The following is a 54,020-nucleotide window of genomic DNA, read 5'->3' as shown; positions in this document are numbered from 1 at the left end:
CCGCGCTTCTTCATCTCCATCGGGATGACCGAGGTCATCGGCTCGACGCCGGTGACATCGACCTCGCCCAGTTGCTCGACGAAGCCCAGTATGGAATTGAGCTTGCCGGTCATGGCCGCCGCCTCCTCCTCGCTCACCGCAATGCGTGCAAGGCGCGCGACGCGCTTGACCGTCTGTAGATCGACCGACATGTGAAAGCCTGCTTCAAAGCCTGTTTGGAACCTGCCTGCGCTATAGCGGTGCAGGCAGGCAGGTGCAACATCAACCGCCGATCAGATCTCGATCGGCTCGCCGATCTTCGGCAGCGCAATCTTCACGCCGGCGCCTTCCATACCCTCCACGAACTTGTCGGGCGTCTGGTCGATCAGCGGGAAGGTGCCGAAATGGCAGGGGACCACCGTCTCGAAATTGAAGAAGCGCCGGCAGGCAAGGGCGGCCACCGCGCCACCCATGGTGAAGCGGTCGCCCACCGGCACGATGCCGACCTTCGGCTCGTGCAGTTCATTGATCAGCGCCATGTCGGAGAAGATATCGGTGTCGCCCATGTGGTAGAGCGTCGGCGCGTCCGGGAAATGCAGCACCAGCCCGCCCGGATTGCCGAGATAGGTGTTGCCGCCCCCTTCCCCGGAAGCCGAGGACGAATGCAGCGCCTGCACGAATGTGGTGGTGAAGCCCCCGCAATCGACGGTGCCGCCGATGTTACCGGGATTGATCCTGGCATCGCTGACGCCCTTGCCGACCAGATACATGCAGATCTCGAAATTGGCGACCAGCATGGCGCCCGACTTCTTGAGGATTTCGGCCGCGCCGCTGATGTGATCGTCATGGCCGTGTGTCAGCAGAACGTGCGTGACGCCCTCGGCCGGCTCCTCCCAGCCGCCCTGCCACACCGGATTGCCGATCAGATAGGGATCGATGAGGATCCTGGCATCACCGGTCTCGATGCGGAATGCGGAATGGCCGTACCAGATCAGTTTCATGTCGCGCGTCCTCGATTTTTTCCCTAAAGCGCGTGGCGATCTTCCAGATTCGCTCCTTACGCTTTAAGTTGTTGTTTTTACGCATGTCGTTATCCCGAAACCGGTTTCCACTTTCGGGCGACATGCTTCTCGCAAGGATAGAAGCCTGAAAAGGCATGTCAAAGGAAAGCCGGTGCAGAACGTCATCGAGGTGGAAGAACTGGCTGAACGTCTCAGGCCGGGCCGGACCGTGGCCGGGATCGATCTCGGCGACAAGACCATCGGCGTTGCCGTTTCGGATGCCGGCCTGTCCTTCGCCCATCCCCGTCCCGTCATCATGCGCAAGAAGTTCACGCAGGACGCCACCGCCCTGCTCGCCCTTCTGGCGAAGGAGAATGTCGGCGCCATCGCCATCGGCCTGCCGGTCAACATGGACGGGACGCATGGACCCCGCGCCCAGAAGTCGCGTGCCTTCGTGCGCAACATGGCGCCTCTGACCGACCTGCCGTTCCTGTTCTGGGATGAGCGCCTATCGACCGTGGCTGCCGAGCGCACCCTGATCGAAATGGACTTCTCGCGCGCCAAGCGCAGCGGGAAGATCGATTCGGCCGCCGCTTCCTTCATCCTGCAAGGCGTTCTCGACCGGTTGCGCCGGCTGCGCGCCGGCTGATTCCGTCTCCAGGCCGCGCTTCTTCCTCACCCAGGCCGCGATTTCGCGCCGCCGCCGGAACGCCCAGAAGGCAAGCAGAAGGCCGGTGTCGATGATGCAGGCCCGGGCCACCAGCCCCGGAATGACGGCCGGATCGATACCCAGGGTTTCGCCGTAAAGCTGGAACACGAAATCGTGCAACTGCCGGCTCAGCATCACATAGCCGAAATTGATGTCGTTCAGGGACAGGAAGAACCAGCCCCAGAACAGGATAAGCGGAGCGGCCCACAGCGCGAATATATAGCGCATCAGCGGAAGCCCCCCACCTTGCAGGCGGTGCCGGTTGTTTCCGGTCTTCTCATCGGCACGCCCCGGCGACCCCGCTGGTTAACGACTTGCTAACCATAAATGTGACGCCGACCGGCATGCATCGCAACGGATTCCGTTAACTATGGTTAACGACCGCAGCAATAGGCTGCTTCTCGGGGTTCTCACGCCTCGGGAAGGATCAGCTTGCCTGTGGATAGAGCGTGTCGACGATCAGCCGTGCATCATGCCGCGAATCGAGCAGGCCGTAGGTCGTGCGCCATTGCCCGGCCAGACGCGTTTCCACGAAGGCGTCGGCAATGCGCCCTGCCCCGAGCCGGCGCAGTTCGGCTGCCGCCGCGGCAAGTGCAAGCTGTTCGGTGAGGATGCGGGCCGAGCCCTCGTCGCTCGATGCCACCTGCATGGCGGCCTTGAGCACGCCGACCGTGCCGTGGCCGCTGGCGCCGAGGTCGCGGTCGATGCCGGCCAGCACCTCGTCGAACAGGCCCGGTCCTCGGCCAAGCACGCGCAGCACGTCGAGCGCCATGACGTTGCCGGAGCCTTCCCAGATCGCATTGACCGGAGCCTCGCGATAGTAGCGGGCCAGCGGCGCCTCCTCGACATAGCCATTGCCGCCCAGACACTCCATCGCTTCATAGAGCAGCGCCGGCGCGAGCTTGCAGACCCAGTATTTTACCACCGGGGTCATCGCACGGGCGAAGGCTGCCTCGCCGCGATCACCGGCCGCCTCGTCGAAGGACCGCGCCAGCCGGAACGAAAGCGCGGTCGCCGCCGCCACGTCGAGCGCCATGTCGGCCAGCACGCGCTGCATCAGCGGCTGGTCGAACAGCTTCTTGCCGAAAACCTGGCGATGACGGGAATGATGCACCGCCTCGGCAAGGCCGGCGCGCATGAGAGCCGCCGACGCGATGGCGCAATCGAGCCGTGTCAGCGTCACCATGTCCATGATGGTGCGCACGCCCGCCCCGGGCTCGCCCACCATCTCGCCGATGGCATTTTCGAACTCCACCTCGGACGAGGCGTTGGAGCGGTTGCCGAGCTTGTCCTTCAGCCGCTGGAAGCGGAAGCCGTTGCCGCTGCCGTCGCCCAGAATGCGCGGCACCAGGAAGCAGGACAGCCCTTCCGTTGCCTGCGCCAGAACCAGAAAAGCATCCGACATCGGCGCCGACATGAACCATTTGTGGCCGGTCAGCCGGAAGAACCCCGTCGAGCCGGCCCGCTCGGCCCGGGTGATGTTGGCGCGCACATCGGTGCCGCCCTGCTTCTCGGTCATGCCCATGCCGAGGGTAAGGCCCGTTTTCTCGACCGGCGGCTTCTGCGTCTGGTCATATTTGCGGGTGGTGACGCGCGGTGCCCATTCGCGGAAAATCTTCGGGCTGCCCATCAACGCCGCCAGCGAGGCGCTGGTCATGGTGATCGGGCACAGATGGCCGACCTCGAGTTGGGCCGTTAGGTAGAAGCGCGCGGCCCGCACCTGATGGCGGCGACCGATCTCGGCATCGCCGTTTTCCCAGATGGACGAATGCAGGCCATTGGCCACGGAACGGCGCATCAGCGCATGGTAGGCCGGATGGTATTCGACCAGATCGATGCGCCGGCCTTGCCGGTCATGGGTGCGTAGGCGCGGCGTCTCGGTATTGGCCAGGCGCGCGAGGTCCTGCGCCTCATGCGTCAGCACGAAGCGGCCGAGCCCGTCGAGGTCGCGGCGCACGGGTTCGGAAAACTGCTCGGCAAGCTGGATCAGCAGCGGATCGCCTCTCCAGGCGTTGGCGCCGGTGAGCGGCGGCGGCTGGTTCGTCACGTCGTCTGTCACGCAATGTCCCTGTATGTCTTGGCGGCTTGAATCTTGGGCGGCTTGTATCTTGGCGGCCTGTCGAATCCGCAACAGTGGCGGCTTTATAGCCCATGGCCGCATATGCGGCGATGAAAATAGGGGAAGATGGCCCGCGAATGCAAAGCTGGCGCTTGCGGCGCACCCCGCCTCGCCCTATAGCAGCGCCCTGAGATGACCAAAACAGACGCGCCCCTGCCGCTCTTTCCCCACCGCCATCTGCTTGGCATAAGGATCTTTCTCCACCCGACATTGAAATCCTGCTCGACCGCGCCGACCGCGCCGTCTCCATCTCGCGGCAATCCGAGAAGAAGACGTCCACGCTGCGCGGGCGCACGCAGATCAACCTGTTCTTCGAGGCCTCGACCCGGACGCAATCGTCCTTCGAGCTGGCCGGAAAGCGCCTCGGCGCCGATGTCATGAACATGTCGGTGGCCAGTTCTTCAGTGAAGAAGGGCGAGACGCTGATCGACACGGCCATGACGCTCAACGCCATGCGCCCCGACATCCTCATCATCCGCCACCAGTCGGCGGGCGCGGCCGCACTTCTGGCCCAGAAGGTCGGCTGCTCGGTGGTGAATGCCGGCGACGGCACGCATGAGCACCCGACGCAGGCGCTGCTCGACGCGCTGACCATACGCCGCGCCAAGGGACGGCTGGCCGGGCTCGTGGTGGCGATCTGCGGCGACATCCTGCATTCGCGCGTCGCCCGCTCCAACATCATCCTGCTCAACGCGCTCGGCGCGCAGGTCCGGGTGGTCGCCCCCTCGACGCTGATGCCGTCGGGGATCGAGCAGATGAGCGTCAACGTCTTCCGCAACATGGAGGAAGGGCTGAAGGGTGCCGATGTGGTCATGATGCTGCGCCTGCAGCGCGAGCGCATGGCCGGCAGCTTCGTGCCCTCGGTGCGCGAATATTTCCGTTATTTCGGCCTCGATGCCGAGAAGCTGAAGGCGGCGAAGGAGGATGCGCTGGTCATGCATCCCGGCCCGATGAACCGGGGCGTCGAGATCGCATCGGAGATCGCCGACGGACCGCAAAGCGTGATCCAGGAACAGGTGGAAATGGGCGTTGCCGTGCGCATGGCGGTGATGGAGGCGCTGCTCGACCCGCGCCGCAATCCGGAAGGGCGCAGCGCATGACGACCACGATCTTCAGCCACGCCCGCATCGTCGATCCTTCGCGCGGGCTGGACGAAACCGGCAGCGTCGTCATCCGGAACGGCAAGATCGCCGCGGCCGGCAAGGACGCGCTGAACCAGGGCGCGCCGGAAGGCGCCACCGTCATCGACTGCACGGGCAAGGCGATCATTCCCGGGCTGGTCGACAGCCGCGTGTTCATCGGCGAACCGGGGGGCGAGTATCGCGAGACGATCGCCTCGGCCAGCCAGGCAGCCGCCGCCGGCGGCGTCACCTCCGTCGTCATGATGCCCGATACCGATCCGGCCATCGACAATGTCGCATTGGTGGAGTTCGTGTTGCGCACCGCGCGCGACACGGCCTGCGTCAATGTCTTCCCGGCCGCCGCCATCACCAAGGGCCTCGAAGGCCGGGAGATGACCGAATTCGGGCTGCTGCGCGAAGCCGGCGCGGTCGCCTTCACCGACGGGCGCCATACCATCGCCAATTCGCTGGTGATGCGGCGCGCGCTGACCTATGCCCGCGATTTCGGCGCGACCGTCGTTCACGAGACCCTGGATGCCGACCTCGCCTCCTCCGGCGTCATGAACGAAGGGCTCTATGCGAGCTGGCTCGGCCTTTCCGGCATTCCGCGCGAGGCAGAGACGATCCCGCTGGAACGCGACTTGGCGCTGGCCCGCCTGACGCGCGGCAATTACCACGCCGCCAAGATATCGACGGGAATGGCCGCCGACGCCATCCGCCGCGCCAAGGGCGACGGCGCCAATGTGGGCGCCGGCGTGGCGATCTACAATCTGGCGCTCAACGAGCACGATGTCGGCGAATACCGCACTTTCTTCCGGCTCACGCCGCCGCTGCGCGCCGAGGACGATCGTCTCGCCATGATCGAGGCGCTGAAGGACGGCACGGTCGACCTGATCGTCTCCTCGCACGATCCGCAGGATGTCGACACAAAGCGCCTGCCCTTTTCCGATGCCGCCGCCGGCGCCATCGGGCTGGAGACGCTGCTCGCCGTGGCGCTTCGCCTTCATCACAACGGGGAGGTTCCGCTTATCCGCATCGTGGAAGCGCTCTCCACCGCCCCTGCCCGCCTCTTCGGACTGCCGGGCGGCCGGCTTGCGCCCGGCGCACCGGCGGACCTCGCCGTGGTCGACCTCGACGAGCCGTGGGTGGTGAACGAGGCCGGCATCCGCTCCCGCTCCAAGAACACCTGCTTCGAGGGCGCCCGGTTGCAAGGCAGGGTCTTGCAAACCATGGTCGGCGGCCACACAGTGTTCGGGGCATAAAGCAGTTCCAGCAAAAGTGCGAACCGGTTTTGCGTCCGGAACCGGCCAGCAGGGGGAAACATGACCTTCACGACCGTCGCAGCGTTGATCTTCGGCTATCTGCTGGGGTCGATCCCCTTCGGCCTGCTGTTGACGCGTGCCGCCGGGCTCGGCGACGTGCGTTCCATCGGCTCCGGCAACATCGGCGCGACCAACGTGCTGCGCACCGGCAACAGGAAGCTCGCCGCGGCGACCCTGGTGCTCGATGCGCTGAAAGGCACGGCGGCCGTCCTGCTTGCCGGCCGCTATGCACCCGAGCTGGCGCCATGGGCCGCCTTCGGCGCGTTCCTCGGCCATCTGTTTCCTGTCTGGCTCGGCTTCAAGGGCGGCAAGGGCGTGGCCACCTATCTCGGCGTGCTGATCGGGCTTGCCTGGCAGGTGGCGCTGATCTTCGCCGCCGTCTGGCTGCTGGTCGCCATCCTGTTCCGCTATTCGTCGCTGGCGGCACTGTGCGCCGCGATCGCCGTGCCGGTCGCGCTTTGGTTCCTCTCCACGCCGCAGATAGCGGGGCTGTTCGCGCTGATGAGCGTCATCCTCTTCGTCAAGCATCGCGCCAATATCCAGCGCCTGGGCGCCGGTACAGAAGGCAGGATCGGGGCCAAGGGGTGAGCCAGCCGTCCCTCCGGCTGAGCGACCGGCAGCGGCTGGCCTGGCTGCGGCTGATCCGGACGCCCAATGTCGGGCCGGCTTCCTTCCGCGATCTGATCAACCGCTTCGGCTCGGCCCAGACGGCGCTCGAGATGTTGCCGGAACTTGTGCAGTCAGCCGGTTCGCGCAGACCGCTGCGCATTCCCGCCGAATCGGAAATCATCCGGGAAATGGACCATGCGGCGCGCATCGGCGCGCGATTCGTATGCATCGGCGAGCCGGACTATCCGCCGCTGCTGAAACGAATCGAGCACCCGCCGCCGGTCCTGGCTGTCCTGGGGGACGGGCCTGTCCTGCGTCTTTCCGCCGTTTCGGTCGTCGGCGCCCGCAATGCTTCCGTTGCCGGTACGAGACTGGCGGCCGCGCTGTCCATGCAGATCGGGCAGGCCGGCTATGCCATCGTGTCCGGCCTGGCGCGTGGCATCGATACCGCCGCCCACCGCGGCAGCATCGCCACCGGCACCATCGGCGTTCTGGCCGGCGGGCTCGACAAGCCCTACCCGCCGGAAAACGAAACGCTATGCCGCGAGATCGTCGACCGTGGTGGCGCCATCGTTTCGGAAATGCCGTTCGGTTGGCAGCCGCGGGCGCAGGACTTTCCACGGCGCAACCGCATCGTGGCCGGCATGGCGCTCGGTCTGCTGGTGGTCGAAGCGGCGAAACGCTCCGGCTCCCTGATCACCGCCAGGCTCGCCGGGGAAATGGGCCGCCTGGTCTTTGCTGTGCCCGGTTCCCCACTCGATCCGCGCGCCGGCGGCACCAACGGCCTGCTCAAGGATGGTGCGACCCTGACGACCGAGGCAAACGACGTGCTCGATGCCATCGCGCCGTTAGGCGGCACCTCCCGCACGATCGAGCTGCCGCTTGAGGAACCGGCCGACCTGTCCGCCGCCGCCACCCCTCACGAAGATCAACGCCTGCTGGTGGTGAACGCCCTCGGGCCGACGCCCGTCGAGGTCGACGAGATCATCCGCCACACTGCGCTGAACCCGGCCCAGGTGCAGATGATCCTTCTGGAACTCGACCTGGCCGGGCGCCTCGAACGCCACGCCGGGGGACATGTGTCGCTGCTGGCCACCTAGCGGAAATTGCTGCGGGGACACGGCGCGTTCTCCCCTCATTTCAGCCGTTCGATGGTGAGCCGGGAGGGGATCGAACCCTCGACCACATGATTAAAAGTCACGTGCTCTACCGCTGAGCTACCGGCCCATCATTGCTGTGCGGGCATTTTGTACGAGGCTGTCGGCATGTGCCGGAAGCCTGCCCGCCAACGGTCTTTCCGACCGCGTTTTCGCAGAGTTGCCCGCCGCGAATTGGGCCGGAACATAGGGAGCGCCGCGGGGCCGGTCAACCGGAAAAAGCGGCTCTTCGCGGCCTTTCCCGCTTGATCCGCCCGCTCGGTAAAAACGGGACGGGGTGACAGCCGGACGCCAGCTCATGCCAGGCTGAATCTCGTTTCGGAGGGAACAATTTCGCCTTAAAGCTGTTCTACCCGCAAAGGGACGCCATCGCAGTTCAGGAGAACATGATGAAACGCATTGTTGCAGGCCTGCTCGCATCGGCCCTCTCGCTGTCGTTCATGGCAGCGGATATAGCTGTGGCCAATGCGGCACCGACCTATATCGCGCCTATTGCACCGGCGACACAACCCTTAGCCGCTGATGTGCAACAGGTCGACCATCGCCCCGGCCATCGCATCATCAGACGCGACCACCGTGGGGTTGATAGGCGCGACTTCCGGCGCATAGACCGGCGCGATTTCCGGGACCGCCGCGATTTCCGTCGTGATTTCCGTCGTGACCGCAGCGTGTATTGGCGAGGTCACCGGGGTTACCGCGACTATCGCCCCGGCTATCGCCGGCATGGCGACTACTGGTTCCCGCTCGCGGCCTTTGCCGCCGGCGCGATCATAAGCGGCGCCATCGCCAACAGCGCTCCACCGCCACCTCCGGTCTACAGCGGCGGGAATTCACATGTGAGCTGGTGCTACAACCGCTATCGCAGCTATCGCGCGTCGGACAACACGTTCCAGCCCTATAACGGGCCGCGCCGCCAGTGTGTCTCGCCGTACTACTGAGGCAGGCACAAGACAGAAGAAAGCCCGCGAATCTCGCGGGCTTTCTTTTTATTTCAATGCGTTGCGAACATCACCTGATTGTCCGGGTGAACGATATCAGCGGCGGATTGAAGTCGACTGGGTCGTCAGGGTGCGCTGTACGGCGTCCCGCCATCCCTTCAGGCTTGCCGCACGGGTCGCCTTGTCCATCTCCGGGGTAAAACGCCGGTCCAGCGCCCAACCCTTGGCGAACTCCTCCATCGCAGGCCATACGCCGGCCTTCGAACCAGCCAGCCATGCGGCACCCAGAGCAGTCGTCTCCAGAATGGTCGGGCGATCCACCGGCGCGTCAAGGATGTCGGCCAGCCGCTGCATGGTCCAGTCCGACGCCACCATACCGCCATCGACCCTCAGCACCGTGTCGGCGCCGTTCGCCCTCCAGTCCCTGTGCATGGCGTCGAGCAGATCGCGGGTCTGGTAGGCGACCGATTCGAGCGCCGCGCGTGCGAACTCGGCCGGGCCGGTGTTGCGGGTCAGGCCATAGATCGCGCCCCTCGCCTCCGCGTCCCAATGCGGCGCGCCGAGCCCGACGAAGGCCGGCACCAGATAAACGGCTTGCGACGGATCGGCCTGCCGTGCCAGCGGCCCGGTTTCGTCGGCGCGACTAACGATCTTCAGCCCGTCGCGCAACCATTGCACCGCCGCCCCGGCAATGAAAATCGACCCCTCCAGCGCATAGGTCGTCTTGCCATCCAGCCGATAGGCAATGGTGGTCAGCAGCCGGTTCTTCGAGCGCACCAGATCGCCGCCGGTATTGAGCAGCGCGAAGCAGCCGGTGCCGTAGGTGGATTTCATCATGCCGGGCTGAAAGCAGGCCTGACCGATGGTGGCCGCCTGCTGGTCGCCGGCGACGCCGAGAATAGGAATCGCCGCGCCGAACAGATTTTCCTCGGTCGCGCCGAAGTCGTCGGCGCAATCCTTCACCTCGGGCAGCAGCGCGGCCGGGATGTCTAGGATGCGCAGAAGCTCCGCATCCCACTGGTTCCTCTCGATATTGTAGACCAGCGTGCGGGAGGCATTGGTCGCGTCGGTGGCGTGCACCTTGCCGCCGGTCAGCCGCCAGATCAGGAAACTGTCGATGGTGCCGGCAAGCAGCTCGCCCTGTTCGGCGCGCTTCCTTGCCCCCTTCACCTTGTCCAGCATCCAGGCGATCTTGGTGCCGGAGAAATAGGGATCGAGCAGCAGGCCGGTCTTGCGTGTGAACTTCGGCTCCAGCCCCTGCTTCTTCAGCTTTGCGCACAGCGGCGCGGTGCGGCGGTCCTGCCAGACGATGGCGTTGTGGATCGGCCTGCCGGTGGCCTTGTCCCAGATGACGACGGTTTCGCGCTGGTTGGTGATGCCGATGGCGGCGACATCCCCGGCCCGGCATTTGGCCTTTTTCAGCGCTTGCTTGACGGTCGCGACGACGCTCGCCCAGATTTCCTCCGGGTCGTGCTCGACCCAGCCGGAAGCCGGATAATGCTGGGTGAATTCCTGCTGGCCGACACCGACCACCCGTCTGTTCCTGTCGAACAGGATCGCCCGGCTCGACGTTGTGCCCTGGTCGATGGCAAGGATGAAGCCGTCCACGGTGTCTCTTGTCCTTAATGCAACTTGATTTGGCGCATGTCGTCATCCCGAAACCGGTTTCCGCTGTCGGGCGTCATGCTCAGGGAAATTGCATCCTCCTGCATTTGGCGGGCGGGATGCAAGACTCAGGCAGGTGTCATCGACACAAAGGACGGGGGCGACAGATGCCGCCCCCGTTGCTTGTCGCGTGGAGGACTATTCCTGCCAGCTCTTGACCAGCTCGTCGTAATTGACGGTGATCGGCTTTTCCTTCTCGTTCTCGATCTTGAGCTGTGGCGCGAGATTGCCCTTCGCCACGGCGTCCTTGTTCCAGTATTCGAGGTCGTGCTCCTCGGCCATCTTGGGGCCGAAGTCACCCTGCACGCCGGACCGCTCGAGGCGCTCCATCACCCTCTCCTGCTCGGCGCAGAGCGAGTCCATGGCTTCCTGAGCGGTCTTGGCGCCCGAAGAGGCATCGCCAATCGCCTGCCACCAGAGCTGCGCCAGCTTCGGATAGTCCGGCACGTTGGTGCCCGTCGGCGACCACTGCACGCGGGCCGGCGAGCGGTAGAACTCGACCAGGCCGCCGAGCTGCGGCGCACGCTCCGTGAAGCTCTCATGCCGGATGGTGCTTTCGCGGATGAAGGTGAGGCCGACATGGGCCTTCTTCACGTCCACCGTCTTGGAGGTGACGAACTGCGCGTAAAGCCATGCGGCCTTGGCGCGGTCGTCGGGCGTCGACTTCATCAGCGTCCACGAACCAACGTCCTGATAGCCGAGCTTCATGCCTTCCTTCCAGTAAACGCCATGCGGCGACGGGGCGAAACGCCACTTCGGCGTGCCGTCCTCGTTCATCACCGGCAGGCCCTCCTTGACCATGTCGGCGGTGAAGGCGGTGTACATGAAGATCTGCTGCGCGATCTCGCCCTGGGCCGGCACCGGGCCGGATTCGGAGAAGGTCATGCCTTGCGCGGAAGCGGGTGCGTAGGCCTTCAGCCAGTCCAGGTATTTCTGGATGGCATAGACGGCGGCCGGGCCGTTGGTGTCGCCGCCGCGCGCCACGCAGGAACCGACCGGGCGGCTGTTCTCATCGACCTTGATGCCCCATTCGTCGACCGGCAGGCCGTTCGGGATGCCCTTGTCGCCATTGCCGGCCATGGACAGCCAGGCATCGGTGAAGCGCCAGCCGAGCGACGGGTCCTTCTTGCCGTAGTCCATGTGACCATAGACCTTCTTGCCGTCGATCTCGCGGCCGGTGAAGAACTCGGCGATGTCCTCGTAGGCCGACCAGTTGACCGGCACGCCGAGGTCGTAGCCATACTTCTCCTTGAAGTCGGCCTTGTTCTTCTCGTCGTTGAACCAGTCGTAGCGGAACCAGTAGACATTGGCGAACTGCTGGTCGGGAAGCTGGTAGAGCTTCTTGTCCGGCGCGGTGGTGAACGACAGGCCGATGAAGTCGTCGAGGTCGAGGTTCGGATTGGTGACGTCCTTGCCCTCGTTGGCCATGAAGTCGGTCAGGTTGCGCACCTGCTGGTAGCGCCAGTGCGTGCCGATCAGGTCGGAGTCGTTCACCCAGGCGTCATAGAGGTTCTGCCCCGTCTGCATCTGGGTCTGGATCTTCTCGACCACGTCACCTTCCTGGATCAGGTCGTGCGTCACCTTGATGCCGGTGATGGCGGAGAAAGCCGGTGCCAGCACTTCCGATTCGTAGGAGTGGGTGGTGATGGTTTCGGAGACGACCTTGATATCCATGCCCGCAAAGGGCTTGGCGGCGTCGATGAACCACTGCATCTCGGCTTCCTGATCGGCGCGCGAGAGCGACGATACATCGCCGATCTCCTTGTCCAGGAACGCCTTCGCCTCGTCCATGCCCGCATAGGCGCTGCCGGCGCCGAGCAGGAGGACGAGAGCCGTTGTCGATGTCAAAAGCTGCCGTCGCATGAGATTCCTCCACTGTTAAAGTTTGTGTATGCGTACGCCCGGCGCGGCCGTTGGCATGCGGCCGCGCCAACAGTTTCTCCCTCTATACGTAGCGGAACACCGCTATGGCGTAGGCCACGGAGAGAGCGAGAGCCCACCACAGGCTGGGGCCGACGAGGCCCAGCCAAGCGAGATGGATAAATGCGCTGCCGAGCAGCGATATGAAGAGGCGGTCGCCGCGCGTCGTCTCGAAGCGCAGCACGCCCACGCGCGGATTTCCTCCCGGCGAGACATATTCCCACACGCTCATGCCGACGAGCAGCAGGGCGATGACGATGAAGAAGGTGGCCGTCGGCCAGGTCCACGCCATCCAGGACAGATCGAGGTGCATGGTCAGACCCTTCCCAGGGCGAAGCCCTTGGCGATGTAGTTGCGGACGAACCAGATGACGAGCGCGCCGGGAATCAGCGTCAACACGCCGGCGGCGGCGAGCAGGCCCCAGTCCATGCCCGAGGCCGAGACGGTGCGGGTCATGACCGCAGCAATGGGCTTTGCATCGGTCGTGGTGAGCGTGCGGGCGATCAGCAGTTCCACCCACGAGAACATGAAGCAGAAGAAGGCGGCGACGCCGATGCCGGAGGCGATCAGCGGCATGAAGATCTTCACGAAGAAGCGCGGGAAGGAATAGCCGTCGATATAGGCGGTCTCGTCAATCTCCTTCGGCACGCCCGACATGAAGCCTTCGAGGATCCACACCGCCAGCGGCACGTTGAACAGGCAGTGCGCCAGCGCCACGGCAATGTGGGTGTCGATCAGCCCGAAGGCCGAATAGAGTTGGAAGAACGGCAGCGCGAACACGGCCGGCGGCGCCATGCGGTTGGTGAGCAGCCAGAAGAACAGGTGCTTGTCGCCGAGGAAGCGGTAACGCGAGAAGGCGTAGGCGGCCGGCAAAGCCACGGCCACCGAAATCACCATGTTCATAACGACATAGATGATCGAGTTGATGTAACCCGAATACCAGGAGGCGTCGGTGAAGATGATGCGGTAGTTGCGCAGCGTCGGCTGGTGCGGATAGAGCGTCAGCGACGAAATGATCTCGGTGTTGGTCTTGAAGCTCATATTGATGAGCCAGTAGATCGGCAGCATCAGGAACACGATGTAGAGGGTGAGGACCAGCCACCACCATTTCGATTCCTCGCCGCGACGCTTCATCAGCCGCGCGATCGCCTCCTGCGACATGCCTGCCGACGATTGTCCGGCATCGGCGCGCGCCGATGCCGCCTGCCCCGTCCGTTCGTTCACGCCAGCCATGTCAGCGCTCCGCGTCGTAGTTGGTCATGACGGTGTAGAACACCCATGACAGCAGAAGGATGATGAGGAAGTAGACCAGCGACATCGCCGCGGCGGGGCCGAGATCGAACTGGCCGAGCGCCATCTTGACGAGGTCGATGGACAGGAAGGTCGTAGAATTGCCCGGGCCACCGCCGGTGACGACGAAGGGCTCGGTATAGATCATGAACGAGTCCATGAAGCGCAGCAGCACGGCGATCAGCAGCACGCGCTGCATCTTCGGCAACTGGATATAGCGGAACACGGACCAGCGCGAGGCGCCGTCGATCTTGGCGGCCTGATAGAAGGCGTCGGGAATGGAGACGAGGCCGGCATAGCACAAAAGCACGACGAGGCTCGTCCAGTGCCACACATCCATGACGATGACGGTCACCCAGGCATCGAACGGGTCCTGCACATAGTTGTAGTCGAAACCCAGCCAGTTCAGCCCGTAGCCCAGCAGGCCGATGTCGGTGCGGCCGAACACCTGCCAGATGGTGCCGACGACGTTCCACGGAATGAGCAGCGGCAGCGCCATCAGCACCAGGCAGACCGGCACGCCCCAGCCCTTGCGGGGCATGTTGAGGGCGATGAAGATACCGAGCGGCACCTGGATGGCGAGGATGATGAAGGAAAAGATGAGGTTGCGGCCCATGGCCTGCCAGAAACGGCTGGAATGCAGCAGTTCCTCGAACCATTCGGTTCCGGCCCAGAAGAACTGGTTGTTGCCGAACGTGTCCTGAACCGAATAGTTCACCACCGTCATCAGCGGGATTACGGCCGAGAAGGCCACCAGCACCAGAACCGGCAGCACCAGGAACCATGCCTTGTTGTTCCAGGTTCTTTCCATCTCAGGCCTCCTTTTCCGAATGGCCCGCGTCGGCCCGCCCCATCTCCACCCGCCATGAATCGGCGTAGATGTTGATGGCGTCGGGCTCGAAGCGGACTTTCGGCTCGGCCGGGATCGCGGCATCCTCTCCGAGGACAGCGGCGATCTCCTGCCCTTCCAGTTTGGCGCGCACCACCTTGTGGCGGCCGACATCGTCGACGCGCGTGACCGAAACCGGCATGCCCTCGGTGCCGACGCGCACATATTCGGGCCGGATGCCAAGCTCCACCTTGCCGCCGTTCACCGAAGGCGAACCGGGCAATTCGATGACCTGCGTGCCCAGCCGCGCCGCCCTGCCCTCGATTTCGGTGGGCAGGAAATTCATGCCGGGCGAACCGATGAAATAGCCGACGAAGGTGTGGCGCGGCCGCTCGAACAGTTCGGCCGGCGTGCCGATCTGCACGATCTGGCCGTCATACATCACCACCACCCGCTCGGCGAAGGTCAGCGCCTCGGTCTGGTCGTGGGTGACGTAGACCATGGTGTAGCCGTAGCGGCGGTGAAGCTGCTTGAGCTGCGAGCGCAGCACCCATTTCATATGCGGGTCGATGACGGTCAGCGGCTCGTCGAACAGGATGGCGTTGACATCCGAGCGGACCAGCCCCCGTCCCAGCGAAATCTTCTGCTTCTGGTCGGCCGTGAGCCGCCGCGCCTTGCGCTTGGCCCAGTCGGCCAGGTCGATCATGGCCAGCGTCTCGCGCACCTTGCGATCGACCTCTGCTTCCGGCACGCCGCGGTTGCGCAGCGGAAAGGCCAGATTGTCGTAGACGGTCATGGTGTCGTAGATGACCGGGAACTGGAACACCTGCGCGATGTTTCGCTCCTGCGTCGACAGGGCGGTGACGTCCTTGCCGTCAAACAGCAGCCTGCCGTGCGACGGTTTCAGCAGGCCCGAAATGATGTTGAGCAGCGTGGTCTTGCCACAGCCGGAGGGGCCGAGCAGCGCATAGGCGCCGCCGTCCTCGAATGTGTGGTGCACTTCGCGCAGGGCGAAATCCTCCTCCCGCCTGGCATTGGGCAGGTAGGAATGGCGGATATGGTCGAGATCGATGCGGGCCATGTTCGGCTCCTATGCCGCCTGCCGCGCTGCCGAGACCGAGCGGCCGGCAGCGTCGAAAACGAGAAGATGGCGCGAGTCGATGAACACCTCGATCTCCTCGTCCGGCTCGAACTGGTGGATGCCGTGGGCGAGCATGACCCAGCGCACATCGGCGAAATCGAGATGCACGAAGCTTTCCGAACCGGTGATCTCGGTGACCGACACCTTGGCGCGCACCGGCACCGATGCCGCATCCTCCCGCTCCAGAGACAGATGATGCGGCTGGAAGCCGATCGTGTAATTGCCATCGGCGATGGCGGCGATGCCGGCCGGAACCGGCAGGCTGATGCCGCCATCCAGCAGGAAATTCGGCCCCTTCTTGACCAGGACGATGGTGTTCAGCGGCGGGTCCGCGAAGGTGCGTGCCGTCAACAGGTCGACCGGCTTGCGGAACACCTCGACGGTCGGGCCGAACTGGGTGACGCGCCCTTGCGATAGCGTTGCGGTATTGCCGCCCAGCAGCAGCGCTTCATGCGGCTCGGTGGTGGCGTAGACGAAGATGGTGCCGGATTCAGCGAAGATGCGCGGCAGTTCCAGCCGCAGTTCCTCGCGCAGCTTGTAGTCGAGATTGGCCAGCGGCTCGTCGAGCAGCACGAGGCTGGCATTCTTGACGATGGCGCGGGCAAGCGCCGTGCGCTGCTGCTGACCGCCGGAAAGGTTGAGCGGGGTGCGGTCGAGATAGGGCGTCAGCTTGAGCAGTTCGGCGGCCCGGCGCACCTCCCTGTCGATGGTGGCCCTGTCCCTGCCGGCCACGCGCAGCGGCGAGGCGATGTTCTCATACACCGTCATGGCCGGATAGTTGATGAACTGCTGGTAGACCATGGCGACATTGCGCTTCTGCACCGCCACGCCGGTCACATCCTTGCCGTCGAACCAGATGGAACCGGAGCTGGGAACGTCCAGCCCCGCCATCAGCCGCATCAGGCTGGTCTTGCCGGAAAGCGTCGGCCCGAGCAGCACGTTCAGCGAGCCGTGGGCCAGTGTAAGCGACACGTCATCTATGTGAGTTTCGCCGCCTACTACCTTGGAAACATTTCGTAATTCGAGCACAGGCCTCTCCCGCTATTCCGCCGCGGCCGAGTGCCGGCGGCCCAGGCCCTTCATGAATTCATCGAGCGTCTGGGCCTCGGCCGGCGAGAGCCGCAGGCCGCGCTTGGTCCGGCGCCACAGCACGTCCTCGGCCGTCATCGCCCATTCACTGGCGATCAGATAACGCACTTCGGCCTCGTAGAGATCGGCACCGAAATGACGACCCAGATCGGCAACCGACTTGGCCAGGCCAAGCAGGTTCTGCGCGCGCGTGCCGTAGAGGCGCACCAGCCGGCGCGCATGGCGAAGATCGAGGAACGGGTATGCTTCCTTCAGCTTCTCAACCTGCGCCTCATAGCCTGTGGCCGGGAAATCGCCGCCCGGAAGCGGCGCATTCGCCGTCCACGGCTTGCCCTTCTCGCCCAGCACCTCGCCGATCTTTTCCAGCATCGCCTCCGACAGGCGGCGGTAAGTGGTGATCTTGCCGCCGAAGGCGTTGATGAGCGGTCCAGTGCCCGACTCCATCCGCAACACATAGTCGCGCGTCGCCTCCTGCGCCTTGGAAGCGCCGTCGTCATAGAGCGGCCGCACGGCGGAATAGGTCCAGACAATGTCGGAGCGCTTCACCGGCTGGACGAAATATTCGCTGGCCGCCGCACACAGATAGTCGACCTCGGCATCGGAGATCTTCACGTCGTGGGGATCGCCGGAATAATCCTGATCGGTGGTTCCAATCAGCGTGAATTCTTCCTCATAGGGAATGGCGAAGATGATGCGCCCATCCGCGTTCTGGAAGAAATAGGCGCGCGGATCGTCGAACTTCCTGCGCACCACAATGTGACTGCCCTGCACCAGCCGCACATTGTGGACATTGCTGCGGCCGAGCGCCTGCGACAGCACGTGATCCACCCATGGCCCAGCCGCATTGACGATGAGGCGCGCTTTCACCTCATAATGGCTGTCCTTGACGTGGTCATGCACAAGAACGGTCCATGTTCCATCTTCATAGCGCGCATCCTCCACCTCGGTGCGGGTATGGATGCGGGCGCCGCGGTCGGCGGCATCGCGGGCGTTGAGAGCGACGAGGCGGGCATCGTTCACCCAACCGTCGGAATATTCGAAAGCCTTGGCGAATATGGGCTTCAGGGGCCGGCCGGTCGGGTCGCGGCGCATGTCCAGCGTGCGGGTGGGCGGCAGCAGCTTACGGCCGCCGATGTGGTCGTAGATGAACAGGCCGAGCCGCAGCATCCATGCCGGGCGCAATCCCTTGACATAGGGCAGCACGAACCGCAGCGGCCAGATGATGTGCGGCGCGTTGCGCCACAGCACCTCGCGCTCCATCAGCGCTTCACGCACCAGCCGGAATTCATAATGTTCGAGGTAGCGCAGGCCGCCATGGATCAGCTTGGTGGAACCCGAGGAGGTGCCGCTGGCGAGATCGTTCATTTCGGCCAGGAAGACGGAATAACCCCGCCCGGCCGCGTCGCGGGCAATGCCGCAGCCATTTATGCCGCCGCCGACGACAAAAATGTCATGGATCGGAGAATCTTCCACGAAATGCCTCCCACGGCTTCGCAATGCAGCAAATGGCCCACCGCCGAAACCGTGAGGGGATTATTTCGAAATAGATACGAATGTCAAACGAAATATAACGAAGGTGATTTTGCTATCCCACAGCCGCCGAAGTTTCGATCAGCCTGACGTCCGTTTCCGCGCAGATCTGCCGCACGGACTCGATATCGCAGCGGTCCGTGATGAAGGTGTTGACCTGCGACAGATGGCCGATGCGTACCGGCGCCGTGCGTTCGAACTTGGTGCGATCCGAGACCAGGATGACATGGCGGGCATTGGCGATGATGGCCTGCGCCACCTTCACCTCGCGAAAGTCGAAGTCGAGCAAGGCACCGTCATGGTCGATGGCCGAGGCCCCGATTACCGCGTAGTCGACCTTGAACTGGCGGATAAAATCAACCGCCGCCTCGCCCACAACGCCGCCGTCGGAGCCGCGCACCACACCGCCGGCGATGACCACCTCGATGGAAGGATATACCCGCATCCTATTGGCAACATTGATGTTATTGGTGATGACCATCAACCCGGAATGATCGAGCAACGCCTTGCTCACCGCTTCCGTGGTGGTGCCGATATTGATGAACAGGGAGGCGCTGTCGGGAATGAGATCGGCGGCGGCCTTGCCGATCGCATCCTTCTCGTCGGCGGCGATCTTGCGCCGCGCCTCATATTCCATGTTCTCGATACCGGAAGGGAACAGCGCGCCGCCATGGATGCGGCTGAGCAGGCGCTGCTCGCACAGATCATTCAGGTCCTTGCGGATGGTCTGCGGCGTGACGGCGAAATGGGTGGCAAGGTCATCGACCAGCACCCTGCCCTTGTCCTTCGCCATTTGCAGGATTTCGGCATGGCGCAGCGGCAGGTACAGATCGGGCATGCTACTCTGGCTCCATTTTCGCTTTTTTCGCTTTTAAACGAAAACGAAAATGAAGACCAGCAAAAAGCTTACCTTACGATATGCTCACCCGGCCGGATCAGAAGGCGCGGAAGGTCACCGTGGTGAAAGTGTCCTTGATACCTGGGACGATCTGCACCCGCTGGTTCACGAAGTGGCCGATGTCCTCGTCATCATCGACGTAGAATTTCGCCAGCAGATCATATTGGCCGGCGGTGGAATAGATCTCCGAGGCGATCTCGGCATCCGCCAGTTCGCTGGCAACCTCATAGGCCTTGCCGAGGTCGCACTTGATCTGCACGAAAAACGTCTTCATCGCCTGTCCAGTCCCAATAGCGTTGAGATGGTCTGTTGTCGCAGTTTGGCGGGCAGGTTTCAAGCCGACCCGCCGGTAGCCGGCCTACAGGGCCGGGATATCGCCCCTCGCCCAGCCTTCCGAGATCTCGGCGGCGCGGTCGGCAAACCGCCCGGCCTCGATGGCGTCGCGGATGTCCTGCATCAGCCGCTGGTAATAGGCCAGGTTGTTCCACGTCAGCAGCATGGCGCCCAGCGCCTCCTGCGAGCGCACCAGATGGTGCAGATAGGCCCTGGAATAGTCACGCGCGGCGGGGCAATAGCTCTCCTCGTCCAGTGGACGGTGGTCATCGGCATGGCGGGCATTGCGCAGGTTGACCTTGCCGCGCCTCGTATAGGCAAGGCCGTGGCGGCCTGCCCGCGTCGGCATCACGCAATCGAACATGTCGATGCCACGGGCCACGGACTTCAATATGTCGTCCGGCGTGCCGACGCCCATCAGATAGCGCGGCCTGTCCGCCGGCAGCTCGGGACAGGTGATTTCCAGCATCTCGAGCATCACCGCCTGCGGTTCGCCGACGGCGAGGCCGCCCACCGCATAGCCTTTGAGTTCCATGGCCTTCAGCGCCTGTGCGGAACGCACGCGCAATCCGGCATTGTCGCCGCCCTGCACGATGCCGAACATCGCCTTGCCGGGCTGGTCGCCGAACGCCGCCTTGCAGCGCTCCGCCCAGCGCAGCGACAGCTCCATGGCGCGCTCGATCTCGGCCGGCTTGGCCGGCAGCGCCGTGCATTCGTCGAGCTGCATCTGGATATCGGAATCGAGCAGCCCCTGAATCTCGATCGAGCGCTCGGGCGTCATCTCATAGGGCGCGCCATCGATATGCGAGCGGAAGGTGACGCCGTGGTCGGTCAGCTTCCTCAGCTTCGACAGCGACATGACCTGAAACCCGCCGGAATCGGTGAGGATCGGCCACGGCCAGCGCGCCATCTCATGCAGGCCGCCCAGCCGCGCCACGCGCTCCGCGCCCGGCCGCAGCATGAGGTGATAGGTGTTGCCAAGGATGATGTCGGCCCCCGTGCCGCGCACCTGATCCATGTACATGGCCTTGACCGTGCCGCCGGTGCCGACCGGCATGAATGCCGGGGTGCGCACCGTCCCGCGCGGCATGGCGACTTCGCCGCGCCGCGCACCGCCATCGGTGGCGATCAGCCGGAAGGAAAAATTCGTGTTCATGTCTGCTGCCTGAAGAGGAGGCTGGCGTCGCCATAGGAATAGAAGCGGTAGCCTGTCGAAATCGCGTGCGCGTAGGCTGCCCGCATCGTGTCCAGCCCCGCAAAGGCGGAAACCAGCATGAACAGCGTGGAGCGCGGCAGGTGGAAATTGGTCATCAGCATGTCCGCCGTTTTGAAGCGGTAGCCGGGCGTGATGAAGATATCCGTGGCGCCGGACCATTCCTTCACGGTGCCGTCCTGCGCCGCAGCACTTTCGAGCAGGCGCAGCGAGGTCGTGCCGACCGCGACGATGCGCCGGCCCCTTACCCGCGCCGCATTCAGGGCAGCGGCCGTTTCGGCTGATACGGTGCCGCTCTCGGCATGCATCCTGTGCTCGTCGGTATCGTCGGCCTTCACCGGCAGGAAGGTGCCGGCACCGACATGCAGGGTGACGAAACGGCGCTCGACACCCATGGCATCGAGTGCGGCGAACAGGTCCGGCGTGAAATGCAGGCCGGCCGTGGGCGCGGCAACCGCGCCTTCCTCGCGCGCATAGATGGTCTGGTAGTCGCGGCGGTCGCGCTCGTCGTCTTCTCGCTTGGAGGCGATGTAGGGCGGCAGCGGGATATGGCCGACGCTGTGCAGCGCCTCATCCAGGAACGGTCCCGATACGTCGAAGCCCAGCAGCACCTCGCCGCCCTCGCGCTTTTCCAGCACCATGGCGTCGAGCTGGCCGAGGAAGCAGGAATTGCCGTCATGGCCGAAATGGATGCGGTCGCCCTCGGCGATGCGCTTGCCGGGCCGCATGAAAGCGAGCCAGCGGTCCGGCCCTATGCGCATATGCAGCGTCGCCTCGACCTGAGCGGTCGCTTCGCCGCGCCGGCGCACGCCTTTAAGCTGCGCGGGGATGACCTTGGTGTCGTTGAAGACCAGAACGTCGCCTGACCGAAGCAGCGACGGCAGGTCGCGCACGGTCAGGTCCTCGGGCGGCGCGCCGGGGACAACCTTCAGCAGCCGCGCGCTGTCGCGCGGCTCGGCCGGGCGCAAGGCGATGCGCTCCTCGGGAAGGTCGAAATCGAACAGATCGACGCGCATCAGAGATAGCGGACCATCACCGCGCCGACGAGCAGCAGGCAGGCGCCGGCAAAGCGGCCGAGGGTGATCTCGCGCACCGCCACGCCGAGGAAGCCGATCCGGTCCACCACCATGCCGGCAATGAGCTGGCCGGTGATCAGGAAAGCGATCAGCGCCGCCGCGCCGATGCGCGGAATGAGCATGATGTTGGTGGTGACATAGACGGCGCCGAGCAAGCCCCCGGCCACGAAAAGCCACGGTTCCGGCTCGCGCCAGCCGATGACGACGCCTTGCATGCGGCCGATCACGAAGGTGAGCAGGCCAAGCACCAAGGCGCCGGACAGGAAAGAGATGGCGGCGGCGGCCAGCGTGGAACCCAGGCCGCGCGCCAGATCAGCATTGATCGGCGCCTGGATGGCGACGAACGCACCGGCCATCATGCCGAGCAATGCCCACAAAAGCCCCGCCATCTCTCGCTCCTTCAGCGTCAGGCGGCGACGTCGGCCGCGACCTTCAGCGACACGATCTTGTCGGGGTCCTGAACCGGCTCGCCGCGCTTGATCTTGTCGACATTCTCCATGCCCTCAATGACCTGGCCCCAGACCGTGTACTGGCGGTTCAGGAACGAGGCGTCATCGAAGCAGATGAAGAACTGCGAGTTGGCGGAATTGGGGTTCTGGGCGCGCGCCATGGAGCAGGCGCCACGGCCGTGGTTGGCGTTCGAGAACTCGGCCTTCAGGTCCGGCTTGTCGGAGCCGCCCATGCCGGCGCGGCCCGGGTTGAAATCCTTGGAGCCGGTCTTGCCGAACTTCACGTCGCCGGTCTGGGCCATGAAGCCGTCGATGACGCGGTGGAAGACAACGCCGTCATAGGCGCCTTCGCGCGCCAGTTCCTTGATGCGGGCGACGTGGCCCGGAGCCAGGTCGGGATAAAGTTCGATCACCACCTGCCCCTGAGTGGTATCCATGATGAGCGCGTTTTCGCGGTCCTTGATCTCGGCCATGTCAAAAATCCTTTCTGGAAATGATCAGTTGTCGGCGGCGATGCGCGCCTTGACGATGCGGTCCGGCTCGGCCACCGAGCCATTCTCGGCAGCCGAACCCTTCTTGATGTTATCCACCTTTTCCATACCGCTCTCGACCTTGCCGATCACGGTATATCCGCCGTTCAGCGACGCCGCCGGCGCGAACATGATGAAGAACTGCGAATTTGCGGAGTCCGGGTCCTGCGCGCGGGCCATGCCGACCACGCCGCGCTCGAACTTCTCGCTAGAGAACTCGGCCGGCAGGTCCGGCAGGTCCGAACCGCCGGTGCCGACGGCGCGCGGATTGTAGCCGTCTTCCATGTCGCCATACTGTACGTCGCCGGTCTGCGCCATGAAACCGTCGATCACGCGATGGAAGGCAACATTGTCATAGGCGCCGTCGCGCACCAGCTTCTTGATCTGCTCGACATGCTTGGGCGCGATATCCGGGCGCAGCGCGATGGTCACGTCGCCGTCCTTGAGGGTGAGGACCAGCGTATCCTCCGGTTCGGCGGCGAAGGCCGGCAACGCGGCAGCGGCAAGACCGCCGACCACGATGGCAAAGGCCGCGAGCTTCTTGAGCGTCATTGGGGGTGTCTCCAGCTATTTCGCGAATTTGGCGGTCAGCGGCTCGACGACCGCAGCGGGCACGAACGGCTCGATATTGCCGCCCATGGAAGCGATCTGGCGCACGAGTGTGGCGGTAATGGTTCGCACCGACGGGCTGGCCGGCAGGAAGATGGTCTGCAATTCCGGCGCCATCACCTCGTTCATGCCCGCCATCTGCATCTCATAGTCGAGGTCGGTGCCGTCGCGCAGGCCACGGATCATGATCGAAGCGCCGTGCTTGCGCGCCGCATCTACGACCAGTCCGTCGAAGGCAACCACCGCGAGCCGCCTGGCATCGGAGCCGAATTCCTGCGCGGCCACGGTCTCGATCAGGCCGACGCGCTCCTCGAAGGAAAACAGCGGCTTCTTGCCGGGGTGAATGCCAATGGCGGCGTAAATCCGGTCGGCGATGGCGAGCGACGCCTTCAGCACGTCCAGATGGCCGTTGGTGAGGGGGTCGAACGACCCTGCGTAGATGGCGATGCGTTCGGTCATGGCCTTCGCTTCTAGAGACAGCCGAAGCCAAACGCAACGCATGAACGCCGGATGAACGGCCGGGTCAGAACCCGTTCAAGCCGAATCGCGGAAGTTGTACGCCAACCGGATGAAACCAAACGCACGCCCGTGCGTTTTTCAAACACAGGAGGTACGTTCATGATCATCTACATGCTCGCCGCCGCTATGACCATCGCCATGCTGATCGCCACGGCTTTCGGGCTGCATCAGGAGGCAGAGCGCAGCCGCGCACCGCGCCGCACCGGCGGCTTCCCCTTGCGCTCGCGCAACCCCTACCACCTTTAATTCAACAAGGTGCCGGCGGTGACGAAAACGGGCTGAAGCCGCGGCGGATCACTCCGCCTGCGGCTCCTCGCCAGTCGTGCTCCCGGCCTCAATCCCCGTCCCATCGGTGACGGTTTCATTTCCGGCAGCATCGACGTCGTCGTTCTCATCCTCGTCGGAGCCCGGCTCGGAAATGCGCTCGACCGAAACGACCTTCTCGCCTTCCGCCGTGTTGAAGATGGTGACGCCCTTGGTGGCGCGGCTGGCGAAACGGATTCCGTGGACCGGCACGCGGATGACGGTGCCGCCGTCGGACACCAGCATGATCTGATCGTCATTGCCGACCGGGAACGTCGCCACCAGCCTGCCGATCTCATCGACCTTCGACACGTCGGTGGCGCGGATGCCTTTGCCGCCGCGATTAGTCAACCGGAAATCGTAAGATGACGAGCGCTTGCCGTAACCCAGTTCCGTGACCGTGAGCACGAACTGCTCGTGCGTCTTGAGGAATTCGTAGCGTTCGTCGGAAAGCTGCGCCTCCTCGCCGATCTCCTCGTTGGTAAGAGCGATTTCCTCGTCCTCGCCATTGCCGGACAGCAGGCGCCTCTCGGCCGCGGCGCGCTTGAGATAGGCGGCACGCTCCGACGGATCGGCATCGACATGCTCGATGATGGTCATGGAAATGGCGCGGTCGCCCTCCGCCATCGAGATGCCGCGCACGCCGACCGAATTGCGGCCGGCAAACACGCGCACGTCCGAAACGGAGAAGCGGATGCACTGGCCCGACGCCACGGTGAGCAGCACGTCGTCGTTCTCCGTGCAGGTCTCGACGCCGAGAATCTCGTCGCCCTCGTCCAGCTTCATGGCGATCTTGCCGTTGCGCTTGACGTCGACGAAGTCGGACAGCTTGTTGCGGCGAACGGTGCCGCGCGTGGTGGCGAACATCACGTCCAGTTCGCTCCAGCTCGCCTCGTCCTCGGGCAGCGGCATGATGGTGGTGATGCGCTCGCCCTGCTGCAAGGGCAGCATGTTGATGAGCGCCTTGCCGCGCGACTGCGGACTGCCGACCGGCAGGCGCCACACCTTCTCCTTGTAGACGATGCCGCGCGAGGAGAAGAACAGCACCGGCGTGTGGGTGTTGGCCACGAACAGCCGGGTGACGAAATCCTCATCCTTGGTCGACATGCCCGAACGGCCCTTGCCGCCGCGACGCTGCGCCCGGTAGAGCGACAGCGGCACGCGCTTGATGTAGCCGGAGTGGCTGACGGTGACGACCATGTCCTCGCGCTGGATCAGATCCTCGTCATCCATGTCGGCGCCGCCATCGGCAAGCTCGGTGCGGCGCGGCGTGCCGAACTCGTCGCGCACCGCCGCCAGTTCGTCCTTGACGATCTGCTGGATGCGCGCGCGGGACGACAGGATGTCCAGATAGTCGCGGATTTCCTCGCCGATGGTGTTCAACTCGTCGGCGATCTCATCACGGCCGAGCGCGGTCAGGCGCTGCAGGCGCAGTTCGAGGATGGCGCGCGCCTGTTCCTCGGAGAGATTGTAGGTGCCGTCCTCGTTGATGCGATGGCGCGGATCGTCGATCAGGCGGATCAGCGATTCCACGTCGGCAGCCGGCCAGCGGCGCTCCATCAACTGCTCGCGCGCCGTCTGCGGATCGGGCGCGTGGCGGATGAGCTTGATGACCTCGTCGATATTGGCCACCGCGATGGCAAGGCCGACCAACACATGGGCGCGATCGCGCGCCTTGCGCAGCAGATATTTGGTGCGCCGGCTGATGACCTCCTCGCGGAAGCTCACGAAGGCCTTCAGCATGTCGATGAGGGTCAGCACTTCCGGCTTGCCGCCGTTCAGCGCCACCACATTGGCCCCGAACGAGGTTTGCAGCGGCGTGTAGCGGTAGAGCTGGTTGAGGATCACCTCGGCATTGGCGTCGCGCTTCAGCTCGACGACGACGCGGTAACCCTGGCGGTCGCTCTCGTCGCGAATGTCGGAGATGCCCTCGATGCGCTTGTCTCGCACCAGTTCGGCCATCTTCTCGATCATCGAGGCCTTGTTCACCTGGAAGGGAACCTCGGTGATGACGATGGCCTCGCGGTCGCCGCGGATCGGCTCGATCTCGACCTTGCCACGCATGACGATGGAGCCGCGTCCGGTCGAATAGGCATTGTAGATGCCCGAACGGCCGAGAACGATGCCGCCGGTCGGGAAATCCGGGCCGGGAATGATCTCCATGAGATCGGTCAGTTCGATGGCCGGGTTGTCGATGATGGCGATAGCGCCGTTGCACACCTCGGCCAGATTGTGCGGCGGGATGTTGGTGGCCATGCCGACCGCGATACCGCCCGAGCCATTGACCAGGAGGTTCGGGAACCGCGCCGGGATGACGCGGGGCTCCGCTCCCGAGGCGTCGTAGGTATCCTGGAAATCGACCGTATCCTTGTCGATGTCCTCGAGCAGTTCGTGCGCGACCTTGGCGAGGCGCGCCTCTGTGTAGCGCATCGCCGCCGGCGGATCGCCGTCGATGGAGCCGAAATTGCCCTGCCCGTCGATAAGCGGCACGCGCATCGACCAGTCCTGCGCCATGCGCACCAAGGCGTCGTAGATCGAGGCGTCGCCATGCGGATGGTATTTACCCATCACGTCGGCAACAGGGCGGGCCGACTTCACATATTTGCGGTTCCAGTGGTAGCCGCTCTCATGCGAGGCGTACAGAATGCGCCGGTGGACCGGCTTGAGGCCGTCGCGAACGTCAGGCAGAGCGCGGCTGACGATCACGCTCATGGCGTAATCGAGATAGGAGCGCTGCATCTCCTCGACGATGGAAATCGGTTCGATGCCGTTCGGATCGCCGTCGGCACCGCTCGGTGTTTTGTGGTCGGTCAAATCAGGTCACACGTGTTTGGAATCATTCCTGTCTTATATAGGAACGGCACCGGATTCTCCAACAATGAACGATCTTTTCCAGAACTGATTTTCGACGTTATTTCAAATGGATATGCGATTTTTGGGGAAATCGCGACAACGTGTGCACGCTTGTCTTTATCCGCCGGCCGCCACAGGCCGCCTTGCGGCTGGCGCCGGTTGCGGCATTGCGCTAGCCTGAAAATTCAGGGGACAGTTGCCGATGCCGAATTTCGACAGTCTTTTCAACGCCTTCGTTACCTTACTGGTGACCATAGACCCGCCGGGCCTGGCGCCGATATTCCTCGCCGTCACCCGCAACATGAACCGGGGCGAGCGGGGGCAGGTGTCGGTCCGGGCAAGCATCATCGGCTTTGTCGTGCTGGCACTGTTCGCCGTGGCCGGAGCCGCGATCCTGTCCGTCTTCGGCATCACGCTGGCAGCCTTCCGCGTGGCTGGCGGATTCTTGCTCTTCTTCATCGCCTTCGAGATGGTTTTCGAGCGGCGCAACGACCGCAAGGAGAAGATTTCCGACGTCGCCATCACCCGCGACCATATCCACAACATCGCGGCCTTCCCGCTGGCGATCCCGCTGATCGCCGGGCCCGGCGCCATTTCCGCGACCGTTCTCCTGTCCGGCTCCTTCCAGGGCATCACGGGCCAGATTGCGCTGGTCGGCATCATCTTCCTGTGCCTTGCCCTTACCTATCTGGTTTTCCTGCTGGCCGAGCGCATCGACCACATACTGGGCCAGACCGGCCGGTCGATCCTGACCCGACTGCTCGGCGTGATCCTGGCGGCCCTCGCCGTCCAGTTCGTGGCCGACGGCGTCAAGGCGCTGATCGCGGGCTGACGCAGAGACGGAAAACCCAAGCCCGGCAAGCGGCGCGAAGCGAATTCTTAACCCTGAATGCGGAGTTTCTCCTTCGATCACCAATTCAGGAGAAACGATATGAGCAGGATTCTGATCATCTCTTTTGCCGCTCTGTCGCTATCCGCCTGCGGTTCTTCCCAGGCCATGAGGACAGCGAGCGGCGCGGCCATCGGCGCCGGCTCCGGCGCTCTGGCGGGTGCGGCGGTGGCAGGAACAGGCGGCGCGGTGGTGGGCGGCCTCGGCGGCGCAGCACTTGGAGCCGTGATCGGCTCCAGCCGGTAACCCAAAAAAAGGACCGCCCCGCCGGTCAGGCGGGGCGGCCCAAGTTTCACACGAAGGTTACGCTATTCCTTGGCGTCCAGATTGGTGCCCAGCGTATCCTTGACGAACAGCATGCCGATGATCAGCGACATCGCCGCGATCGCCACCGGGTACCAGAGGCCGAAGTAGAAGTCGCCCTTGTAGGCGCTGAGCGCGAACACGGTTGCCGGCAGCAGTCCGCCGAACCAGCCATTGCCGATGTGATAGGGCAGCGACATGCCGGTATAGCGGATGCGGGTCGGGAACATCTCCACCAGAATGGCGGCGATCGGCCCGTAGACCATGGTCACGTAGAGCACCAGGATGAACAGGATGCCGATGGTCAGCGGCCAGTTCACCTTCTGCGGATCGGCGAACATCGAGAACGCACCGGAATCCGGGATCGAGTAGGCGGTGATCTCGGTGGCGCCCGCCGCCTCTTCGGCCGTGACGACCTTGTCGGCGATGGCCTTATCGACCGGGATCGTCTTCTTCTCGCCGGCGCGGATCGCCGCCGCGTCGAGGTTCAGTTCCGGATTGGCAGCGACGAAGGCATCCAGCTTCTGATCGGCCACCATGCTGGTGGCGCGATGGATCGGATAGCCGCCGTCCATCAGGGCGATATTGATGCCCTTGCTGAAGGCAGCTTCCTTCGCCTTGGCGTCGTCGCCGGCGGCGATGGCGTCATAGGACTCCACCGTCTCGTTGCCGATGGTGACCGTTGCCGGCGTGCCGGGCGCGGCGGTCGCCACCACGTCGTAAGGCACCGAGCTGCGGGTCAGGAAGGACGTGGCGATATCGCAGGATGTCGTGAACTTCGCCGTGCCGACCGGGTTGAACTGGAACTTGCAGTCGCCCGGCGCGGCGGTCACCGTGGCGCGCACATTCTGCTGTGCCGCCGCCAGTGTCGGGTTGGCGGCCCATGTCAGCGCCTTGAACAGCGGGAAGGTCGTCAGGATCGCCAAGACGAAACCCGCCATGATGATCGGCTTGCGGCCGATCTTGTCGGACAGCCAGCCGAACACGACGAAGAAGATCGAGCCCACGGCGAGCGCGGTGGCGATCATGATGTTCACCGACCAGGCGTCGACCTTGAGCACGTTGGTGAGGAAGAACAGCGCGTAGAACTGGCCGTTGTACCACACGACGGCCTGGCCGGCGGTGAGGCCGAACAGCGCCAGGAGCGCGATCTTGGCGTTCTTCCACTGGCCGAAGGCCTCGGAAAGCGGCGCCTTGGACGTCTTGCCCTCCGCCTTCATGCGCTTGAATGCCGGCGATTCCGACAGCGACAGACGAATCCAGATGGAGATGCCAAGCAGGACGAACGAGATGATGAACGGAATGCGCCAGCCCCAGGAAGCATAGGCTTCAGCGCTCAGCGAAGCCTGCACGATCAGGATGACGGCCAGCGAGAGGAAAAGACCCAATGTGGCGGTGGTCTGGATCCACGACGTGTAGAAGCCACGGCGGTCGTCCGGCGCATGCTCGGCGACATAGGTCGCGGCACCGCCATATTCGCCGCCCAGCGCCAGGCCCTGCAACAGGCGCAGCAGGATGAGGATGATCGGCGCGGCGATGCCCCAGCTCGCATAGCCGGGCAGGATACCGACGAGGAACGTCGACAGGCCCATGATCGTCATGGTGACGAGGAAGGTGTATTTGCGGCCGACGAGATCGCCGATGCGGCCGAAGACCAGCGCACCGAAGGGCCGCACAAGGAAGCCGGCGGCGAAGGCGAGCAGCGCGAAGATGTTGCGGGTCGCTTCCGGGATGGCCGAGCTGAAGAAGGTCGAGCCGATGAATGCGGCCAGTGAACCGTAGAGATAGAAATCGTACCATTCGAACACGGTACCAAGCGACGAGGCGAAGATGACCTTCTTCTCCTCACGCGTCATGCCGCGGCTCGAACCGCCGGCGGTGGATGCCATTGCCATGGTGGTTCCTCCTTTTTGCTGCCTCCGTGGCGACCCTCCTGTCGCCGGCGAGAGGCAAATGGGGCGCGGACTCAAATGAGCGCCATCGGGCAAAAAGTGACAGAAAGCCGCAGCAAACGGCACCAGTGCTTTGGAATTATGACTTTGGTCTAATGTAGCCGCAAGCCTGAGCCGGCCGGCGGCCGCGGGCTCAGCCGGCCAGCGCGTCGAGCAGATTTACCGCCGCGACGAAATCCCTGTGGCGCTGGGAACGGCGCGCGACCGCCTCGGCATCCTGCCCCCATTGCTCGATCTGCCAATCCTCATCGACATGAGCGGCCAGCCATGCGTTTTCGGCATCCAGCTCGGCGGCCTCGACCGCCAGCGCCAACAGCGCCGAGCCGGTGAGCGACGTCATGACGTGCAGCGAGGCGAGCCGGAACGGATCGTTGCGGCGGGCAAGCCAGGCGCCGAGCACGGCGATCGACTCGCGCGGCTGCTCGACATGCATGACGCCCTCGGCCAAGTTGAGGCGGGCGCCGATGGCGGCCTGCGCCCAGTCCAGAACCTTGTCCCAATGCCTGTTCTGGCGCTCGACCAGGCCCTGCGGCCCATCAGCCCGGTAGCAGAGCATGTCGGACGAGGCGAAGCGCAAGATGTCTTCCAGCACGGCTTGCGGATCGGAAGCGACACCGTCGATCGCCGTGTTGACCAGCCGCAGCACCGGCATGGCCACCGGGTCGATCACGTCCTTCTGGGCCTCGAACTCGGCTGCGACCAGTTCCGCCGCCGCCTCTGTCGGCAGCGCCAGCAGGTTCCTGCCCGGCGTGCGCACCGGCTTGCCGTCAAGCTCTACGGCAAAGCCCCCGTCGCGACGCGCCACCGCTGCATGGCTGTAGAAGCGCTTGGGCAGGGGCGCGCGCATCTGGATCTGGGCGCGGCGGACAGGGTCGGGGTCCGACAGGTGGATGCCTTGCTCGATATCGTTCAGCATGTCGCGCATATCGACCTTCCTGCCCTCACCCGATGATCTGTTTTCGTACCGGCCTGTTGACGATGATAAGCCCGACGCCGATCAGCAACAACGCCGCCGCGATGCGCCAGCTCAACGGCTCATCCAGAAGCAGCGCGCCGCACAGAACCCCGAACACCGGGGTCAGGAAGGCGAAACTGGACAGGCCCGATGCAGGATAGCGCCTGAGCAGCCAGAACCACAGCACGAAAGTAAAGCCCACGATATAGCTTGCCTGAAACAGCAGTGCGGCGGTCGCCACCGGCGTCACCGAACGGATCGGCTCGGCCGCGAACGGCAGCGCGACGGCACTGACCACGAACGCGCCGGCAAGCTGGTAAAGCAGCACCTTCTCGGCGCTCACACTGGTCAGGCGCGAGCGCTTGATGGTCAGGTTGGTGGCGGCCCAGACAACTCCCGCGCCGAGGCTCAGCACATCGCCGACCAGGGTGCCCGACCCATCGAGCCGGTCGGAAAACACCACGACCATGCCGGCGAAGGCGAGCAGCAGGCCGAACAGCTTGCGCGCGGTGAAATGCTCGCCAAGCAGGAAGTGGCCGCCCAGCAGCATCCAGAAAGGCATGGCGTTGACCAGCAGCGTGTTGCGGGCCACCGTCGTATGCTCGAGACCGACCAGCAACAGCAGGAACTCGATGCCGAACAGCAACCCGGCCGCCATGCCGGCCAGCAGCGTGCCGTCCTTCTCGAACAGTGGAATGCGCCGCCACAGGCACCACAGGAAGACCAGCGCGCCACCGAGCGCGGCACGGACGAACGATACGAAAAGCGGATCGAAGCCCGTATAGGAAATCTTGGCCGCCACATAGTTGAGGCCCCATGACAGCGTCAGCCCGATCATCAAGGCGGTCGCCGTCAGGTCGATCGCATCGCGGCGATCGATTGCGCCCGTTGCCGTATTCACGCGTCGTTCTCGGCGCTCTGTTCGTCAAAACCGAGCAAATTCCAGCTCTGGCGCATGTGCGGGGGCATGGGCGCGGTCACGTCGATCCTGCCGCCGTCGGGATGCGGGATAACGATGCGGCGCGCATGCAGATGCAGGCGGTTCTGCATGCCGCCTGGAAAATCCCAATTGGTGTCGGCTTCGAAATATTTCGGATCGCCGATGATCGGGCAGCCGATATGGGCGGCGTGGACACGAAGCTGGTGCGTGCGCCCCGTATAGGGCTCCATCTCCAGCCAGGACAGCGACTGCGCCGCCTGCTCGACCACGCGGTAAAAGGAAACGGCATGGTCCGAGCCCTTCTCGCCGTGCCTGGCCACCCGCATGCGGTCGCCATCGGGCGTCTGCTCCTTGACCAGCCAGGTGGAAATCTTGTCCTCGCGCTTCGGCGGAACACCCTTCACCAGCGCCCAATAGGTCTTCTTCGTCTCGCGATGACGGAACGATTCCGACAGCTTCATCGCCGCCAGCCGCGTGCGCGCAACCACCAGCACGCCCGAGGTGTCGCGGTCGAGCCGGTGGACCAGACGCGGCTTCTCGCCCTTCTTGTTGCGCAGGGCTTCCAGCATGTCATCGACATTGCGGGTCACGCCCGAGCCGCCCTGCACCGCCAGCCCGGCCGGCTTGTTGAAGACATAGACCTTCGGGTCCTCGTGCAGCAGCATGCGCGCCAGCACATCGCCATCGTCCTGGTTGCGGATCGAATAGCCGGTCATCTGGTCGCTGGCCTTGCGGTCCACGTCGAGCGGCGGAATGCGGATGACATGGCCGGGCTCGACTCGCGTGTCGGCCTTGGCGCGGCCGCCATTGACCCGGACCTGCCCCGACCGCAGCAGCTTCTGCAGATGGCCGAAACCGAGGCCCGGATAATGGGCCTTGAACCAGCGGTCGAGCCGCATGCCGGCCTCGCCGGCCTCAACCGTTATCTGTTCTACGCCTGCCATGAGCCTGTCCATTGATCCCGGCCGCCAGATAGCATCAAGCGCCCGCCTTTGCGAGCCGGGTTGCGACATGGGAAAGTTGTTATGTCAGCCGCGTTCCTTGCGCAGCTTGGCCCAATATTCAAGGCGCTTCCTGATTTCGCGCTCGAAACCGCGCTCTGGCGGATCATAGAACGTCTGCCGGCCCATCTTTTCGGGGAAGTAGTCCTGCCCGGAAAAAGCATCCGGCTCGTCGTGATCGTAGCGATAGCCGGCGCCGTAGCTTTCTTCCTTCATCAGCTTGGTCGGCGCATTGAGGATATGCTTGGGCGGCAGCAGCGAGCCATGTTCCTTCGCCGCCCGCATGGCCCCCTTGAAAGCGGTGTAGACGGCGTTCGATTTCGGCGCCGTGGCGAGGTAGACGCAGGCCTGCGCAAAGGCCAGTTCACCCTCTGGCGAGCCGAGATAATCATAGGCATCCTTGGCGGCATTGGCGACGACGAGCGCCTGCGGATCGGCAAGGCCGATATCCTCCACCGCCATGCGCACCAGCCGCCGGCCGAGATAAAGCGGGTCCTCGCCCGCGTCGAACATGCGCGCAAGGTAGTAGAGCGCCGCGTCCGGATCGGAGCCGCGCACGGATTTGTGCAGGGCCGAAATCAGATTGTAATGGCCGTCCTGTCCCTTGTCGTAGATCGGCGCGCGCCGCTGAACCACGGCAAGCAGGCCCTCGGCACCGAACACCTCGCCCGGCCCCGCCGCGCGCCACACCTCTTCGGAAAGCGTGAGCGAAGCGCGGCCATCACCGTCCGCCATCCGCACCAATGCCGCCCTCGCCTCCTCGTCGAGCGGCAAGGGCTTGCCTTCGGCCTCCTCGGCGCGGGCCAGAAGCTTGGCGATGCTTTCCTCGTCGAGCGAACGGAAGGTGAGCACGCGGGTACGCGACAGCAACGCCGCGTTCAGCTCGAAGGACGGGTTTTCCGTCGTGGCACCGACGAGAATGACCGTGCCATCCTCCATCACCGGCAGGAAACTGTCCTGCTGGGCGCGGTTGAAACGATGGATCTCGTCCACGAACAGCAAGGTCTGGCGGCCGTTGGCACGGCGCAGACGGGCCGTCTCGAACACCTTCTTGAGGTCCGCGACACCGGTGAAGATCGCCGAAACCTGCTCGAAGGCAAGGCTGGTTTCGCCCGCCAGCAGCCGCGCCACCGTGGTCTTGCCCGTTCCCGGTGGTCCCCAGAAGATCATGGAACCGAGCGAGCCGGAACGGATCATGCGCGTCAACGCCCCGTCCGGGCCGGTCAGGTGCTCCTGCCCGACGACCTCGGCAAGGCTCTTCGGCCGCAGCCGGTCTGCGAGCGGCTGTCCCACGGGCGCCGCCAGCGGCTTATCGGGGCTGAACAGGTCCGCCATGTTCTTCCGATCTCAGTAGCGCAGAACCTGGCGCATCAACTGCCCGTCGCGTTCGATGGTGAAACGCCACCAGCGCGAGTTCTGCTGCGATGCGTCGGCCAGCTTGCGGGCGCTGTCGATGGTCTGGCCATTGACCTCGCGCACGATGTCGCCCGGCCGCAAGCCGAAATCGCCGGCAGGTGAATTGCGGTCCACCTCGACCACGGCAACACCCTTCGTATCGGCATTCATTCCGAGGCGCTGGGCCAGCCGGGGCGAGAGTTCCGCCACCTTGGCGCCGGCAAAGGGGCTGCGTCCGCGCAGTTGCACCTGCGCGTCGGCGGCGCCCTCCGGCGCCCGCTGCAAGGCGATATCGACCTTCTTTTCCTCGCCCTTGCTCAGCACATCGAGCGCGGCCTGCGTCCCGATCGGTTGCGTCGCCAGCCGATAGCCGAGCGCGTCCACGCCCTCGATGCGGGCGCCGTTGAAGCTCAGCACCACATCACCCGGCCGTAACCCGGCCTGATCGGACGGGCCGCCCGCCTCGACGGCCGAAACCAGCGCGCCGTACGGCAGTTCCATGCCGAGCGATTCCGCGATCTGCGGGGTCACCGGCTCGAAGGTCGCGCCGATATAGGGCCGCTCGAAGAAGTCGCGGCCGGACTTGGCGGCCTCGACGAAGGCACGCACCATGTTGGCGGGAATGGCGAAGCCGATGCCGATGGAGCCGCCGCTGCGGCTGTAGATCGCGGTGTTGATGCCGACCAACTGTCCCGCCATGTTGATGAGCCCGCCGCCGGAATTGCCGGGATTGATGGCGGCGTCGGTCTGGATGAAGAAGCCGGAATCGGAAATGCCGATATGGCTGCGGGCCAGCGCCGAGACGATGCCGGAGGTGGTCGTCTGGCCGACGCCGAACGGATTGCCGATGGCCAGAACGAGGTCACCCACCTGCAAGGCGTCGGAATCGCCGATGGCGATGGTCGGGAACGGCTTGTCGGACTCGATCTTCAGCACGGCCAGGTCGAGCGACTCGTCCTTCAGCAGCACCTTGCTGGCAAACTCGCGGCCATCGGACATGGCCACCTTCACCTCGTCCGCATCCTTGATGACGTGGAAATTGGTAACGACGAAGCCGGCCTCGTCGACCACTACCCCCGACCCCAGCGAGGACTGCGCCCGCGGCATCGAACGCCCGAAGAACTGCTCGAAGAACGGGTCGCCCTCGAAGGGCGAGCGCACGCGGGCCGTCTTGGAAGCATAGACATTGACCACGGCCGGCGCCGTTTCCTTGACCAGCGGGGCAAAGGAAAGCTGCACCTCCTCACGGCCGAACGGCACGCGGCGGTCGGGGCCGGACGTCGTGTCCGCATCGCCGGAACCTTGCAGCAGATCGGTCAGCACCTCGCTGAGGCCGGGCGACTCGCCCTTCCTTTCCTGGGAAAGCGCCTGTGGCGCAAACGGCGCGGCAAGAAGCATGGACAGGACGCCGATAACGGCGACGGTCAGACGCTTGGGAGCCATGAACGAATCCTCCGAGCAATGTCGCCGTCCATTGTCGCGACGATTGTGCAAAATGAAAGGCTTGTTAAGCCCGATTGGCGCGGCGCTTCAAGGCACTTCCCAAGCGTTGCGGCTTCCCTGGGCCTGCGGGTTCCGACGCCGGCGTGCGACCACGGCATGGCCCTGGGCCGACTACACGAAAATGTGGCCAAGCGTGATCCCGATGGCAGTCGAAACAGCATTCCACGCCCGTTATATAGTCGATGTCGCAACCATCACAATGCCAGCGAGGCGACCGTCATGCCTGCCTATCACCCACCCCGGATCGCCGCCGGGGAAATCACGCCCGAATCGATTTTCCTGAACAGACGGGGTTTCCTCGCCGGAGCCGGTGCTGCCGGCCTGCTTGCCTTCGGAAGCAGCGTTCCGGCCGGAGCCGCGGCATTGAAGGCATCGGAAAGCCGCTTCTCGACGGATGAGAAGCTGACATCGGAGGACGACGTCACCGCCTACAACAATTTCTACGAGTTCGGCCTCGGCAAGGGCGACCCGAAAGCCAAGTCGGGCAAATTCAAGCCGACCCCATGGACCGTCAAGGTCGACGGCATGGTTAGCAAGCCACGCGAATTCGGCCTTGAAGAACTGCTCGCCTTCCCGCTCGAGGAACGCATCTACCGGATGCGTTGTGTCGAGGCATGGTCCATGGTGATCCCGTGGACGGGCTTCCCGCTGGCCGCGCTTCTCGACAAGGTCGAACCGCTCGGCTCGGCAAAATACGTGGCTTTCGAAACCGTCGTGCGGCCGGACGAGATGCCCGGCCAGGGCGGTTTCTTCCAGTCCCTGGCATGGCCCTATGTCGAGGGCCTGCGGCTTGACGAGGCCCGCCACCCGCTCACCATCCTCGCGCTCGGCCTTTACGGCAAGACCTTGCCCAACCAGAACGGCGCGCCGGTGCGGCTCGTGGTGCCGTGGAAATACGGCTTCAAGGGCATCAAGTCGATCGTACGCATCACGCTTACCGACAAGCAGCCGCCGACCACCTGGAACATCGCGGCGCCGAACGAATACGGCTTCTATGCCAACGTCAATCCGGCGGTCGATCATCCGCGCTGGAGCCAGGCCAGCGAAACCCGCATCGGCGAAGGCGGCTTTTTCGGCGCCAACCGGAGGCCGACCCTGCCCTTCAACGGCTATGAGGAAGAAGTCGCCAAACTCTATGCCGGGCTGGACCTGAAGGCCAACTTCTGATGCCGCTTTCGCCACGCTTGCGTAAAGCCTCCGTCTGGGCACTCTATGCCATCGGGCTCGTTCCCGCCGCCTGGGGCTTCTGGCTTGGCGCCACCGGCCGGCTGCCGGGCAACCCGGTCAAGGAATTCGAGCATCTGCTGGGCCTGTGGGCGCTGCGCTTCCTCATTGCCACGCTCGCCATCACGCCGCTGCGCGACATCTTCGGGCTGAACGGGCTGCGCTACCGCCGGGCGCTCGGGCTGCTCGCCTTCTGGTATGTGCTGATGCACTTCACCACCTATATGGTGCTCGACCAGTTCCTGAACTTCGCTGCCATCGTCGAGGATATCGCCAAGCGTCCCTTCATCACCATCGGCATGGCGGGGCTGGCGATGCTCGTTCCGCTGGCGCTGACCTCCAACAGCTGGTCGATCCGCAGGCTGGGCGCGCGCTGGGGAAAACTGCACCGGCTAGCCTATGTCATCGCCGCGGCGGGCGTGCTGCACTACGCCCTGTCGGTGAAGGTGGTCGGGCCGGAACAGTGGGTCTACATCGCGATCATCGCCCTGCTGCTGGCCTGGCGACCGCTGCGGCCATATTTCAACCGTCGCAAACGCGCCCCACGACACCGCGTTACAATCGAGCGTGCCTGAGAAAAACGGAAAGGCAGAAAAGCAAAAAGGCCGGGAGAGCGATCTCCCGGCCTTCGATTGAATATGCTGCCCGAAAGATCAGGCGGCTTCGGCCTCGTCAACGCCTTCGGCCTCGACGCGGGCGCGGTCGCCGGCGCCCTTGGCCGAGGTGTCGCGATCGACGAACTCGATCACGGCCAGCGGGGCGTTGTCGCCGCGGCGGAAGCCGGCCTTCATGATGCGCAGGTAGCCGCCATTGCGGGTCGCATAGCGCGGTGCGATGGTGTCGAACAGACGCTTGACGACATCCTCATTGCCGATCTGCGCGATCACCTGGCGGCGGGCGTGCAGGTCGCCGCGCTTGCCGAGGGTGACGAGCTTCTCGACGATCGGACGCAGGTCCTTCGCCTTCGGCAGGGTGGTGACGATCTGCTCATGCTCGATGAGCGAGACGGCGAGGTTGGCGAACATCGCCTTGCGGTGGCTTGCACTGCGTGAGAAACGACGGCCTTTGAAACCGTGGCGCATGGCTCTTTTCCTTCTTCAGCTATTCAGGAGGCCACGGCCTCCGATGGTTTTCCGCATGGCCGTCGGACCGGACGAGCCGGTCCTCGGTACCATGCTCTATTCAGGCTCAGTACTGGTCTTCGTAACGCTTCGCGAGATCTTCGATGTTCTCCGGCGGCCAGTCCTGAACCTCCATTCCGAGGTGCAGGCCCATGGAAGCCAGAACTTCCTTGATCTCGTTCAGCGACTTGCGGCCAAAATTCGGAGTGCGGAGCATTTCCGCCTCGGTCTTCTGGATCAGGTCGCCGATGTAGACGATGTTGTCGTTCTTGAGGCAGTTGGCCGAACGGACCGAAAGCTCCAGCTCGTCCACCTTCTTCAACAGTGCCGGGTTGAAGGCGAGTTCCGTCACCTGCTCGGCGGCGGTTTCCTTCTGCGGCTCCTCGAAGTTGACGAACAGGCTGAGCTGGTCCTGCAGGATGCGGGCAGCGAAAGCCACCGCGTCCTCGCCCGTCACCGAACCGTCGGTCTCGATGGTCATGGTGAGCTTGTCGTAGTCGAGAACCTGGCCCTCGCGGGTGTTTTCGACCTTGTAGGACACCTTCTTGACCGGCGAGTAGAGGCTGTCGACGGGGATCAGCCCGATCGGAGCATCCTCGGCGCGGTTGCGCTCGGCCGGGACATAGCCCTTGCCGGTGTCGACCGTGAACTCCATGCGGATCTCCGCACCCTCGTCCAGCGTGCAGATGACGTGGTCGGGGTTGAGGATCTCGACATCGCCAACGGTCTGGATGTCACCGGCGGTGACGGCACCGGGACCCTGCTTGCGCACAACCATGCGCTTGGGACCCTCGCCTTCCATCTTGATGGCGATTTCCTTGATGTTGAGGACGATGTCGGTGACGTCCTCGCGCACGCCTGCAATCGAGGAGAACTCGTGCAGCACGCCGTCGATCTGGACAGCCGTGACGGCAGCGCCGCGCAGCGACGACAGCAGAACCCGGCGAAGCGCGTTGCCCAGCGTGAGACCGAAACCACGCTCCAGAGGCTCGGCAACCAGCGTGGTCACCGTCTTGTTCTTTGACGAGAACTCGACCTTGTTCGGCTTGATCAGTTCCTGCCAGTTTTTCTGGATCATATTGCCTTCCTTCCGTTTCCCCACCACCATCCAATCGTGGCGGGCGACCTGGAAAACCGCAAAAGCGCCCGTGGGCGCTCAAGCGGCGAAAAATGAAATGTCAGACGCGGCGCTTCTTGCGCGGACGGCAGCCATTGTGCGGGATCGGCGTCACATCACGGATCGAGGTGATGGTGAAGCCGGCAGCCTGAAGCGCGCGGAGAGCCGATTCACGGCCGGAACCGGGGCCGCAAACCTCGACCTCGAGCGTGCGCATGCCGTGTTCCTGCGCCTTCTTGGCGGCGTCTTCGGCAGCCATCTGGGCAGCGAACGGGGTCGACTTGCGCGAACCCTTGAAGCCCTGGGCACCGGCCGACGACCAGGCAATCGCATTGCCCTGCGCGTCGGAAATGGTGATCATGGTGTTGTTGAAGGTCGAATTCACGTGGGCAACGCCCGACGAGATGTTTTTACGTTCGCGACGACGAACGCGAGCGGCTTCCTTGGCCATGTTTTTCCTTTCAGTTGATCTCTACACCGCCGTAATGCCAGCGGCTACACCTGTTGGGGAGTAGGGCAGTAGGGGAATAAGGGAGTATGTTTCCGTCGCGGCAGGCCGCAGCGTCTTTACATACTTCCCTACTCCCCTACTCCCCCATTCCCTGAAATTACTTCTTCTTGCCGGCGATCGCCTTGGCCGGGCCCTTGCGGGTACGCGCGTTGGTGTGCGTGCGCTGACCGCGAACCGGCAGCGAGCGGCGATGGCGCAGGCCGCGGTAGCAGCCAAGGTCCATCAGGCGCTTGATGTTCATCGAAACTTCGCGGCGCAGGTCGCCCTCGACCTGATAATCGCGGTCGATGGCCTCGCGGATCGCCAGCACCTCGGCATCGGTGAGCTGGTTCACTCGACGCTCGGCCGGAATGCCGACCTTGTCGATGATCTCCTGGGCAAACTTCTTGCCGATGCCGTGAATATATTGCAGCGCGATAACGACGCGCTTGTTGGTCGGGATGTTGACGCCGGCTATACGGGCCATCTTCGTTCTCCATGTGGGCCGGCCATGCCGACGCTGTTGCTTTTACCCGCGTCCGGTGGAGGCCGGCCCTTGCAGGTGTTTCTTCAAGTTGCAGCAAGCATGCCAAAACGGCACGCCCACCTCACGCCTTGTGGGAATGAGGGGTCGCCATACTCCACATGACCGCTGCCGTCAAGTGAAGGCGAAAAGTTTCAGCCGACGGCCTCCGGCAGCAGCGCCTCGATCTGCGCCGTCACCTCGTCCATCGAGGCCATGCCGTCGACGCCCTTGAGCATGCCCTTGGCATGGTAATAGCCGATCAGCGGGGCGGTCTTCTTGTAATATTCGCGCAGACGCTCCTCGAACACTACGGGGTTGTCGTCCTTGCGCACCGGCTGGCCGGCAGCCTTGGCTTCCTCGGCCCGCTTGACGATGCGGCCGACCAGCGCACGGTCGTCCACCACCAGCTCGATCACGCCGTCCAGCTTCTTGCCACGCTCCTTGAGCATGGCCTCGACAGCGTCGGCCTGCGCCAGCGTGCGCGGGTAACCGTCAAGGATGAAGCCCTTGGCGCAATCGGGCTGGTCGATGCGTTCGGCGACGATGGCATTGACCACGGCATCCGAGACCAGCTCGCCGGCATCCATGATCGCCTTGGCCTGCTGGCCGACCGGCGTCTGCGCCGCCACCGCGGCGCGCAGCATGTCACCGGTGGACAGTTGCGGAATGCCGTATTTGCTTACGAGCCTCTGGGCCTGGGTGCCCTTGCCCGCCCCAGGCGGGCCCAGCAGTATAAGCCTCATCGTCCCCTCTTTCCTCCACGCAGCTTCGACTTCTTGATCAATCCCTCATACTGGTGCGCGATCAGGTGTCCCTGGATCTGCGCGACCGTATCCAGCGTCACACTGACAACGATCAGAAGCGAGGTGCCGCCGAGATAGAAAGGAACGCCCGTCGCCGCAATCAGATATTCCGGCAGCAGACAGACGGCAACCAGGTAGACCGCGCCCAGAACCGTGATGCGGGTGAGCACATAGTCGATATATTCCGCCGTGCGCTCGCCGGGGCGATAGCCGGGAATGAAGCCCGAATGCTTCTTGAGCTGGTCGGCCGTATCCTTCGGATTGAAGACGATAGCCGTGTAGAAGAACGCGAAGAACACGATCATCGCGCCGTACAGGAACATGTAGATCGGCTGGCCGTGGCCGAGGGCCGACAGGATGCTGGAAGCCCAGGCCGGCATGTTCTGGGTATTCGAGAAGCCGGCAAGCGTGGCCGGCAGCAGGAGCAGCGACGACGCGAAGATCGGCGGAATGACGCCCGACGTGTTCAGCTTGAGCGGCAGGTGCGAGGTATCGCCCTGGAACATGCGGTTGCCGACCTGGCGCTTCGGATACTGGATCAGCAGGCGGCGCTGGGCGCGCTCCACGAAAACGATGATGGCGATGACCACCACCGCGAGCGCCATGATGGCCAGCACGAGGCCGGTCGACAGTGCGCCGGTGCGGCTCAGCTCCAGCGTTCCGCTGATGGCGCGCGGCATGCCGGCGACGATGCCCGCGAAGATGATCAGCGAGATGCCGTTGCCGATGCCGCGGGCGGTGATCTGCTCGCCCAGCCACATCAGGAACATGGTGCCGCCCGTGAGCGTGATCACCGTGGAGATCTGGAAGAACAAGCCGGGGCTGGAAACGATGTTGTTGCCGCTCTGGAGGCCCACGGCGATGCCGTAGGACTGGACCAGCGCAAGCAGGACCGTGCCGTAGCGGGTGTACTGGTTGATGATCTTGCGGCCCTGCTCGCCTTCCTTCTTCAAGGCTTCGAGCGTGGGAATCACCGAGGTCATCAGCTGCATGATGATCGAGGCGGAGATGTAGGGCATGATGCCCAGCGCGAAGATCGCCATGCGCTCGACGGCGCCGCCGGCGAACATGTTGAACATGCCCAGCACGCCGCCGCTCTGCTGCTGGAAAGCCTGCGCGAAGGCTTCAGGATTGATTCCCGGCAGCGGGATATAGGTGCCAAGCCGATACACAAAGAGCGCACCGAGCGTGAACCAGATGCGCTTCTTCAGATCCTCGGCCTTGGCGAAGGCCGCAAAATTGAGATTGGATGCCAGTTGTTCAGCAGCCGAAGCCATGCAAATTTCTCCGCTGGACGACGCGGGGGCCCGCTTCGGGCGGCGCGTATCACCGAAGACCCGAGATAGGCCCGGCGCGGCCAAGATGCAAGCGGCCGCATTGACGCGGCCGCTTTGTTATTCCGGTATTATTCAGCCGCCGCAGCTTCGGGCAGCTTCACCGATCCGCCAGCCTTCTCGATCTTCTCGATCGCGGCCTTGGAGGCCCCGGCAACGTCGAAGGCAACCTTGGCCTTCAGCTCGCCGTCGGACAGGATACGGACGCCGTCCTTGAGGCGGCGCACGACGCCGGCCTTGACCAGCGCTTCGGCCGTCACCGTCTCCTTGGCGTCGAGCTTCTTGGCGTCGATAGCAGCCTGGATGCGAGCCAGCGACACGGCATTGTAGCTCTTCGAGAAGAGGTTCTTGAAGCCGCGCTTGGGCAGACGGCGATAGAGCGGCATCTGGCCACCCTCGAAGCCGTTGATGGCCACGCCGGAACGCGACTTCTGGCCCTTCACGCCGCGGCCGCCGGTCTTGCCGAGGCCCGAGCCGATACCACGGCCCACGCGCTTCTTCGAATGCGTTGCGCCTTCGTTGTCACGCAGTTCGTTGAGTTTCATATTCTGTCTCCTGCGCTGTGGCTCAGCCCTCGTCCACGACGCGGACGAGATGCGAGACGGAGGCGATCATGCCGCGCACCGAAGGGGTGTCCTCCAGCGTGCGCTGCTTGTGCATCTTGTTGAGGCCGAGGCCGACCAGCGTCGCGCGCTGCTCCTTCGGACGGCGGATCGGCGAGCCGATCTGCTCAACGGTGATGGTCTTGGTAGCTTTCTTTGCCATGATGATGGTCCCTCGTCAGCGCCGACTATTCCTCGGCGGCCACGGCGGTGCCGCGACGAGCCTGGAGGGTCGAGTACTTGATGCCACGAGCGGCAGCGACATCCTTCGGGTGCATCTGCTTCTTCAGCGCATCGAAGGTGGCGCGAACCATGTTGTAGGGGTTGGAAGACCCCATCGACTTGGCAACGACGTCATGCATGCCGAGCGTCTCAAACACAGCGCGCATCGGACCACCGGCGATGATACCGGTACCCTGTTTGGCGGTGCGCAGCAGAACGCGGCCGGCGCCGTGACGGCCCTCGACGTCGTGGTGCAGCGTACGGCCCGAGCGCAGCGGCACGAAGATCATGTCGCGCTTGGCCGATTCGGTCGCCTTGCGGATGGCTTCCGGCACTTCGCGCGCCTTGCCGTGACCGAAGCCGACGCGGCCCTTCTGGTCGCCGACGACGACGAGCGCGGCGAAGCCGAAGCGACGGCCGCCCTTCACCACCTTGGCGACGCGGTTGATGTGAACGAGCTTGTCGACGATGCCGTCGTCGCGCTCTTCGCGGTCACGGCCACGCTCGCGGCCGCCTTCCCTACGTTCCTGTGCCATATCCTGATCCTTATTTTTTTCCGGAAGCACGGATTGCTGAAATGCCGGCAGCCCTGTTTCGGGATGCCGGCGGCGAAATTCACGTCTCCTGTGAACGATCCAGAGGAAAAAGTCAGCAACTTTTTTGTCGCTGGCCCTTTCCGGACCGCCTTAGAAGCTCAGCCCGCCCTCGCGAGCAGCCTCGGCCAGGGCCTTGACGCGGCCATGATAGATGTAGGCGCCGCGGTCGAAGACCACTTCCTTCACGCCCGCCTTGATCGCGCGCTCGGCGATCAGCTTGCCGACTTCGGCAGCCGCAGCGCTGTCAGCGCCGGTCTTCTTGGAAGACTTGAATTCCTTTTCCAGGGTCGAAGCGGCGGCCAGGGTGCGGCCCTGGGCATCGTCGATCACCTGCACATAGATGTTCTTCGACGTGCGATGAACCGACAGACGCGGGCGACCGTTGGCAACGGCCTTGATCTGACGACGGACGCGCGCGGCGCGGCGCTGGGTGGATTCCTTGGAAGCCATGTGTATTTCCTGCCTTGTAAAACGGGAGCTGCCTTATGCGGTAGGCCGAAGCGCCTCCCGCGACACCTTCCCGTGGCGTTGACGTTCTTACTTCTTCTTGCCTTCCTTGCGGAAGATCTTCTCGCCCGCGTAGCGCACGCCCTTGCCCTTGTAGGGCTCCGGCTGGCGGTATTCGCGGATCTCGGCGGCCACCTGGCCAACCTTCTGCTTGTCGATGCCGGTGATGCTGATCTCGGTCGGCTTCGGGCAGGCGAGCGTGATGCCTTCCGGAGCCTCGTAGATCACTTCATGGCTGAAACCCAGCGAAAGCTGGATGTTCTTGCCCTGCATGGCGGCACGATAGCCGACGCCCTGGATCTCGAGCTTGCGCTCGAAACCGTCCTTGACGCCGACCAGGATGTTCTCGATCTGCGAACGGGACATGCCCCACTTGGAACGCGCATCCTTGGAGGCGTCGCGCGGCTCGACGCTGATCTCGCCGTTTTCCAGCTTGACCAGAACCTCGTCGTTGACGACGAACTTCAGTTCGCCCTTCGGACCCTTGGCCGTAACGGTCTGACCGTCAACGGTGGCGGTCACGCCCTGCGGCACGGCTAGGGGCTTCTTACCAATACGAGACATTGTGTTGTCCTCGTCACTCTTATTGTTTCAGGTCCTGCCGGGAGACGCGGGTCTCACCGGCAATTCCTATCGGGAACGGTTACCGGATCAGAAGACCTGGCAGAGAACTTCCCCGCCGACATTCTGTTCACGCGCCTCGTGGTCGGCCATCACGCCCTTGGGCGTCGAAAGGATGGCGATGCCAAGGCCGTTGGCAACCTGCGGGATCGACTTGGCCGAAACATAGACGCGGCGTCCGGGCTTCGAAACGCGCGAAATCTCGCGCACCACCGGGGAACCGTCGAAATACTTCAGCTCGATCTCGATCTCGGACTTGCCGTTGTCGAAGTCGGTCTGGCTGTAATCGCGAATATAACCTTCCGCCTTCAGCACTTCGAGGACGCGGGCGCGCAGGCGGGAAGCCGGCGTCGACACGGTCGTCTTCTTGCGGCCGTAGGCGTTACGGATACGGGTCAGCATATCGCCGAGAGGATCGCTCAGGGACATCTCGTCTACTCCTTACCAGCTCGACTTGACCAGGCCCGGGATCTTGCCCGTGTTGCCCAGGTCGCGCAGCGCGACACGCGAAAGCTTGAGCTTCCGATAGAAGGCGCGCGGACGGCCGGTGACTTCACAACGGTTGCGGATGCGGATCTTCGCCGAGTTGCGCGGCAGGGCCGACAGCTTGAGCTGGGCGCGGAAGCGCTCCTCAAGCGGCAGCGACTGGTCCATCACGATGTCCTTCAGCGCCTTGCGCTTCGCGGCATACTGCTGGACGAGCTTGCGGCGCCGGTTGTTCTTCTCGACTGAGCTGGTCTTTGCCATTTCAGATTTTTCCTTTGCTCGCTGCCGTTACTGGCGGAAGGGGAAGTTGAAAGCCTTGAGCAGCGCCCGGGCTTCGTCGTCCGTCTTCGCAGTCGTACAAACGATGATGTCCATGCCCCACATCTGATCAACCTTGTCGTAGTTGATCTCCGGGAACACGATGTGCTCCTTGAGGCCCATGGCATAGTTGCCACGACCGTCAAAGCTCTTCGGGTTGAGGCCCCGGAAGTCGCGAACGCGCGGCAGCGCGATGTTCACGAGACGATCCAGGAACTCATACATCTTCTCATTGCGAAGGGTGACCTTCGCGCCGATCGGCATGTTCTCACGCACCTTGAAGCCGGCGATCGACTTGCGGGCGCGGGTCACCACGGCCTTCTGGCCGGTGATCAGGGCCAGGTCCTCGGCCGCAACGGACGGCTTCTTGGAATCCGCGGTCGCCTCGCCGACGCCCATGTTCAGCACGATCTTCTCGATGCGCGGAACCTGCATCTCGTTGGAGTACTTGAACTGGTCCTTCAGCGCCTGGCGGATGGTCTCGTTGTAGACCTTCTTCAGGCGCGGCGTGTTCTTGGCTTCTGCCTGTGCTGCTGCCTTAGCCATTGATCGTTTCTCCCGAGCGCTTGGCAAAGCGCACTTTCTTGCCGTCCTTCTCGACGCGGAAACCGACGCGGGTCGGCTTGCCATCCTTGGGGTCGGCCAGCGCGAGATTCGAGAGTTGAATCGGCGCTTCCTTGGTGATGATGCCGCCTTCCTGGGAAGCGGACTGCTTCTGGTGGCGGCGGATGAGGTTCACGCCACGCACGATGGCGGTGTCTTCCTTCGGCTGTACGGAGAGGACCTCGCCGGAGCGGCCCTTGTCCTTGCCGGCCAGGACGACAACCTTGTCGCCTTTACGGATTTTCTGCATGGTTGCGGCTCCTTACAGCACTTCAGGCGCGAGCGAAATGATCTTCATGTGGTTCTTCGCGCGAAGCTCGCGCGGAACCGGCCCGAAGATGCGCGTGCCGACCGGCTCCTTCTTGTTGTCGACCAGAACCGCTGCGTTCTTGTCGAACCGGATCACGCTGCCGTCGGGACGGCGGATGTCCTTGGCCGTGCGAACCACGACCGCCTTCATCACATCGCCCTTCTTGACGCGGCCGCGCGGAATGGCTTCCTTGATCGACACCACGATGATGTCGCCGACGGAGGCGTACTTCCGCTTCGAACCGCCCAGCACCTTGATGCACATGACACGACGTGCGCCGGAATTATCCGCCACGTCGAGGTTTGTTTGCATCTGAATCATGACTGGCCGCCTTTTTCTTCTCTATTGGGAGAGGCCCTGCCCTCCCCGGTCTGTCCAAAATTCGCTCTACGCCCGATCAAGCCTGGTCCTGGGCCACGACGACCCAGCGCTTGTCCTTGGAGATCGGCGCCGATTCCTGGATCAGGACGGTGTCGCCAACCTTGTGGGCGTTGTTCTCATCGTGCGCCTTGTACTTCTTCGACATGCGCACGACCTTCTTCATCACCGGATGCGTGAAGCGGCGCTCCACCTTCACCACGACGGTCTTGTCGTTCTTGTCGCTGACGACGACGCCCTGCAGAATACGCTTCGGCATGGTTTTTTCCTTATGCCTTCTTGGCCGCGGCTTTTTCCGCAGCAATGGTCTTGATGCGCGCGATGTCCTTGCGGACCTGCTTGACGCGGTCGGTCTTCTCAAGCTGGCCGGTGGCCTTCTGGAAGCGCAGGTTGAACTGTTCCTTCTTCAGGGAAGCCAGTTCGTCAGAGAGCTGATCCTGCGTCTTCGAGCGGATATCTGAAGCTTTCATCTCTGCTCTTCCTTATTCAGCGATGCGCTGCACGAAACGCGTGCGCACCGAAAGCTTGGCAGCACCCAGACGCAGCGCCTCACGCGCGACATCCTCCGGGACGCCGTCGATCTCGAACATGATGCGGCCGGGCTTCACGCGGGCCGCCCAGTAATCGACCGAGCCCTTGCCCTTGCCCATACGGACTTCGGTGGGCTTGCTCGTCACGGGCAGATCCGGGAAAATACGGATCCACACGCGGCCGGCGCGCTTCATTTCGCGGGTAATCGCGCGGCGGGCCGCCTCGATCTCACGCGCGGTGACGCGGTTCGGCTCCAGCGCCTTCAGTCCGAAACCACCGAAATTCAGATCGGTGCCGCCCTTGGCGGTGCCGTGGATACGGCCCTTGAACTGCTTGCGGAACTTTGTGCGCTTTGGCTGCAGCATCTTACTTGCTCCAAATTCTCAATTATCAGGCGTGCTCGCGACGACGCTGGCCGCCACGATCGCCGGTATTGGCTTCGCCCTCGGTCGCCCGGCGCTCGGAAGCCATCGGGTCGTGCTCGAGAATCTCGCCCTTGAACACCCACACCTTGACGCCGCAGATGCCATAAGCGGTCTGAGCCTCGGCAGTGCCGTAGTCCACATCGGCGCGCAGCGTGTGCAGCGGAACGCGACCTTCGCGGTACCACTCCATGCGCGCGATCTCGGCGCCGCCGAGACGGCCGGCGCAGTTGATGCGGATGCCTTCGGCGCCAAGACGCATGGCCGACTGCACAGCGCGCTTCATGGCGCGGCGGAAGGCGATGCGGCGCTCGAGCTGCTGCGCGATGGACTGCGCGATCAGCGTGGCGTCGGTCTCGGGCTTCCGCACCTCGACGATGTTCAGGTGCGTCTCCGACTGGGTCATCTCGGTCAGCTTCTTGCGCAGCTTCTCGATGTCGGCACCCTTCTTGCCGATGATCAGACCCGGACGCGCGGCGTGAATGGTCACGCGGCACTTCTTGTGCGGACGCTCGATCACCACCTTGGAGATGGCAGCCTGCTTCAGCTCCTTCTCCAGGTATTCACGGATCTTCAGGTCCTCGTGCAGCAGCTTGCCGTATTCCCCGGTGTTCGCGTACCAGCGCGAATCCCAGGTCCGGTTGATGCCGAGACGGAGACCGATCGGATTGATTTTCTGGCCCATTACGCGGCCTCCCCTTTCTCTTCCACTTCACGAACGACGATCGTGAGGTGCGAAAACGGCTTTTCGATCCGGCTGGCGCGACCGCGGCCACGGGCGTGGAAACGCTTCATGACGATCGACTTGCCGACATAGGCTTCCGCGACAATCAGCGAATCAACGTCGAGGTCGTGGTTGTTCTCTGCGTTTGCGATCGCCGATTCCAGCGTTTTCTTCACCGTCTCGGAAATACGCTTGCGCGAGAATTCCAGATCGTTGAGCGCAGTCTGGACCTTCTTGCCACGGATGAGCGCGGCAACCAGATTGAGCTTCTGCGGGCTGACACGGATCGTGCGCAGAACGGCGCGCGCCTCGTTGTCAGCAAGCCTGCGCGGAGCTTTGGCCTTGCCCATCGTTACTTCCTCTTCGCCTTCTTGTCCGCACCGTGACCGTAGTAGGTACGGGTCGGGGCAAATTCACCGAACTTGTGGCCGACCATGTCTTCGTTCACCGAAACGGGAACATGCTTCTGGCCATTGTAAACACCGAAGGTGAGGCCGACGAACTGCGGCAGGATGGTGGAGCGGCGGCTCCACATCTTGATCACCTCATTGCGACCACCTTCGCGAACCTTGTCTGCCTTCTTCAGAAGGTAGCCATCAACGAAGGGGCCTTTCCAAACAGAACGAGTCACAGGCTTACCTCTTATTAGCTCTTGCGCTGATGGCGCGAGCGCACGATGAACTTGTCGGTCGCCTTGTTGGACCGCGTCTTCTTGCCCTTGGTCGGCTTGCCCCACGGGGTCACCGGATGGCGACCACCGGAAGTGCGGCCTTCACCACCGCCGTGCGGGTGGTCGACAGGGTTCATCGTCACGCCGCGGTTGTGGGGACGCTTGCCCCTCCAGCGCGTGCGGCCAGCCTTGCCGTCCTTGATGTTGGCGTGCTCCGGATTGGAGACGGCGCCCACGGTCGCGAAGCACGAACCGTGCACGATGCGCTGCTCGCCAGAGTTCAGGCGCAGGATCGCCATGCCCTGGTCGCGGCCGACGAGCTGGCCATAGGCACCGGCCGAACGGGCGATCTGACCGCCCTTGCCCGGCTTCAGCTCGATGTTGTGCACGATGGTGCCGACCGGCATGGCCGACAGCGGCATCGCGTTGCCCGGCTTCACGTCGGCGGTTTCGCCGGCCACCACCTTGTCGCCGGCAGCGAGGCGCTGCGGGGCCAGGATGTAGCTCAGCTCGCCGTCCTCGTACTTCACCAGAGCGATGAAGGCCGTGCGGTTCGGGTCGTATTCCAGGCGCTCGACCGTGCCGACGACGTCAAGCTTGCGACGCTTGAAGTCGATGATGCGGTAGGTGCGCTTGTGACCGCCGCCGATGAAGCGGGCGGTGACGCGGCCGTAGTTGTTGCGGCCGCCCGACTTGGTCAGGCCCTCGGTCAGGCCCTTGACCGGCTTGCCCTTGTGCAGGCCCGAACGGTCCACGATGACCAGCTGGCGTGTGCCCGGCGTGATCGGATTGTAATGTTTCAATGCCATTTTCTTATCCTCGCCGCTTCGCTCACAGGCCCGTCGCGACGTCGATCGAGTGACCGTCGACCAGGGTCACGATCGCCTTCTTGACGTCGCCCTGGCGGCCAACCGTGCCGCGGAAGCGCTTGACCTTGCCCTTGCGGACAAGCGTGTTCACAGCCGAAACCTTGACGCCGAACAGCGCCTCGACAGCAGCCTTGATTTCCGGCTTCGTCGCCTTCTTGGCAACGTTGAACACGACCTGGTTCTGCTCGGAAGCGATGGTCGACTTTTCGGTGATCGCCGGCGAGACGATCACATCGTAATGACGAAGGTCGGTCATTTGAAGCGCTCCTCGAGAGCCTCGACGGCGGCCTTCGAAAGGACCAGCGTGCCGCGGCGCAGAATGTCGTAGACGTTGATGCCCTGAACCGGCAGCACGTCGATGTTCGGGATGTTGGTGGCAGCCAGCTTGAAGTTGGCGTCCAGTTCCGCACCGCCGATGACCAGCGCATTGGTCAGGCCGAGCGACTTCAGGCTGGCCAGCAGCGACTTGGTCTTGGCCTCTTCCAGCTTCAGCTCGTCGACGACGATGATCGACGCCGCCTTCGCCTTGGCGGACAGGGCGTGCTTCAGGCCGAGCGCACGGACCTTCTTGGGCAGGTCGTGCTCATGGCTGCGGGAAACCGGGCCGTGGGCCTTGCCGCCGCCGCGGAACTGCGGAGCGCGAGCCGAATGGTGACGGGCGCGGCCCGTACCCTTCTGCTTGTACATCTTGGCGCCGGTGCGCGCGATGTCGGCGCGGCCCTTGGCCTGATGGGTGCCCTGCTGCTTCTTGGCAAGCTGCCAGCGCACGACGCGCTGCAGGATGTCCTCGCGGGGATCAAGACCGAAGATCTCGTCGGAGAGCTCGACCTTGCCGGCATCCTTGCCGGCGAGCGTTGTGATCTTGATGTCCATTATTCCGCTCCCTCAGTGGCCGGAGCTTCGTTCTTTTCAGCCGCCTTGGCAGAGGCACGGAAGGCCGCCGGCTTCGGCGCATTCTCGGGCAGCGCCGACTTCACGGCGTCGCGCACCAGGATCCAGGCACCCTTGGTGCCGGGCACGGCGCCGCGGATGAGGATCAGGCCGCGCTCGACATCGGTGGAAACCACTTCGACGTTCTGCGTGGTGACGCGGGTGGCGCCCATGTGGCCGGCCATCTTCTTGCCCTTGAACACCTTACCGGGGTCCTGGCGCTGGCCGGTCGAACCGTGCGAGCGGTGCGACACCGAGTTACCGTGCGTGGCACGACCGCCGCCGAAATTGTGGCGCTTCATGACACCCTGGAAACCCTTACCGGTCGAAGTGCCGGTCACGTCGACCTTCTGGCCGGCGACGAAGTGATCGGCGGTGATCTCGACACCGATATCGAGCAGGTTGTCGTCGGAAACGCGGAACTCGGCCAGCTTGGCCTTGGGCTCCACGGAAGCGCTGGCAAAATGGCCACGCATCGCCTTCGACGTGTTCTTCACCTTGGCGAGCCCGACGCCGAGCTGCACGGCGGTGTAGCCGTTCTTCTCCTGCGTGCGCTGCGCGACGACCTGGCAGCTCTCCATGCGGAGAACCGTGACGGGGACATGCTCGCCCGCATCATTATAGATGCGGGTCATTCCCAGCTTCTGTGCAATTACACCTGAACGCATCGGTTCATTTTCCTTCAGAGGAGCTCCGGGTTGCCCCTGGGAGCTCATGGTTCAGCTCTTAGAGCTTGATTTCGACGTCCACGCCGGCGGCCAGATCGAGCTTCATCAGCGCGTCGACCGTCTGCGGGGTCGGGTCCACGATGTCGAGGAGACGCTTGTGGGTGCGCATCTCGAACTGCTCGCGGCTCTTCTTGTCCACATGCGGCGAACGGTTGACCGTGAACTTCTCGATGCGGGTCGGCAGCGGGATCGGGCCGCGGACATTGGCGCCGGTGCGCTTGGCCGTCGAAACGATCTCACGCGTCGAAGCATCGAGCACGCGGTGGTCGAACGCTTTCAGGCGTATGCGGATATTCTGTCCGTTCATTCGTCTATTCCTTGTTCTGGCGCGGCGCGGGCGTTTACCCGCCCGCGACAGATCGATTGCTTGTTCTTATTCGACGATTGCGGCGACGATGCCGGCGCCGACGGTGCGGCCGCCCTCGCGGATGGCGAAGCGCAGGCGCTCTTCCATGGCGATCGGCACGATCAGTTCCACGTCCACCGTCACGTTGTCGCCCGGCATCACCATCTCGGTGCCGGCCGGAAGCGTCACGATGCCCGTCACGTCCGTCGTGCGGAAGTAGAACTGCGGACGGTAGTTGGTGAAGAACGGCGTGTGACGGCCACCCTCCTCCTTCGTCAGAATGTAGGCCTCGGCCTTGAACTTCTTGTGCGGCTTCACCGAACCCGGCTTGGCCAGAACCTGGCCGCGCTCGACGCCGTCACGGTCAACGCCGCGCAGCAGCGCGCCGATGTTGTCGCCAGCCTGGCCCTGGTCGAGCAGCTTGCGGAACATCTCCACGCCCGTGCAGGTCGTCTTGGTCGTCGGGCGGATGCCCACGATCTCCAGTTCCTCACCCACCTTGACCACGCCGCGCTCGACGCGGCCGGTCACAACCGTGCCGCGGCCCGAGATCGAGAACACGTCCTCGATCGGCATCAGGAACGGCTTGTCGATCGGACGCTCCGGCGTCGGGATGTAGGCGTCGACCTCGGCCATCAGCTTGCGGATCGCGTCCTCGCCCAGCTCCTTCGAGGAATCCTCAAGCGCCGCCAGCGCCGAACCCTTGACGATCGGCGTGTCGTCGCCCGGGAACTCGTACTTCGACAGAAGCTCGCGAACCTCCAGCTCGACCAGCTCCAGAAGCTCCGGATCGTCAACCTGGTCGCACTTGTTCAGGAACACAACGATCGCCGGAACGCCAACCTGGCGGGCCAGAAGGATGTGCTCGCGCGTCTGCGGCATCGGGCCGTCAGCCGCCGAAACAACCAGGATCGCGCCGTCCATCTGCGCCGCACCCGTGATCATGTTCTTCACATAGTCGGCGTGGCCGGGGCAGTCGACATGCGCATAGTGACGGTTCTCCGTCTCGTACTCCACATGCGAGGTCGAGATCGTGATGCCGCGCGCCTTCTCCTCAGGCGCGTTGTCAATCTGGTCATACGCCCGGAAATCGCCGAAGAACTTCGTGATCGCCGCCGTCAAAGACGTCTTGCCATGGTCAACGTGACCAATCGTGCCAATGTTCACATGAGGCTTCGTGCGCTCGAATTTACCTTTTGCCATGTGAGGTCTCCATTCCTGCTAGCCCGTTCGGGCATTGAACCAAGTTACTGTCGCAACCCTACGGGATTTAAGCGTATTTCTTCTGGACTTCCTGAGCCACGGCGGTCGGCACCGGCTCATAATGGTCGAACTGCATCGTGTACTGGGCGCGGCCCTGAGACATCGAGCGCAGGCTGTCGACGTACTTGAACATGTTGGC

At 63.8% G+C, this 54,020-nt stretch carries 65 protein-coding genes, 1 tRNA gene and 2 pseudogenes (1 of these 68 running past the window's edge); 11 read left to right on the top strand and 57 right to left on the bottom strand.

Annotated features, from left to right (window positions below):
* A protein-coding gene (gene gatC, locus ACVCNR_RS00340; protein ID WP_354195900.1) for an Asp-tRNA(Asn)/Glu-tRNA(Gln) amidotransferase subunit GatC crosses the window boundary here: on the bottom strand, positions 1–191 show its 5' portion. 97 nt of this gene lie to the left of the window's left edge; 191 of the gene's 288 nt are visible here — the first part of the coding sequence; the start codon lies at positions 189–191; its stop codon lies beyond the left edge, outside the window.
* Between the two features lie 81 nt (positions 192–272).
* Positions 273–980, bottom strand: coding sequence for a metal-dependent hydrolase (locus ACVCNR_RS00335; protein ID WP_354195901.1), 708 nt, complete (start codon positions 978–980; stop codon positions 273–275).
* Positions 981–1,152: 172 nt separating this feature from the next.
* Between ACVCNR_RS00335 and ruvX the strand changes: the two genes are divergently transcribed.
* Positions 1,153–1,629 carry a Holliday junction resolvase RuvX gene (ruvX, locus tag ACVCNR_RS00330; protein ID WP_354195902.1) on the top strand — a complete coding sequence of 159 codons (477 nt, stop codon included), beginning with the start codon at positions 1,153–1,155 and terminating at the stop codon, positions 1,627–1,629.
* 18 nt (positions 1,630–1,647) lie between these two features.
* Here the strand turns inward: ruvX and ACVCNR_RS00325 are convergent.
* Positions 1,648–1,917 (bottom strand): annotated as a pseudogene (locus ACVCNR_RS00325) (DUF6105 family protein); the annotation flags it as partial.
* 199 nt (positions 1,918–2,116) lie between these two features.
* On the bottom strand, positions 2,117–3,748 hold the full coding sequence (locus ACVCNR_RS00320; protein ID WP_354195904.1) for a DNA alkylation response protein: 1,632 nt from the start codon (positions 3,746–3,748) through the stop codon (positions 2,117–2,119).
* Positions 3,749–3,940: 192 nt separating this feature from the next.
* Between ACVCNR_RS00320 and ACVCNR_RS00315 the strand changes: the two are divergent.
* From ACVCNR_RS00315 to dprA, 4 genes and pseudogenes are all read left to right on the top strand, one after another.
* A pseudogene (locus ACVCNR_RS00315) lies at positions 3,941–4,908 on the top strand (aspartate carbamoyltransferase catalytic subunit).
* Positions 4,905–6,191 carry a dihydroorotase gene (locus tag ACVCNR_RS00310; protein ID WP_354195907.1) on the top strand — a complete coding sequence of 429 codons (1,287 nt, stop codon included), beginning with the start codon at positions 4,905–4,907 and terminating at the stop codon, positions 6,189–6,191. Before ACVCNR_RS00315 ends, ACVCNR_RS00310 begins: the two are co-directional and overlap by 4 nt.
* A gap of 60 nt (positions 6,192–6,251) precedes the next feature.
* The gene (gene plsY / locus ACVCNR_RS00305) at positions 6,252–6,839 is read left to right on the top strand and encodes a glycerol-3-phosphate 1-O-acyltransferase PlsY (RefSeq protein ID WP_354195909.1); all 588 of its coding nucleotides are present in this window, start codon (positions 6,252–6,254) and stop codon (positions 6,837–6,839) included.
* The gene (dprA, locus tag ACVCNR_RS00300; RefSeq protein WP_354195911.1) at positions 6,836–7,960 is read left to right on the top strand and encodes a DNA-processing protein DprA; all 1,125 of its coding nucleotides are present in this window, start codon (positions 6,836–6,838) and stop codon (positions 7,958–7,960) included. The genes plsY and dprA overlap by 4 nt, the downstream gene beginning before the upstream one ends.
* A 52-nt stretch (positions 7,961–8,012) precedes the next feature.
* Here the strand turns inward: dprA and ACVCNR_RS00295 are convergent.
* Positions 8,013–8,087, bottom strand: a tRNA-Lys gene (locus ACVCNR_RS00295).
* A gap of 319 nt (positions 8,088–8,406) precedes the next feature.
* Here ACVCNR_RS00295 and ACVCNR_RS00290 point away from each other — a divergent pair.
* Positions 8,407–8,955, top strand: coding sequence for a BA14K family protein (locus tag ACVCNR_RS00290; RefSeq protein ID WP_447073322.1), 549 nt, complete (start codon positions 8,407–8,409; stop codon positions 8,953–8,955).
* 96 nt (positions 8,956–9,051) lie between these two features.
* Here ACVCNR_RS00290 and glpK read toward each other — a convergent pair whose 3' ends face one another.
* The 16 genes from glpK to coaD all read right to left on the bottom strand — a co-directional run bounded on the left by glpK (position 9,052) and on the right by coaD (position 23,986).
* Complete coding sequence (gene glpK, locus ACVCNR_RS00285) at positions 9,052–10,563, bottom strand: glycerol kinase GlpK (RefSeq protein WP_447073321.1); 1,512 nt, start codon at positions 10,561–10,563, stop codon at positions 9,052–9,054.
* A gap of 195 nt (positions 10,564–10,758) precedes the next feature.
* Complete coding sequence (locus ACVCNR_RS00280; protein WP_447073319.1) at positions 10,759–12,483, bottom strand: ABC transporter substrate-binding protein; 1,725 nt, start codon at positions 12,481–12,483, stop codon at positions 10,759–10,761.
* Between the two features lie 82 nt (positions 12,484–12,565).
* Positions 12,566–12,853, bottom strand: coding sequence for a DUF2160 domain-containing protein (locus ACVCNR_RS00275; RefSeq protein WP_354195919.1), 288 nt, complete (start codon positions 12,851–12,853; stop codon positions 12,566–12,568).
* 2 nt (positions 12,854–12,855) lie between these two features.
* Positions 12,856–13,701 carry a carbohydrate ABC transporter permease gene (locus tag ACVCNR_RS00270; RefSeq protein ID WP_447075612.1) on the bottom strand — a complete coding sequence of 282 codons (846 nt, stop codon included), beginning with the start codon at positions 13,699–13,701 and terminating at the stop codon, positions 12,856–12,858.
* Between the two features lie 73 nt (positions 13,702–13,774).
* On the bottom strand, positions 13,775–14,641 hold the full coding sequence (locus ACVCNR_RS00265; protein WP_354195923.1) for a carbohydrate ABC transporter permease: 867 nt from the start codon (positions 14,639–14,641) through the stop codon (positions 13,775–13,777).
* Position 14,642: 1 nt separating this feature from the next.
* Positions 14,643–15,740: an ABC transporter ATP-binding protein gene (locus ACVCNR_RS00260; protein WP_447073317.1), complete on the bottom strand. Its 1,098-nt coding sequence runs from the start codon at positions 15,738–15,740 to the stop codon at positions 14,643–14,645.
* A 9-nt stretch (positions 15,741–15,749) separates the two neighbouring features.
* Positions 15,750–16,829, bottom strand: a complete 1,080-nt coding sequence (locus ACVCNR_RS00255) for an ABC transporter ATP-binding protein (protein ID WP_447073315.1) — start codon at positions 16,827–16,829, stop codon at positions 15,750–15,752.
* Positions 16,830–16,841: 12 nt separating this feature from the next.
* A complete protein-coding gene (glpD, locus tag ACVCNR_RS00250) occupies positions 16,842–18,362 on the bottom strand; it encodes a glycerol-3-phosphate dehydrogenase (RefSeq protein WP_447073314.1) in 1,521 nt (506 codons plus the stop codon).
* Between the two features lie 112 nt (positions 18,363–18,474).
* Positions 18,475–19,248 carry a DeoR/GlpR family DNA-binding transcription regulator gene (locus ACVCNR_RS00245; protein WP_354196029.1) on the bottom strand — a complete coding sequence of 258 codons (774 nt, stop codon included), beginning with the start codon at positions 19,246–19,248 and terminating at the stop codon, positions 18,475–18,477.
* Positions 19,249–19,354: 106 nt separating this feature from the next.
* On the bottom strand, positions 19,355–19,591 hold the full coding sequence (locus ACVCNR_RS00240; RefSeq protein ID WP_354195931.1) for an Lrp/AsnC ligand binding domain-containing protein: 237 nt from the start codon (positions 19,589–19,591) through the stop codon (positions 19,355–19,357).
* A gap of 84 nt (positions 19,592–19,675) precedes the next feature.
* Positions 19,676–20,806, bottom strand: a complete 1,131-nt coding sequence (gene tgt / locus ACVCNR_RS00235; RefSeq protein ID WP_354195933.1) for a tRNA guanosine(34) transglycosylase Tgt — start codon at positions 20,804–20,806, stop codon at positions 19,676–19,678.
* The gene (gene queA, locus ACVCNR_RS00230; RefSeq protein WP_354195935.1) at positions 20,803–21,879 is read right to left on the bottom strand and encodes a tRNA preQ1(34) S-adenosylmethionine ribosyltransferase-isomerase QueA; all 1,077 of its coding nucleotides are present in this window, start codon (positions 21,877–21,879) and stop codon (positions 20,803–20,805) included. The genes tgt and queA overlap by 4 nt, the downstream gene beginning before the upstream one ends.
* A complete protein-coding gene (locus ACVCNR_RS00225) occupies positions 21,879–22,328 on the bottom strand; it encodes a DMT family transporter (RefSeq protein WP_354195937.1) in 450 nt (149 codons plus the stop codon). Before ACVCNR_RS00225 ends, queA begins: the two co-directional genes overlap by 1 nt.
* A gap of 17 nt (positions 22,329–22,345) precedes the next feature.
* Entirely contained in the window at positions 22,346–22,861 is a 516-nt protein-coding gene (locus tag ACVCNR_RS00220; protein WP_354195939.1) for a peptidylprolyl isomerase, read from the bottom strand.
* A 24-nt stretch (positions 22,862–22,885) separates the two neighbouring features.
* Positions 22,886–23,470, bottom strand: coding sequence for a peptidylprolyl isomerase (locus tag ACVCNR_RS00215; protein WP_354195941.1), 585 nt, complete (start codon positions 23,468–23,470; stop codon positions 22,886–22,888).
* A 15-nt stretch (positions 23,471–23,485) separates the two neighbouring features.
* Positions 23,486–23,986, bottom strand: a complete 501-nt coding sequence (coaD, locus tag ACVCNR_RS00210) for a pantetheine-phosphate adenylyltransferase (RefSeq protein WP_354195943.1) — start codon at positions 23,984–23,986, stop codon at positions 23,486–23,488.
* Positions 23,987–24,145: 159 nt separating this feature from the next.
* Between coaD and ACVCNR_RS00205 the strand changes: the two genes are divergently transcribed.
* A complete protein-coding gene (locus ACVCNR_RS00205; RefSeq protein ID WP_354195945.1) occupies positions 24,146–24,292 on the top strand; it encodes a hypothetical protein in 147 nt (48 codons plus the stop codon).
* Positions 24,293–24,340: 48 nt separating this feature from the next.
* Here the strand turns inward: ACVCNR_RS00205 and gyrA are convergent, their stop codons facing one another.
* Positions 24,341–27,163 carry a DNA gyrase subunit A gene (gene gyrA, locus ACVCNR_RS00200; protein WP_447073313.1) on the bottom strand — a complete coding sequence of 941 codons (2,823 nt, stop codon included), beginning with the start codon at positions 27,161–27,163 and terminating at the stop codon, positions 24,341–24,343.
* Positions 27,164–27,404: 241 nt separating this feature from the next.
* Here gyrA and ACVCNR_RS00195 point away from each other — a divergent pair, with 241 nt between their 5' ends.
* The gene (locus ACVCNR_RS00195; RefSeq protein WP_354195947.1) at positions 27,405–28,034 is read left to right on the top strand and encodes a MarC family protein; all 630 of its coding nucleotides are present in this window, start codon (positions 27,405–27,407) and stop codon (positions 28,032–28,034) included.
* Between the two features lie 99 nt (positions 28,035–28,133).
* Positions 28,134–28,337, top strand: coding sequence for a YMGG-like glycine zipper-containing protein (locus ACVCNR_RS00190; protein WP_354195948.1), 204 nt, complete (start codon positions 28,134–28,136; stop codon positions 28,335–28,337).
* 62 nt (positions 28,338–28,399) lie between these two features.
* Here ACVCNR_RS00190 and ACVCNR_RS00185 read toward each other — a convergent pair whose 3' ends face one another.
* From ACVCNR_RS00185 to ACVCNR_RS00160, 6 genes are all read right to left on the bottom strand, one after another.
* On the bottom strand, positions 28,400–30,289 hold the full coding sequence (locus ACVCNR_RS00185; RefSeq protein ID WP_354195950.1) for an MFS transporter: 1,890 nt from the start codon (positions 30,287–30,289) through the stop codon (positions 28,400–28,402).
* A 190-nt stretch (positions 30,290–30,479) separates the two neighbouring features.
* On the bottom strand, positions 30,480–31,271 hold the full coding sequence (locus ACVCNR_RS00180) for an ATP12 family chaperone protein (RefSeq protein ID WP_447073311.1): 792 nt from the start codon (positions 31,269–31,271) through the stop codon (positions 30,480–30,482).
* A 16-nt stretch (positions 31,272–31,287) separates the two neighbouring features.
* Positions 31,288–32,202 (bottom strand): DMT family transporter, encoded by a 915-nt coding sequence (locus ACVCNR_RS00175; protein ID WP_447073309.1) that lies wholly within the window; start codon positions 32,200–32,202, stop codon positions 31,288–31,290.
* Positions 32,199–33,185 carry an RluA family pseudouridine synthase gene (locus ACVCNR_RS00170; protein WP_354195956.1) on the bottom strand — a complete coding sequence of 329 codons (987 nt, stop codon included), beginning with the start codon at positions 33,183–33,185 and terminating at the stop codon, positions 32,199–32,201. The genes ACVCNR_RS00175 and ACVCNR_RS00170 overlap by 4 nt, the downstream gene beginning before the upstream one ends.
* 84 nt (positions 33,186–33,269) lie before the next feature.
* Entirely contained in the window at positions 33,270–34,577 is a 1,308-nt protein-coding gene (locus tag ACVCNR_RS00165; protein ID WP_447073307.1) for a replication-associated recombination protein A, read from the bottom strand.
* A 12-nt stretch (positions 34,578–34,589) separates the two neighbouring features.
* Complete coding sequence (locus ACVCNR_RS00160; protein WP_447073305.1) at positions 34,590–36,080, bottom strand: DegQ family serine endoprotease; 1,491 nt, start codon at positions 36,078–36,080, stop codon at positions 34,590–34,592.
* Between the two features lie 279 nt (positions 36,081–36,359).
* Between ACVCNR_RS00160 and msrP the strand changes: the two genes are divergently transcribed.
* Together msrP and msrQ are read left to right on the top strand one after the other, a co-directional pair.
* Positions 36,360–37,307: a protein-methionine-sulfoxide reductase catalytic subunit MsrP gene (msrP, locus tag ACVCNR_RS00155; RefSeq protein WP_447073303.1), complete on the top strand. Its 948-nt coding sequence runs from the start codon at positions 36,360–36,362 to the stop codon at positions 37,305–37,307.
* Positions 37,307–37,939 carry a protein-methionine-sulfoxide reductase heme-binding subunit MsrQ gene (gene msrQ, locus ACVCNR_RS00150; RefSeq protein WP_447073302.1) on the top strand — a complete coding sequence of 211 codons (633 nt, stop codon included), beginning with the start codon at positions 37,307–37,309 and terminating at the stop codon, positions 37,937–37,939. Before msrP ends, msrQ begins: the two co-directional genes overlap by 1 nt.
* Before the next feature lie 78 nt (positions 37,940–38,017).
* Here the strand turns inward: msrQ and rplQ are convergent, their stop codons facing one another.
* The 29 genes from rplQ to ACVCNR_RS00005 form a co-directional block, all read right to left on the bottom strand.
* Positions 38,018–38,446 carry a 50S ribosomal protein L17 gene (gene rplQ / locus ACVCNR_RS00145; protein WP_354195966.1) on the bottom strand — a complete coding sequence of 143 codons (429 nt, stop codon included), beginning with the start codon at positions 38,444–38,446 and terminating at the stop codon, positions 38,018–38,020.
* 106 nt (positions 38,447–38,552) lie between these two features.
* The gene (locus tag ACVCNR_RS00140) at positions 38,553–39,563 is read right to left on the bottom strand and encodes a DNA-directed RNA polymerase subunit alpha (RefSeq protein WP_354195968.1); all 1,011 of its coding nucleotides are present in this window, start codon (positions 39,561–39,563) and stop codon (positions 38,553–38,555) included.
* Between the two features lie 100 nt (positions 39,564–39,663).
* The gene (gene rpsK / locus ACVCNR_RS00135) at positions 39,664–40,053 is read right to left on the bottom strand and encodes a 30S ribosomal protein S11 (protein ID WP_018427863.1); all 390 of its coding nucleotides are present in this window, start codon (positions 40,051–40,053) and stop codon (positions 39,664–39,666) included.
* 157 nt (positions 40,054–40,210) lie between these two features.
* On the bottom strand, positions 40,211–40,579 hold the full coding sequence (gene rpsM, locus ACVCNR_RS00130) for a 30S ribosomal protein S13 (protein ID WP_354195970.1): 369 nt from the start codon (positions 40,577–40,579) through the stop codon (positions 40,211–40,213).
* Positions 40,580–40,770: 191 nt separating this feature from the next.
* A complete protein-coding gene (locus tag ACVCNR_RS00125) occupies positions 40,771–41,361 on the bottom strand; it encodes an adenylate kinase (RefSeq protein WP_354195972.1) in 591 nt (196 codons plus the stop codon).
* Positions 41,358–42,698, bottom strand: a complete 1,341-nt coding sequence (secY, locus tag ACVCNR_RS00120) for a preprotein translocase subunit SecY (RefSeq protein WP_354195974.1) — start codon at positions 42,696–42,698, stop codon at positions 41,358–41,360. Before secY ends, ACVCNR_RS00125 begins: the two co-directional genes overlap by 4 nt.
* Before the next feature lie 128 nt (positions 42,699–42,826).
* On the bottom strand, positions 42,827–43,300 hold the full coding sequence (gene rplO, locus ACVCNR_RS00115) for a 50S ribosomal protein L15 (protein WP_447073300.1): 474 nt from the start codon (positions 43,298–43,300) through the stop codon (positions 42,827–42,829).
* Between the two features lie 22 nt (positions 43,301–43,322).
* Positions 43,323–43,520: a 50S ribosomal protein L30 gene (rpmD, locus tag ACVCNR_RS00110; RefSeq protein WP_354195978.1), complete on the bottom strand. Its 198-nt coding sequence runs from the start codon at positions 43,518–43,520 to the stop codon at positions 43,323–43,325.
* Between the two features lie 25 nt (positions 43,521–43,545).
* On the bottom strand, positions 43,546–44,115 hold the full coding sequence (gene rpsE, locus ACVCNR_RS00105; RefSeq protein ID WP_354195980.1) for a 30S ribosomal protein S5: 570 nt from the start codon (positions 44,113–44,115) through the stop codon (positions 43,546–43,548).
* Between the two features lie 150 nt (positions 44,116–44,265).
* Complete coding sequence (gene rplR / locus ACVCNR_RS00100) at positions 44,266–44,625, bottom strand: 50S ribosomal protein L18 (RefSeq protein ID WP_354195982.1); 360 nt, start codon at positions 44,623–44,625, stop codon at positions 44,266–44,268.
* A gap of 87 nt (positions 44,626–44,712) precedes the next feature.
* Positions 44,713–45,246, bottom strand: a complete 534-nt coding sequence (gene rplF / locus ACVCNR_RS00095; RefSeq protein ID WP_354195984.1) for a 50S ribosomal protein L6 — start codon at positions 45,244–45,246, stop codon at positions 44,713–44,715.
* 87 nt (positions 45,247–45,333) lie between these two features.
* Positions 45,334–45,732, bottom strand: coding sequence for a 30S ribosomal protein S8 (gene rpsH / locus ACVCNR_RS00090; protein ID WP_354195986.1), 399 nt, complete (start codon positions 45,730–45,732; stop codon positions 45,334–45,336).
* Between the two features lie 12 nt (positions 45,733–45,744).
* Positions 45,745–46,050, bottom strand: coding sequence for a 30S ribosomal protein S14 (gene rpsN / locus ACVCNR_RS00085; RefSeq protein WP_354195988.1), 306 nt, complete (start codon positions 46,048–46,050; stop codon positions 45,745–45,747).
* A gap of 27 nt (positions 46,051–46,077) precedes the next feature.
* Positions 46,078–46,653 (bottom strand): 50S ribosomal protein L5, encoded by a 576-nt coding sequence (gene rplE / locus ACVCNR_RS00080; protein ID WP_354195990.1) that lies wholly within the window; start codon positions 46,651–46,653, stop codon positions 46,078–46,080.
* Positions 46,646–46,960 (bottom strand): 50S ribosomal protein L24, encoded by a 315-nt coding sequence (rplX, locus tag ACVCNR_RS00075; protein ID WP_354195992.1) that lies wholly within the window; start codon positions 46,958–46,960, stop codon positions 46,646–46,648. Before rplX ends, rplE begins: the two co-directional genes overlap by 8 nt.
* A gap of 12 nt (positions 46,961–46,972) precedes the next feature.
* The gene (rplN, locus tag ACVCNR_RS00070; RefSeq protein WP_024924768.1) at positions 46,973–47,341 is read right to left on the bottom strand and encodes a 50S ribosomal protein L14; all 369 of its coding nucleotides are present in this window, start codon (positions 47,339–47,341) and stop codon (positions 46,973–46,975) included.
* A 76-nt stretch (positions 47,342–47,417) separates the two neighbouring features.
* Positions 47,418–47,657 carry a 30S ribosomal protein S17 gene (gene rpsQ / locus ACVCNR_RS00065; RefSeq protein WP_354195994.1) on the bottom strand — a complete coding sequence of 80 codons (240 nt, stop codon included), beginning with the start codon at positions 47,655–47,657 and terminating at the stop codon, positions 47,418–47,420.
* 10 nt (positions 47,658–47,667) lie between these two features.
* Positions 47,668–47,868: a 50S ribosomal protein L29 gene (gene rpmC, locus ACVCNR_RS00060; protein ID WP_354195996.1), complete on the bottom strand. Its 201-nt coding sequence runs from the start codon at positions 47,866–47,868 to the stop codon at positions 47,668–47,670.
* A 12-nt stretch (positions 47,869–47,880) separates the two neighbouring features.
* Entirely contained in the window at positions 47,881–48,294 is a 414-nt protein-coding gene (rplP, locus tag ACVCNR_RS00055) for a 50S ribosomal protein L16 (RefSeq protein ID WP_035032287.1), read from the bottom strand.
* Positions 48,295–48,319: 25 nt separating this feature from the next.
* Positions 48,320–49,036: a 30S ribosomal protein S3 gene (rpsC, locus tag ACVCNR_RS00050; RefSeq protein ID WP_354195999.1), complete on the bottom strand. Its 717-nt coding sequence runs from the start codon at positions 49,034–49,036 to the stop codon at positions 48,320–48,322.
* Positions 49,036–49,425, bottom strand: coding sequence for a 50S ribosomal protein L22 (rplV, locus tag ACVCNR_RS00045; protein WP_354196001.1), 390 nt, complete (start codon positions 49,423–49,425; stop codon positions 49,036–49,038). Before rplV ends, rpsC begins: the two co-directional genes overlap by 1 nt.
* A 2-nt stretch (positions 49,426–49,427) precedes the next feature.
* On the bottom strand, positions 49,428–49,706 hold the full coding sequence (rpsS, locus tag ACVCNR_RS00040) for a 30S ribosomal protein S19 (RefSeq protein WP_136355311.1): 279 nt from the start codon (positions 49,704–49,706) through the stop codon (positions 49,428–49,430).
* Positions 49,707–49,720: 14 nt separating this feature from the next.
* A complete protein-coding gene (gene rplB, locus ACVCNR_RS00035; RefSeq protein WP_354196003.1) occupies positions 49,721–50,554 on the bottom strand; it encodes a 50S ribosomal protein L2 in 834 nt (277 codons plus the stop codon).
* A gap of 22 nt (positions 50,555–50,576) precedes the next feature.
* On the bottom strand, positions 50,577–50,870 hold the full coding sequence (locus tag ACVCNR_RS00030; protein ID WP_354196005.1) for a 50S ribosomal protein L23: 294 nt from the start codon (positions 50,868–50,870) through the stop codon (positions 50,577–50,579).
* Positions 50,867–51,487 (bottom strand): 50S ribosomal protein L4, encoded by a 621-nt coding sequence (gene rplD / locus ACVCNR_RS00025; protein ID WP_354196007.1) that lies wholly within the window; start codon positions 51,485–51,487, stop codon positions 50,867–50,869. Before rplD ends, ACVCNR_RS00030 begins: the two co-directional genes overlap by 4 nt.
* Positions 51,487–52,212, bottom strand: coding sequence for a 50S ribosomal protein L3 (gene rplC / locus ACVCNR_RS00020; RefSeq protein WP_354196009.1), 726 nt, complete (start codon positions 52,210–52,212; stop codon positions 51,487–51,489). The genes rplD and rplC overlap by 1 nt, the downstream gene beginning before the upstream one ends.
* A 58-nt stretch (positions 52,213–52,270) precedes the next feature.
* Positions 52,271–52,579: a 30S ribosomal protein S10 gene (gene rpsJ / locus ACVCNR_RS00015; protein ID WP_006205468.1), complete on the bottom strand. Its 309-nt coding sequence runs from the start codon at positions 52,577–52,579 to the stop codon at positions 52,271–52,273.
* 66 nt (positions 52,580–52,645) lie between these two features.
* Positions 52,646–53,821 carry an elongation factor Tu gene (gene tuf / locus ACVCNR_RS00010; protein ID WP_447073292.1) on the bottom strand — a complete coding sequence of 392 codons (1,176 nt, stop codon included), beginning with the start codon at positions 53,819–53,821 and terminating at the stop codon, positions 52,646–52,648.
* Positions 53,822–53,888: 67 nt separating this feature from the next.
* Positions 53,889–54,020 (bottom strand): hypothetical protein (locus tag ACVCNR_RS00005; RefSeq protein WP_447075611.1); only part of this gene is annotated, 132 nt, incomplete at its 5' end.

This window comes from Aquamicrobium terrae (assembly GCF_052978165.1).
Note: the sequence above shows the minus strand (reverse complement) of the source record. Positions and strands in the feature narration are given on the sequence as shown.

Coding starts and splice junctions, on each gene's coding strand:
- ACVCNR_RS00335 (WP_354195901.1), bottom strand. CDS start 980: ATGAAACTGATCTGGTACGGCCATTCCGCATTCCGCATCGAGACCGGT.
- ACVCNR_RS00310 (WP_354195907.1), top strand. CDS start 4,905: ATGACGACCACGATCTTCAGCCACGCCCGCATCGTCGATCCTTCGCGC.
- plsY (WP_354195909.1), top strand. CDS start 6,252: ATGACCTTCACGACCGTCGCAGCGTTGATCTTCGGCTATCTGCTGGGG.
- ACVCNR_RS00290 (WP_447073322.1), top strand. CDS start 8,407: ATGAAACGCATTGTTGCAGGCCTGCTCGCATCGGCCCTCTCGCTGTCG.
- ACVCNR_RS00280 (WP_447073319.1), bottom strand. CDS start 12,483: ATGCGACGGCAGCTTTTGACATCGACAACGGCTCTCGTCCTCCTGCTC.
- ACVCNR_RS00275 (WP_354195919.1), bottom strand. CDS start 12,853: ATGCACCTCGATCTGTCCTGGATGGCGTGGACCTGGCCGACGGCCACC.
- ACVCNR_RS00270 (WP_447075612.1), bottom strand. CDS start 13,701: ATGTCGCAGGAGGCGATCGCGCGGCTGATGAAGCGTCGCGGCGAGGAA.
- ACVCNR_RS00265 (WP_354195923.1), bottom strand. CDS start 14,641: ATGGAAAGAACCTGGAACAACAAGGCATGGTTCCTGGTGCTGCCGGTT.
- ACVCNR_RS00260 (WP_447073317.1), bottom strand. CDS start 15,740: ATGGCCCGCATCGATCTCGACCATATCCGCCATTCCTACCTGCCCAAT.
- ACVCNR_RS00240 (WP_354195931.1), bottom strand. CDS start 19,591: ATGAAGACGTTTTTCGTGCAGATCAAGTGCGACCTCGGCAAGGCCTAT.
- tgt (WP_354195933.1), bottom strand. CDS start 20,806: ATGAACACGAATTTTTCCTTCCGGCTGATCGCCACCGATGGCGGTGCG.
- queA (WP_354195935.1), bottom strand. CDS start 21,879: ATGCGCGTCGATCTGTTCGATTTCGACCTTCCCGAGGAGCGCATCGCC.
- ACVCNR_RS00225 (WP_354195937.1), bottom strand. CDS start 22,328: ATGGCGGGGCTTTTGTGGGCATTGCTCGGCATGATGGCCGGTGCGTTC.
- ACVCNR_RS00220 (WP_354195939.1), bottom strand. CDS start 22,861: ATGGCCGAGATCAAGGACCGCGAAAACGCGCTCATCATGGATACCACT.
- ACVCNR_RS00215 (WP_354195941.1), bottom strand. CDS start 23,470: ATGACGCTCAAGAAGCTCGCGGCCTTTGCCATCGTGGTCGGCGGTCTT.
- coaD (WP_354195943.1), bottom strand. CDS start 23,986: ATGACCGAACGCATCGCCATCTACGCAGGGTCGTTCGACCCCCTCACC.
- ACVCNR_RS00205 (WP_354195945.1), top strand. CDS start 24,146: ATGATCATCTACATGCTCGCCGCCGCTATGACCATCGCCATGCTGATC.
- ACVCNR_RS00195 (WP_354195947.1), top strand. CDS start 27,405: ATGCCGAATTTCGACAGTCTTTTCAACGCCTTCGTTACCTTACTGGTG.
- ACVCNR_RS00190 (WP_354195948.1), top strand. CDS start 28,134: ATGAGCAGGATTCTGATCATCTCTTTTGCCGCTCTGTCGCTATCCGCC.
- ACVCNR_RS00185 (WP_354195950.1), bottom strand. CDS start 30,289: ATGGCAATGGCATCCACCGCCGGCGGTTCGAGCCGCGGCATGACGCGT.
- ACVCNR_RS00180 (WP_447073311.1), bottom strand. CDS start 31,271: ATGCGCGACATGCTGAACGATATCGAGCAAGGCATCCACCTGTCGGAC.
- ACVCNR_RS00170 (WP_354195956.1), bottom strand. CDS start 33,185: ATGGCAGGCGTAGAACAGATAACGGTTGAGGCCGGCGAGGCCGGCATG.
- ACVCNR_RS00165 (WP_447073307.1), bottom strand. CDS start 34,577: ATGGCGGACCTGTTCAGCCCCGATAAGCCGCTGGCGGCGCCCGTGGGA.
- ACVCNR_RS00160 (WP_447073305.1), bottom strand. CDS start 36,080: ATGGCTCCCAAGCGTCTGACCGTCGCCGTTATCGGCGTCCTGTCCATG.
- msrP (WP_447073303.1), top strand. CDS start 36,360: ATGCCTGCCTATCACCCACCCCGGATCGCCGCCGGGGAAATCACGCCC.
- msrQ (WP_447073302.1), top strand. CDS start 37,307: ATGCCGCTTTCGCCACGCTTGCGTAAAGCCTCCGTCTGGGCACTCTAT.
- rplQ (WP_354195966.1), bottom strand. CDS start 38,446: ATGCGCCACGGTTTCAAAGGCCGTCGTTTCTCACGCAGTGCAAGCCAC.
- ACVCNR_RS00140 (WP_354195968.1), bottom strand. CDS start 39,563: ATGATCCAGAAAAACTGGCAGGAACTGATCAAGCCGAACAAGGTCGAG.
- rpsK (WP_018427863.1), bottom strand. CDS start 40,053: ATGGCCAAGGAAGCCGCTCGCGTTCGTCGTCGCGAACGTAAAAACATC.
- rpsM (WP_354195970.1), bottom strand. CDS start 40,579: ATGGCCCGTATAGCCGGCGTCAACATCCCGACCAACAAGCGCGTCGTT.
- ACVCNR_RS00125 (WP_354195972.1), bottom strand. CDS start 41,361: ATGAGGCTTATACTGCTGGGCCCGCCTGGGGCGGGCAAGGGCACCCAG.
- secY (WP_354195974.1), bottom strand. CDS start 42,698: ATGGCTTCGGCTGCTGAACAACTGGCATCCAATCTCAATTTTGCGGCC.
- rplO (WP_447073300.1), bottom strand. CDS start 43,300: ATGAAACTCAACGAACTGCGTGACAACGAAGGCGCAACGCATTCGAAG.
- rpmD (WP_354195978.1), bottom strand. CDS start 43,520: ATGGCAAAGAAAGCTACCAAGACCATCACCGTTGAGCAGATCGGCTCG.
- rpsE (WP_354195980.1), bottom strand. CDS start 44,115: ATGGCACAGGAACGTAGGGAAGGCGGCCGCGAGCGTGGCCGTGACCGC.
- rplR (WP_354195982.1), bottom strand. CDS start 44,625: ATGGCTTCCAAGGAATCCACCCAGCGCCGCGCCGCGCGCGTCCGTCGT.
- rplF (WP_354195984.1), bottom strand. CDS start 45,246: ATGTCTCGTATTGGTAAGAAGCCCCTAGCCGTGCCGCAGGGCGTGACC.
- rpsH (WP_354195986.1), bottom strand. CDS start 45,732: ATGTCCCTGAGCGATCCTCTCGGCGATATGCTGACCCGTATCCGTAAC.
- rpsN (WP_354195988.1), bottom strand. CDS start 46,050: ATGGCAAAGACCAGCTCAGTCGAGAAGAACAACCGGCGCCGCAAGCTC.
- rplE (WP_354195990.1), bottom strand. CDS start 46,653: ATGGCTAAGGCAGCAGCACAGGCAGAAGCCAAGAACACGCCGCGCCTG.
- rplX (WP_354195992.1), bottom strand. CDS start 46,960: ATGCAGAAAATCCGTAAAGGCGACAAGGTTGTCGTCCTGGCCGGCAAG.
- rplN (WP_024924768.1), bottom strand. CDS start 47,341: ATGATTCAGATGCAAACAAACCTCGACGTGGCGGATAATTCCGGCGCA.
- rpsQ (WP_354195994.1), bottom strand. CDS start 47,657: ATGCCGAAGCGTATTCTGCAGGGCGTCGTCGTCAGCGACAAGAACGAC.
- rpmC (WP_354195996.1), bottom strand. CDS start 47,868: ATGAAAGCTTCAGATATCCGCTCGAAGACGCAGGATCAGCTCTCTGAC.
- rplP (WP_035032287.1), bottom strand. CDS start 48,294: ATGCTGCAGCCAAAGCGCACAAAGTTCCGCAAGCAGTTCAAGGGCCGT.
- rpsC (WP_354195999.1), bottom strand. CDS start 49,036: ATGGGCCAGAAAATCAATCCGATCGGTCTCCGTCTCGGCATCAACCGG.
- rplV (WP_354196001.1), bottom strand. CDS start 49,425: ATGGGCAAGGCCAAAGCTCCGCGCAGGCTTGCTGACAACGAGGCGCGC.
- rplB (WP_354196003.1), bottom strand. CDS start 50,554: ATGGCATTGAAACATTACAATCCGATCACGCCGGGCACACGCCAGCTG.
- ACVCNR_RS00030 (WP_354196005.1), bottom strand. CDS start 50,870: ATGACCGACCTTCGTCATTACGATGTGATCGTCTCGCCGGCGATCACC.
- rplD (WP_354196007.1), bottom strand. CDS start 51,487: ATGGACATCAAGATCACAACGCTCGCCGGCAAGGATGCCGGCAAGGTC.
- rplC (WP_354196009.1), bottom strand. CDS start 52,212: ATGCGTTCAGGTGTAATTGCACAGAAGCTGGGAATGACCCGCATCTAT.
- rpsJ (WP_006205468.1), bottom strand. CDS start 52,579: ATGAACGGACAGAATATCCGCATACGCCTGAAAGCGTTCGACCACCGC.
- tuf (WP_447073292.1), bottom strand. CDS start 53,821: ATGGCAAAAGGTAAATTCGAGCGCACGAAGCCTCATGTGAACATTGGC.